A 56,040-nucleotide genomic window follows, 5' to 3' on the forward strand; every position below is an offset into this window, starting at 1 on the left:
CAAGCCGGCGAGCAAGTCGACGCCTTCCCCCGATGCGATCGGCCATGCCGGCCGTCCGGCGCTGGCCGTGCGACTGGCACCGAACCAGGATGTCTGCGAGGCGATCGAGTCGATCTGCGCGGCGCATGGCATCGGCCGCGCGGTCGTGCGTGGCGGCGTCGGCAGCACGGTCGGGGCGGTGTTCGACGACGGCCGCGTGGTCGAGCCCTTCGTGACCGAGACGCTGATCCGCCACGGCACGGTCGAGCCCGATGAACACGGCCGGCCGCGTGCCGCCCTCGACATCACGATGATCGACTTCCACGGCGGTCGCCACCAGGGCCGGCTGGCCCGGGGCGAGAACCCGGTGCTGGTGACCTTCGAGCTGGTGCTGGACGTGCTGGACGTGCGGGACTGAGCGGCTTGCGCTGCGGCCGCCTCAGAGCACGGCCGTCGAGATCGCCGGCACCGCCGCGATGATGACCATGCCCCCGATCAGCGCGACGATGTAGGGCCAGATCGCGCCCATCGCCTCGTCCGGCGAGACGTTGCCGATGCGGCAGGCGATGTAGAAGCCCACGCCGACCGGCGGCATCATCAGGCCGATGTTCATGGCCACGACCACGACCATCGCGTAGTGGACGTCGTGCACGCCCATCGCCCGCGCGATCGGGAACATCAGCGGCGCCATCAGCAGCAGCGCGGGCAGGCCTTCCAGCACGCAGCCCAGCACCAGGAAGATCAGCATGGTCACGGCCAGGAAGCCGGCCACGCCGCCGGGCAGCGTCTTCATGAACTGCGCCAGCTGCTGGGCCACGCCGGACTGCGTGATGACCCAGGCCATCGCCAGCGCGGTGCCCAGGATCATCAGCACCGCGCCGCTGAGCGCGGCGGTCTCGACCAGCATGTCGTAGATCTTGCGGGCGCCGATGCCGCCGTACATCACCATGCCGATCAGCATTGCGTAGAGCACGGCCAGCGTCGACACCTCGGTGGCGGTGGCCACGCCGCCGCCGACCGCGCCGCGGATCAGGAAAGGCAGCACCAGCGCGGGGCCGGCGATCAGCAGCGTGCGGCCGACGGTCGCCAGCGAGGCGCGCCGGACCTGCTGCATGACCTCGTGGCGGGCCTTCCAGCGCGCCAGCACGGCCAGCGCGAGCAGCAGCACCATCGCGACCGTCACGCCGGCCTGGAACAGCCCGGCGATCGACACGCCGGCGACCGAGCCGAGCACGATCAGCACGATGCTGGGCGGCACGGTGTCGGCCATCGCGGCACCGGTGGACAGCAGCGCGATCATCTCGCTGGGCTTCTGGCCGCGCCGCTTCATCTCGGGGAACAGGGCCGGCGCGACGGTGGCCATGTCCGACACCTTCGAGCCCGAGATGCCCGAGACGATGAACAGCGAGCCGAGCAGCACGTAGGACATGCCGCCCTTGACGTGGCCGATCAGAGAGGCGAGGAAATCGATGATGGCCTTGCCCATGCCGGTGGCATCGAGCACGCAGCCCAGCAGCACGAACACCGGCACGGAGACCAGCACCAGGCTGGACATGCCCTCGTCCATGCGGCCGATCATCACGCCCACCGGCACATGGGTCGTGAAGGCCAGGTAGCTGAGCGCGCCGATGCCGAAGCAGAAGGCGATCGGCACGCCGGCCAGCAGGCAGACCAGCACGAAGCCGATCAGGAAGATGACGATGTTCAGGTGGCCCAGCGTGGCCAGCGTGGGCATGCCGGTCCAGCACAGGCCGGCGACCGCCGCGACCACGCCCGTGCCGACCGCCAGCTGCGCCACGCTGCAGGTGCGCCAGGCGTTCAGCAGCAGCACGAACAGCATCGCGACGATGCCGAAGGCGATGGCCGCGACACGCCAGCTGTTGGGCAGCTCCAGCGCCGGCGTGGTGACGAAGGCCTCGGACTCGACGTAGTCGAACGCCGGCTTGACCAGCGCCAGCAGGAAGGCCGCCGTCACCATCAGCCCGAAGGCCTGCACATGGCCTTGCAGGCGCTGCGGCAGGGCCGTCAGCACGACGGTCAGCCGCAGGTGTTCGCTGCGGTGGATGGCGATGGCCGAGCCCAGCATGGCCAGCCACAGGAAGGCGATCGAGACCGCCTCGTCGACCCACACCAGCGGCGCGGCCAGCAGGTAGCGCGAGGCCACGCCGGCCAGCAGCATCAGCGTGATCGCGGCCATCAGCGCGGCCGACACCACCTCGATGGGCAGCATCAGCCGCGAGCGGGCCTGCACGGCCTGCAGCTCGTCGGGCAGGGCGAAGGATTCCGGCGAGGCCGGCGAGTCGACGGAGGCGGTCATGGGTGCGTCTGCGGGCGGTGGGTCAGATCAGCTTGCCGGTGTACTTTTCCAGCAGCGCCCAGGCTTCCTCGCCGAACTTCTTGTGCCACTCGGCATAGAAGCCGGCGGCGCGCAGCTTGGCGCGGAACAGCTCGGCATCGGTCGTGTTGAAGGTCATGCCCTTGCCCTTCAGATCGGTCATCAGGCTGTCGTTGAGCTTCTTGACGTCGTCACGTTCGAGCTGCGCGGCCTTGTTGATGTGGCGCGTCACGATCTCCTGCAGGTCGGCCGGCAGGCGCGCGAAGCTCTGCTTGTTGGCCAGGAACCAGAAGCCGTCCCACATGTGGTTGGTGATCGAGCAGAACGGCTGGACCTCGTTGAGCTTGGCCGTCGCGATGATGGCCAGCGGGTTCTCCTGGCCGTCGACCACCTTGGTCTGCAGGGCGGTGTAGACCTCGGCGAAGTTGATGGTGGCCGGAGAGGCCTCGAAGGCCTTGAACATCGAGACCCAGAAGGGGCTCGGCGGCACGCGCATCTTCATGCCCTTGAGGTCGTCGGGCTTGGTGATCGGGCGGGCGCTGGAGGTCATCTGGCGGTAGCCGTTGTCCCAGATCTTCTCGAACGCGAACATGCTCGACTTGGCCGCGATCTCGCGGCGCACGTGGGCGCCGAGTTCGCCGTCCATCGCGGCCCAGACCTGGGTGTAGTCCTTGAACGCGAAGCCCACGCCGCTGATCTGCGCCGACGGCACCAGGTTGCCCAGGATCAGCGGCGACAGCGTGAAGAAGTCGACCGCGCCCTGGCGCACCTGGCTCAGCGTGTCGGTGTCGTTGCCGAGCTGGCTGCTGGGGAACACCTTGATCTCGACCCGGCCCTTGGACTCGGCCAGGATCTCGGCGGCCATCTCGTTGGCGCGCACGTTCATCGGGTGCGTGACCGGCAGGTTGTTGGCGTACTTCAGCGAGAACTCGGGCGGCTTGCCCTGGGCCAGCGCGCGGGTAGCGACACCGGGCAGCGCAAGGGCGCCGGTGCCGGCGAGCAGGGTGCGGCGATCGATCTTCATGGACTTGTCTCCTGTCGGTGGGGTGATGCGGGTTCGGGTCGGGATGACGGGGCCGTGGCCTCAGTCGGCCTCGACGGGCTGGATCTCGCCGCGCCGCAGCAGCTCGGCGCGCACGTCCTTCTTGGTGATCTTTCCGTAGCCGGACTTGGGCAGTGCGTCCCAGAAGAAGAACTGGCGCGGCCAGCGGTAGCGCGCGAGTCTGCCGTCGAGGTGGGCCAGCAGGCCATCCGCATCGACCGCAGGTGCGTGGCCTGCACGCCGCACCACGACGGCCACGCCGACCTCGCCCCAGTGGCGATCGGGCACGCCGAGCACGGCCACCTCGGCCACGCCGGGGTGGGTCAGCAGCAACTCCTCGCACTCGCGCGGGTAGACGTTCGAGCCGCCCGAGATGTACATGTCCGACTCGCGGCCGGTGATGTGGAGCAGCCCGCGGGCATCGAGCCGGCCGAGGTCGCCGGTGTGGAACCAGCCGCCGCGCAGCGCCTTGGCGGTCGCCTCCGGATTGCCGTGATAGCCGGCGAACACGGCAGGGCCGCGCACGCAGATCTCGCCGATCTCGCCGGTCGGCAGCGGGTGCAGGTCGGCATCGAGGATCGCCACCTCCATGCCGGTGCGCGGCCGGCCGCAGGAGCCGATGTTCGCGTTCGGGTCGGCATCGTCGGCGCTGTGCAGGTGGGCCGGCAGCACGCTGATGCAGCCGGTCACCTCGCCCAGGCCGAAGTACTGCACCAGCACGCGGCCGAGTTTCTGCAAGGCCAGGCGCTGGTCGGCCCGGTACATCGGCGCGCCGGCATAGATCACGTGGCGCAGGCTGGTGTGGTCGTGCTGGTCGACGGCCGGGTGTTCGACCAGCTGCTTGACGATGGTCGGCACGGTGAACAGGTTGCTGACGCGGTGCTGCTCGATCAGCGCCCAGACCACGGCCGGATCGAGCTTCTCGCCCGGCAGCAGCACGGTGGCCGCGCCCCGCGCGACGTTCAGCAGCATGTGGACGCCGGCCCCGTGCGACAGCGGCGCGACCGCGATCGAGCGGTCCGCCTCGGTCGTGCCGGGGATCAGGTCGGCCAGGTGGTTGGTGACCACGAAGGCCATCTGGCCATGCGTCAGGATGCCCGCTTTGGGGTGGCCGGTGGTGCCCGAGGTGTAGAAGAACCACAGCGGATCGTCGTGCGCGACGACCGCCTCGTCCGCCGCCGCGCCGGCATGCTCGGCCAGCAGCGCGTCATGGGTCGTGTCGCCGGGAAGGCCGTGGCCATCGGGCTTCGCGCCGATCCAGACGACCTGGCGCAAGGCCGGCGAGGCGGCACGCACCGCGTCGGCATGGGCGCCGAAGAGGCCTTCGGCCAGCATCACGGTGGCACCGCTGGATGCGCCCATGTAGGCGATCTCCGGCGGGGTCAGGCGGAAGTTGGTCGGCACCCAGACGCAGCCCATGCGGAAGGCGGCCCAGGCGCTCTCGAACATCGCGACGTTGTTGCGCGACTGGACCAGGATGCGCTCGCCGCGCTGCACGCCCAGCGCCTTCAGGCCGGCGACCAGCGCGTCGACGCGGCGGTCCAGCTCGGCCCAGGTCCACTGCCGCTCGGCGTGGATCAGGCCGACGTGGTCGGGGAACAGCCGTGCGGTCTGGCTCAGCAGCTGAGCCAGGTTGCAGGTCTGCGCGGCGTTCACGCGTGGCCCTCGGCGGCTTCGAGGATGCTGAGGTAGTTGGCCACCGCCGCGCCGCCCATGTTGAAGACGGCACCGCGCGCCGCGCCGGCCAGCTGCATGTCGCCGGCGCTGCCGCTGAGCTGCATCGCGGCCATGACGTGCTGCGACACGCCGGTCGCGCCGATCGGATGGCCGCGCGACTTCAGCCCGCCCGACGGGTTGACCGGCAACGCGCCGTCGAAGGCGCTGACGCCGTCGTCGATCACCCGCGCGCCCTGGCCTTGCGGGGCCAGGCCCATCGCCTCGTACTCCAGCAGCTCGGCGACGGTGAAGCAGTCGTGGGTCTCGACGAAGTGCAGGTCGGCCAGCGTGCAGCCGGCGTCCGCCAGGCCACGTTGCCAGGCCAGCGCGGCCCCTTCGAAGCGGGTCGGGTCGCGGCGCGACAGCGGCAGGAAGTCGTTGACCTGCGTGCGCGAACGCCAGCGCACCGCCGGTTGCGCGGCACCGCGCAGCGCTTCGTCGGACAACACGAGTGCGGCAGCGCCGTCGCTGACCAGCGAGCAGTCCGACCGCTTCAGCGGCCCGGCCACGAACGGGTTCTTGTCCGAGGGCGTGCGGCAGAAGTCGTAGCCCAGGTCGCGGCGCAGATGGGCATACGGGTTGCGCACGCCGTTGGCGTGGTTCTTCGCGGCGATGCGGGCCAGCGCGTCGCTCGGGTCACCGTGACGTTCGGCATAGGTGCTGGCGATGCGGCCGAACACGCCCGCGAAGCCGCCCGGCGTGTCGCCCTCTTCGCGCACGTAGGAACAGCGCAGCAGGATCTCGCCGATCTGCGCGTTCGGCAGCGTGTTCATCTTCTCCAGGCCGACCACCAGCACGCGCTTCATGCGGCCGGCGGCAAGGGCGTCCAGCGCCGCCCAGATGGCGGCCGAGCCGGTCGCGCAGGCGTTCTCCAGCCGCACCGACGGGACATGGCGCAAGGCGGGCACGGCCAGTGCCGCGAGCGCGCCGCTGAAGTCCTGACGCACGAAGCCGCCGTTGAAGTGGCCGACGAAGACGCCGTCGATGTCCTCCGGCGTCAACCCGGCGCTCTCGATCGCCGGGCCGGCAACGGCGGCGAACAGCGCTTCCGTGTCGAGCGCATCGAGCTTGCCGAAGGGCGTGTGGGCCCAGCCGACGATGTGGGGAATGGCGGCCATCGCGGTCTCCTGCGGGACTGCCGCCCGTGGAGGGGCGGTCTACCATGTGAACCAACTGTCGACCGGGCCGGGGCGAGCGTCCGCAATCGACTCGCTGGATGCTAGGTTTTCCGCAGGAAGATCCGGCCCTGTCGACGGCGCTGTCAGCAGAAATCGGTTCACGATGTGGACCAGGAGATCGGGGTAAATGCGGAGTTTCGAGTCCGATGACCGTGCGGCAGTCGCCGACGGCCTGCCCGGCGAACGCGCCGACACCGCCGGCGCGCAGACGCTGCGGCGCGGCCTGGCGGTGCTGCGGCTGCTGACGCGGGTGGGCCCCGGCGGCTTGCGCATGAACGAGATCGGCCGCCGCCTGGGCCTGAACAAGTCGACCGCGATCCGCCTGACACGCACGCTGGTCGACGAGGGTTTCGTGCTGCACGACCCGCAGTCGGGCGCCTACCGGCTCGGCCCCGAGGCCTTCGCGGTCGGCCTGGCCGCCGAGCCGAGTTATGCGCTGCAACGGCTGGCCGCGCCGCTGATGCGGGCGCTGGCGCTGGAGTCCGGCGACACGGTGTTCTTCACGGTGTTGCACGGCATCGAGAGCATCTGCCTGTCGCGCACCGAAGGCGATTTCCCGATCCGCAACCAGCTCGTCAAGGCCGGCGACCGCTGGCCGCTGGGCGTGGGCGCGGGCAGCTGCGCGATGCTGGCGGCGCTGTCGGACGCGGCCGTCGACGACATCCTGCGCCGCAACGCGGCCGAGCGCCTGGCCCGCTACCCCGGCTGCACCGACGCGGCCATCCGCACGCTGGTGGCGCAGACCCGCGCCCAGGGCTATTGCGTCAACCCCGGCCTGGTGCTGGAAGGCAGCTGGGCGATCGGCGTACCGGTCCACGACCGCGACGCCCGCCCGGTCGCCTCGATCAGCCTCGCCGCCCTCGAATCCCGCCTCGCCCCCGCCCGCCGCGCCGCCCTCGGCAACCGCCTGCGCGTGGCCAGCGAGGAACTGCAGCGCCTGCAACGCGAGGAAGCCGGCATGACGATGGGCGGCGGGGCGATCTGAAGGGTGTCGGCGGAGGATGGCTGTCTTGGAGCTCCGTTCGCCAGCCCGTCGGACACCGGAGGTGTCCGACCTACCGATGCATTCGATCCACGATGGATGCGCGACGAAACGCCGCCACCGGCCGGCGCACCTTCGGTAGGTCGGACACGGGACGTGTCCGACGGGCTGGTGCCGATGGGCCACCGGCCCCCAACGTCATTGAACGCACCCGGCACATCGCCCGGTACGTCTGCCGATCCAACCCAACATGTCGACCGGCACGAGCCCGTCGGACACCGGAGGTGTCCGACGTTCCAAAGACGTTCGATCCACGTGTGATGCGCCATGAAAAGCCGCCACCGGGCGGCGCACCTTCGGTAGGTCGGACACGGGACGTGTCCGACGGGCTGGTGCCGATGGGCCACCGGCCCACAACGTCATTGAACGCACCCGGCACATCGCCCGGTACGTCTGCCGATCCAACACAACATGTCGGGTGATGCCCCGCGAGGTGGTGTAAGTTTTTAGGCGAGGCGGCCCGTAGAGGGTGGCCATCGTGGTCCCGGATAAGGTTGAGGTGCGACCCACCAACCCTTGTCCAAAGGAAATCACGATGACCACCTCCACTATGGCATTGGCCGAACTGGCCGAGAAGGGAGCCGACGTTGATGTGCTGCGCCAGATGGTGCAGTTCATGGCCCAGAGGCTCATGGAGATCGACGTCGAGGGGCGCTGCGGCGCCGGCTACGACGAGAAGAGCGCTGAGCGTTTGAACAGCCGCAACGGCTTCCGGGATCGCACCTGGGAGACGCGTGCCGGCAGTGTCGAACTCAAGATCCCCAAGCTGCGCCAAGGCAGCTACTTCCCCGAGTTCCTGGAGCCGCGCAGAACCGCCGAGAAGGCGCTCACGGCGGTGATCCAGGAGGCTTACATCAAGGGCATCTCCACGCGCTCGGTGGACGACCTGGTCAAGGCCATGGGCATGAGCGGCGTGTCCAAGAGCCAGGTGTCGCGCCTTTGCGCCGAACTCGACGAGCGTGTCGGCGCGTTCTTGAACCGGCAGATCGAAGGCGACTGGCCGTACCTCTGGATCGACGCCACCTACGTGAAGACGCGCGAGGCGGGCCGCATCGTGAGTGTCGCGGTGATAGTGGCTGTGGGCGTGAACACCGAGGGGCAGCGTGAGGTGCTGGGCATCAAGGTCGGGGCCAGCGAGGCAGAGCCGTTCTGGACCGAGTTCTTGCGCAGCCTGAACCGACGCGGACTGCGGGGCGTCAAGCTCGTCATCAGCGACAGCCACGAAGGCATCAAGGCGGCCGCGGCAAAGACGCTCAAGGCCACTTGGCAGCGATGCCGCGTGCACTTCATGCGCAACGTCCTGGCCTATGCCAACAAGACGCAGCGGCGTATGGTGAGCGCGGCCATCGGCACGGTGTTCGTGCAGGAGACGGCCGAGGCGGCAAGGATGCAATGGCGCAGCGTGGCCGACCAGTTCCGCGAGAAGCTGCCCAAGCTCAGCGCCATGATGGACGAGGCCGAGAACGACGTGCTGGCCTTCATGGGTTTCCCCAGGGCGCATTGGCCACAGATCTACAGCACCAACCCGCTGGAGAGGCTCAACGCGGAGATCAAGCGCAGGACCAACGTCGTGGGCATCTTCCCCAATGACAACGCCATCACTCGACTGGTCGGGGCCATGATGCTCGAGCAGAACGACGAGTGGAGCCTGACCCGGCGCTACATGCAGCTCGAAGGCCTGCAGGCCCTCAGTGATACTGTCCCGACTCGGCTGTCTGCAGTGGCACGCTGAGTAACCCGCGCATCCCAGCCTGTCCGGGCTGTGGACTTACACCACGCGCTGGGACATCACCCATCAAAGTGGCAGTCCGCAGCCAACTCTCCCCCTGCCAAGGGGGAGTACGCCAACGGCGGGAGGGGGTTGAAGCGCAGGCCAACGCTGGCGGGTTGCGAACATCGCTGACCCCCTCCCCCCGGTGCCCGGGGTACTCCCCCTTGGCAGGGGGAGAGTTGGAAGAGCGGCGCGAGCGTCAGCGCGGTTCTTCAAGCCCCTAGCAGCGCCTTCGCGATCGGGGCGGGGAGGCCGAGGGTGGCGAGTTCGGTGCGGCTGAACCAGCGGCCCGGGCCCAGCGCGGCGCTCGGGTCGAACGGGGTGGGCAGGGTCAGGCGCAGCGGGTGCAGGGTCCAGTCGAGGTGGGTCAGCACGTGCTTGAAGGACGGCAGGGACTGCGCCGTCGCGCCGGACCCGGGCTTCGCGAGCAGCGTGTCGAGGGCCGCTTCGCGCGCCGGTGCGTCGTCGAACAGCGGCCAGGTCCACAGGCCCGCCCAGATGCCGCTGTGCGGGCGCTGCTGCAGCCAGACCTGCGCGGCGTCGCCGCTGCCGGCCTGCAGCCACAGGCACCAGCTCTCGCGGCGGCTGCGCTTCAGGCGCTTTTCCTTGACCGGGAAATCGGCCTGCCGACCGGCCGCGCGGGCGGCGCACGACGCCGTCAGCGGGCAGACCAGGCATTGCGGCTTGCGCGGGGTGCAGACGGTGGCGCCGAGGTCCATGACGCCCTGGGTCCAGGCCGGCATGTCGGACGGCGCCTCGGGCAGGAGCTGCTCGGCGATGCGCCAGAGCGTGCGGGTCGGTCCGGGCTGGCCGATGTCGCCGTCGAAGGCGAGCACGCGCGCCAGCACGCGCTTGACGTTGCCGTCGAGGATCGCGACGCGCTCGTCGAAGCAGAAGCTGGCGATGGCGGCTGCGGTCGACGGGCCGATGCCCGGCAGGGTTGCGAGCTGCGCGGCGTTGTCGGGGAAACGCCCGCCGTGATCGGCCACGACGGCCTGGGCGCAGCGGTGCAGGTTGCGGGCGCGGCTGTAGTAGCCCAGTCCGCTCCACTGGCCGAGCACGTCGTCGAGCGGCGCGGCGGCCAGCGCGGCGACGTCGGGCCAGCGTTCGAGGAAACGCGCGTAGTAGCCGAGCACGGTCGTGACCTGGGTCTGCTGCAGCATGACCTCGGACAGCCAGACGCGGTAGGGGTCGCGGGTGTGCTGCCACGGCAGGCCATGACGACCCTGCGCGCGCTGCCAGCGCACCAGATCGTCGGCGATGCGGGGCAGCGCGGGGTCGCGGGGCGCGGCCGGAGCCGGGCTGCGCGGGCTCAAGCCGGGCGGGCCTGGACCGCCGGCGCGGCCTGCACGGCCGAGCCTGCGAAGGCCTGGTCGATGCCCAGCGTGGGCACGCTCTCGGGCGCGACCCGCAGCGGCGCGGGCGGCACCTCGCCGGAGGCGATGTCGCGGCGCGTGGCCGCCGTGCGCGCGCCGTCGAACAGCGCGTTCAGGCGCGACTCGATGCGCGCCAGTCGCTCGTCCTGCTGTTCCAGCTCGGACAGGCGGACCTCCAGCTCGGCGGAGGCCTGCTGGATGCGTTCGAGCGATTCGCGCCGGCGCTTGAAAGCGCGGCGGCGTTCGCGCAGCTGGCCGTCGACCTGGGCCGAAGCCGTGCGGTTCCACAGCTCGATCTCGCTGGCCGCGCTCTCGAACACCACGCGCAGGCGCGACATCAGCATGCGCCGGAACTGTTCGAGGAAACGCGGCTGCGCCAGCCGCATCGCCTGGGTCAGGCCGAGGTACTGGATGTAGTTGCGCTCGATCAGCGCGAGGTCGTCGCGGAAACGGGTCAGGTCGGTGGTCTGGCCCAGCACGAGGCTGAAGCCGAACTCGGTGTTCAGGCGCGTGAACGAGGCCGACAGCATGTCGCGGATGTCGTGCTCGCGCTGGTGGGTCTCGTCGAGCACGCGGCGCAGTTCGGCGAACAGCTGCGTGAACGAGCGCTTGGCGCCGAGCTTGAGCAGCGAGTCGCGGATCGAGCGGATCATCGTGTCGACATGGACCCGCAGCGGCTCGCCCGACAGCGCCACCAGCAGGTCCTTGAGCATGCGCGTGTGGACCGCGCGCATGGCCTGCAGCTGGGTCGTGCAGCTCTCGAACTCGGCCGTCTCGGCCGAGACGCGGTGGAGCATCAGCGCGATCTTGCTGCTGTTCTTGCCGCGCAGCCCGCGCAGCTCGGAGATCTGTTCGGCGAGGTGGCGGCGCAGGTCCGTCAGGTTGCGGCTGGTGCTCTGCTGGACCACCGACAGCGCTTCGAGCGTCAGCTGCTCGAACACCGCCCGGCGCTGCGGCAACAGCTGCTGCGCCAGTGCCTGTTCGAGCGCCAGCAGGCGGCTGTCGACCAGCAGGCGCGCATTGCCCTCGACCCGCGCCTCCAGCGCCTGGCGGGCCGACAGCGGGAAGACACGCGCGCTCGGCATCTCCAGCGTGCGGGCGACCGAAGCGCACTGGGCGGCAATCTGGGCCTCGTTCTGCTCGACGCTGGACAGCGGGTCGTGCAGCGCGTCGATCTTGTTGAGCACGACGTAGCGGGTCAGCGCCTGCGAGGACAGGTGGTCACGCCAGATCGCCAGGTCGGAACGGGTCACGCCGGTATCGGCACCCAGCACGAACACGACCACGTGCGCGCTCGGCAGCAGGCCGACGGTCAGCTCGGGTTCGGCGCCGATGGCGTTCAGGCCGGGCGTGTCGATGACGACCAGACCGCGCTTGAGCAGCGGGTGCGGCACGTTGATCAGGGCATGGCGCCACAGCGGGATCTCGACCTGACCGTCATCGGTCATCGGCGGGTTGTCCTCGGGCAGGTCATCGCTCCAGAAGCCCAGCGCACGGGCCTCGTCGATGCTGGCGCTGCGGGTGCCCATGACGGCCTTGAGCGCATCGGCGAAGGACTCCGGATCCTTCACGTCGATGATGCGCTGCTCCCAGGCGCGCGGCTGGCTGCGCAGCTCGGACAGCGAGGCGCCGTCCAGCCGCGTCTCGATCGGCAGCAGCGACAGGCCCGGCGGGTCTTCCGGCTCCCAGCGCAGCTCGACCGGGCACATCGTGGTGCGGCCCGGCGTGGCCGGCATGATCCGGCGGCCGGCGTCGGCGAAGAAGATCGCGTTGATCAGCTCGGACTTGCCGCGCGAGAACTCGGCCACGAAGGCCACCACCAGCTTCTCGCCGGCCAGCCGCTGGCGCAGCGAGTCGAGCAGGTCGTGCGCCGCCTCGTCGAGCAGGCCGTGCTCACGCAGGAAACGCACCAGCTCGCGCACGCGCTCTTCAAGGTCTGCCCGCCACTGGCCCATGGCGTCCAGACTGCGGACAAAGGGCTCGTTCGGGGTGTCGATGGGGATGTCGATCATGGGCATGCCAGGCCGGGGAGGAAGGTCAGCCTCGAACCATCTTAATCCACGGTTCTTCTCGCCTGGGTTGACCTGGGCGCACATCTCGGCAGGAACCGGCAGCATCCCCGCGAACCCGGGGTGGACACGGCCTCCGACCGGCGTTCAACGCTTCTGGCAGACGGGGCAGAAGTAGGTCGCGCGCTGGCCCTGGACGATGCGGCGGATCGGCGTGGCGCAGCGCAGGCAGGGCAGCCCCGCGCGGTCGTAGACGCGGGCGTGGTCCTGGAAGGCGCCGCCCATGCCGTGGGCGTCGTGGAAGTCGCGCAGCGTCGAGCCGCCGGTCGCGACGGCCTGGCGCAGCACCTGGCGGATCGCGTCGACCAGCCGTTCGCAGCGCCGCGGACCCACGCGTGAAGCCGGCGTGCGCGGGTCGATGCCGGCGCCGAACAGGGCCTCGGAGCAGTAGATGTTGCCGACGCCGACGACCACGTCGCCGGCCAGCAGCGCCTGCTTGATCGCGACCCGGCGGCCGCGCAGGCCCTCGTGCAGCACCGAGGCGCTGAAGCCGGCTTCGAGCGGCTCGACGCCGAGCTTCTCCAGCAGGGCGCGGGCCGGCGGCAGGTCCGGGGCGGCCGACCAGACCACCGCGCCGAAGCGTCGCGGGTCGGTCAGGCGCAGCACGCCACGGTCGGTCTGCAGCTCGACATGGTCGTGTGGACCGGGCGGCGGCAGGCTGGCCTCGAAACGCAGCGCGCCGGACATGCCCAGGTGCCACAGCAGCCCGCCAGGCGGCGTGGCGTCGGCCGTCGGTGCGGCCAGCGGCATCCACAGGTACTTGCCGCGCCGCACCAGCCGGCCGATGCGCAGACCGCCGAAGCCGGCCGGATCGCGGCCCAGCGGCCAGCGCAGCGGCTTGCCCAGCCGCATCGAGACGATCGTGGCCTGGTCGAGCCGATCGACCAGGCTCAGGCGGGTGACTTCGACTTCGGGCAGTTCGGGCATGACGGGATTATCGAATCGCGACCCGGCCCGCCGGAGGCCCCCGCCTAGAATGAATCGATGCCTGGAGTCCGATCGATGCGCATCCTGTTCCGCCCCGCCACCACCGCACCGAACGGTGCCCGGACCCTTGCGATGAGGCCGTCGCGGTCGCCCCTGCGGCAGCGCTGGACGGCGCTGGCGATGGCCGCGTCGCTGGCGCTGATCGGGGCCGATGCGCTGGCCGGTCAGACGCCGCTCGCCCAGGCCGGCAAGACCGCCGCGAAGAAGACCTCGCCGCGCACCGACGGCAACTCGTCGCTCGATGCGCAGACCTTCTACCAGCTGCTGATCGCCGAGCTGGAGCTGCGCAACGGCGAGTCCGGCGTGGCCTATCAGGTGCTGCTGGACGCGGCCCGCCGGACCCGCGACGAGGCCCTGTTCAAGCGCAGCGTCGACATCGCGATCGAGGGCCGCGCGGCCGAGCAGGCGCTGGCCGGCCTGAAGGCCTGGCGCCAGTCGCTGCCGAAGTCCCACAACGCCGCCGCGATGCAGGCCCAGGTGCTGATGGCGCTGGGCCAGCAGCAGGAAGCGCTGGAGCCGATGCGCGCGACGATCGAGCTGGCCCCGGTGGCCGACCGCCCCGGCGTGATCGAGGCGCTGTCCGGTCTGGTGCTGCGCGGCGAACAGGCAGCGGCGGGGGCGGCGGTGCTCGACAAGGCGGTCGAGCCCTGGAAGGAACAGAGCGCTACGCGCGCCGCCGCGCTGCTGGCATCGGCACGCGGCTGGCTGGCGGCCGGCGAGACGCGCCGCCCGCTGGAGCTGGCGCAACAGGTCCAGCAGCTCGACCCGGGCAGCGACGGCGCTGCGCTGATCGGCCTGGAACTGTTCGGCAAGGACCCGCGCGCCGAAGCGCTGGCCGAGACCTACAACCGCGCGCCGAAGGCCAGCGCGCCGATCCGGCTGATCTACGCCCGTCGCCTGACGGCCGCGCAGCGCTACCGCGAGGCGCTGGCCGTCACCACCGACCTCGTCACCTACCAGCCCGACCACGCACCGGCCTGGCTGATGCGGGGCGCACTGCAGATCGAGCTGTCCGAGCCGGAGGCGGCGCGGACCTCGCTGGTGCGTTTCCTGGACCTGAAGGAAACGGCCCGTCCGGCCGACAAGGGCGATGGCAACGATGAAGGCGACGACGACGCCAGCAACGACGAGGCCGATGCGGCCCACGCTGCCGCAGCCGACCAGGAGCGCAACCAGGCCATCCTGATGCTGTCGCAGGTCAGCGAGCAGCTGAAGGACTTCGAGGGCGCGCAGCGCTGGCTCGAACGCCTGAGCGGCAACGACGACGCGTCGGCCGTGACGCTGCGGCGCGCCTCGCTGCTGGCGCGCACCGGCAAGCTCGACGAGGGGCGCGCGCTGATCCGCGGCCTGCCCGAGCGCAACGCCGACGACCGCCGTGCCAAGGTCATGAGCGAGACGCAGCTGCTGCGCGACGCGCGCCAGTGGCAGGCCGCCTACGACCTGCTGACGCGCGCCAACCAGGCCCAGCCCGACGATCCGGACCTGCTCTACGAACAGGCCCTGCTGGCCGAGAAGCTGCGCCGCCACGACGAGATGGAGAAGCTGCTGCGCCGGGTCATCCAGATCAAGCCCGACCAGCAGCACGCCTACAACGCGCTCGGCTACAGCCTGGCCGATCGCGGCGTGCGCCTCGAGGAGGCTCGCACGCTGATCCGCAAGGCGCTGGAGCTGGCACCCGGCGATCCGTTCATCGGCGACAGCCTGGGCTGGGTCGAGTTCCGCCTGGGCCGCCGCGAAGAGGCTGCACGCATCCTGCAGGAGGCCTACAAGCAGCGGCCGGACGTCGAGATCGGCGCCCACCTGGGCGAGGTGCTGTGGTCGCTCGGCCGCCACGACGAGGCGATGCAGATCTGGCGTGCCGGCCAGCAGCGCGACGCTGCCAACGACGTGCTGGCCGAGACGCTGACGCGGCTCAAGGTCCGCCTGTGACCTCCGGCTTGACGCGCAGGGCCGTCCTGGCCCTGCTGACGGCGACCTGCGCCTGGATCGCCGGCTGCCAGAACCTGGCCCCCGCCGTGCGCCCGGAAGGTGCCAGCCACACCGGCCGGCTCGCGGTCCAGGTCGACGGCGACGCGTCGCGTTCCTTCAGCGCCAGCTTCGAGCTGCACGGCCGCCCCGAAGCCGGCTGGATCGCGCTGGCCAACCCGCTCGGCGCGCAGATCGGCGTGGCCGAGTGGTCTCCGGCACAGGCGGTGCGGCTGCGCACGCCGGACGAATCGCGCCGCTATCCGAGCCTGGAGGCGATGGCCGCCGACCTGACCGGCCAGAGCCTGCCGATCGCCGCGCTGTTCGACTGGCTGGAAGGCCGGCCCTGGTCGTCGCGTCCGCATCAGGACATCGGCGCCGACCGCTTCGAGCAACTCGGCTGGAACGTGCGCACCGACCGCATCGCCGACGGACTGCTGGTGGCGGTGCGCGAACAACCGGCACCACGGGTGACGGTGCGCGCCAAGCTGGACGGCCACTGACCATGATCGACGCGCTGTTCGACCTGCCCGCCCCGGCCAAGCTCAACCTGTTCCTGCACGTCACCGGTCGCCGGGCTGACGGCTATCACCTGCTGCAGTCGGCCTTCTGCCTGATCGACTGGTGCGACACGCTGCACCTGCTGCGCCGCGACGACGGCTCGATCGCCCGCATCGACCTGGGCCCGGAACTGCCGCCAGACGACCTCTGCACGCGCGCCGCACGGGCGCTGCAGGCGGCGTCGGGGACGCGGCTCGGCGTGGAGATCCGCATCGACAAGCAGGTGCCCTGGGGCGCCGGGCTGGGCGGCGGCAGCTCGGACGCGGCCACCGTGCTGATCGGCCTGAACCGGCTCTGGGGCCTGGGCTGGCCGCGCGCCCGGCTGGCCGAGCTGGGCCTGACGCTGGGCGCGGACGTGCCGTTCTTCATCGGCGGACACAACGCCTGGGTCGAAGGCATCGGCGAACAGCTCACGCCGATCGACCTGCCCGAGCACCGGTTCGGCATCGTCAAGCCCGCGGTCTCGATCCCCACGGCCGCGATTTTTGGCAGCCCCCTCTTGTCACGCTCCACACCGCCCGCTATAGTGGCGGACTTTCTTGCAGACACCCTGACGTTTGGCAGAAATGACCTGCAGCCGTGTGCCGAGGCATACAGCGAACAGGTCGGCAAAGCGGTCAGGTTGCTGGAGCGCCATGTGGGCACAAGCCGCATGAGCGGATCAGGCAGCGCGGTGTTTGCAGGTCAACGAACAGAGTGCGCGGGGCAAGGCCCCGGCGCCATCGGCGAACCGACAGGTTGGCGGCAGGTTCTGGCGACCCTGCCCGATGACTGGATCGCACGGTGGTGTCGCAGTCTGCCGAGTCATCCGCTCAGCGGCTGGCTGGACGACTGAGGCGCTGGTTGGTTGCAAGGTTACGGTTCAAGGTCTGCTCGTCAGAGCGGTCCTGTGTAGGGGAGTCGCCAAGTTGGTCAAGGCATCGGATTTTGATTCCGACATGCGAGGGTTCGAGTCCTTCCTCCCCTGCCAAACCATCCATCAGGCGCCCGTCGGTCTCCGGCGAGGCGCCTGTTTCTTGATGTCGCCACATCACGCGGCCTCGCCCGCACCGGGATCACGCGCATGCTCGCCGACACCGTCCTCTTCACCGGCAACGCCAATCCGACGCTCGCGCAGGAGATCGCAGACGATCTGCGCATCGAGCTCGGCAAGGCCTCGGTCGGCCGCTTCTCCGATGGCGAAGTCACCATCGAGATCCAGCAGAACGTGCGCGCCCGCGACGTCTTCGTGGTCCAGCCCACCTGCGCGCCGACCAACGAGAACCTGATGGAGCTGCTGCTGATGGTCGACGCGCTCAAGCGTGCCTCGGCCCGGCGCATCACCGCGGTGATCCCCTACTTCGGCTACGCCCGCCAGGACCGCCGCCCGCGCTCGACCCGCGTGCCGATCAGCGCCAAGGTCGTCGCCAACATGCTGGAGGCCGCCGGCGTCAACCGGGTCCTGACGATGGACCTGCACGCCGACCAGATCCAGGGCTTCTTCGACATCCCGGTCGACAACATCTACGCCTCGCCGGTGCTGCTGTCGGACCTGCAGGGCAAGCGCTACGAGGACCTCGTGGTGGTGTCGCCCGACGTCGGCGGCGTGGTTCGCGCCCGTGCGCTGGCCAAGCAGCTGGGTTGCGACCTGGCCATCATCGACAAGCGTCGCCCGAAGGCGAACGTGTCGGAGGTGATGCACGTCATCGGCGAGATCGACAAGCGCAACTGCGTGATCATGGACGACATGATCGACACCGCCGGCACCCTCGTGAAGGCCGCCGAGGTGCTCAAGGAACGTGGCGCCAAGAGCGTGTTCGCCTACTGCACGCACCCGGTCTTCTCGGGCCCGGCGCTGGAGCGCATCGGCAACTCGCACCTCGACGAGGTCGTGATCACCAACACCATCCCGCTGCACGGCGACGCCAAGGCCATCCCGAAGGTGCGCCAGCTGTCGGTCGCCTTCCTGTTCGCCGAGACCATCCGGCGCATCTCGGACGGCGAATCGGTGACCTCGCTGTTCTCCGAGCAGAACAACAACTTCTGATCGATCTCGAGGCCGCGTCCATCCCGGACGCGACCTGTTCCGGCGGACTTCCGCCAACCTCGGGCGCCTGGTCGCGGGCACCCTTCCAAGTCTGGAGAAAACCATGAAATTCGTCGCTTACGCGCGTGAACTGCAGGGGACCGGAGCGAGCCGCCGCCTGCGCGTCTCGGGCAAGGTTCCGGGCATCGTCTACGGTGCCGGCCAGCCTGCCCAGATCGAGCTGGACCACAACGCGCTGTTCCATGCGCTGAAGAAGGAAGCCTTCCATTCCTCCGTGCTGGAGATGGACCTGGCCGGCAAGACCGAGAAGGTCGTGCTGCGTGACGTGCAGATGCACGCCTTCAAGCCGCTGGTCCTGCACGTGGACTTCCAGCGCGTGGACGCCACCACCCGCATCCACAAGAAGGTGCCGCTGCACTTCATCAACGAAGCCGAGTCGCAGGCCGTCAAGTTCGACAAGTGCCTGATCACCCACGTGATCGCATCGGTCGAGATCGAGTGCCTGGCCGAGAAGCTGCCCGAGTTCCTGACCGTCGACCTGGGCGGCCTGGCCAAGGGCCAGTCGCTGCACGTCGATGACATCAAGCTCGACGCCGGCGTCAAGATCATCACCCACGGCAAGAAGAACCCGGTCGTCGCGACGGTGGTGCCGATCGTCGAGGAAGAGATCGTCGTCGCCGCCGCGCCCGCGCCCGCCAAGGGCAAGGCCGCCAAGGGCAAGAAGTAAGCTGTCGACCGGCCGCCCCGTGCGGCCAGCCGATCAAACCCCGCTGCGGCGGGGTTTTGTCTTTCCGGAGCCATCGCCATGATTCGACTCTTCGTCGGCCTGGGCAATCCCGGCCCTGAATACGAGGCCACGCGGCACAACGCCGGCTTCTGGTGGATCGACGCGCTGGCCCGGCGCTGGAACTGCCACCTGCAGCCGGACCGCGCCTACCACGGGCTGGTCGCGCGCACGACGGTCGGCGGCCAGGCGGTCTGGCTGCTGCAGCCGATGACCTACATGAACCTCTCGGGCAAGTCGGTGGCGGCGCTGGCGCGGTTCTTCAAGGTCGAGCCGGCCGAGATCCTGGTCGTGCACGACGAACTCGACCTGCTGCCCGGCCAGATGAAGCTCAAGCAGGGCGGGGGCGCTGCCGGTCACAACGGGCTGAAGGACATCCAGGCCCAGCTCGGCTCACCCGACACCTGGCGGCTGCGCCTGGGCATCGGGCACCCGGGCGTGCGCTCGGAGGTGGCCGCCTTCGTGCTGCGCAAGCCGCCGGCGGCCGAACGCGAGGCGATCGAGGGCTGCATCGCCAAGTCGCTCGACCATGTCGAGCTGATGCAGCGTGGCGAGCTGGTCGCCGCCCAGCAGAAGCTGCATGCGCAGCCGCCCCGGCCCAAGCCGCCCAAGCCCGTGAAGACGGAATCGTCGAATCAGCCGGATCAGCCGCCCGACGTCACCTGAGCCGCCAGCGCCTCGGCCTGCAGCACCTCGTACTTGTGCTGCAGCTGGGCCGGCGTCTCGACGTGTTCGGGGTTCACCGGGATGCATTCGACCGGGCAGACCTGCACACATTGCGGCTCGCCGAAATGGCCGACACATTCGGTGCAGCGGGCCGGGTCGATGACGTAGTAGTCCGCGCCCATCGAGATCGCCTGGTTCGGGCACTCGGGCTCGCAGACATCGCAGTTGATGCACTCCGCCGTGATCATCAGGGCCATGGGGGGATCGTCCTCAACCTTCGGCCTGGCGGGCCGCGACGCGGCGCTTCAGGCGTTCGAGCACCGAAGGTGCCACGAACTTGGAGACATCACCGCCGAGCACGGCAATCTCGCGCACGAAGGTGCCGCTGATGAACTGGTACTGGTCGCTGGGCGTCAGGAACAGCGTCTCGACCTCGGGCATCAGCTGGCGGTTCATGCCGGCCATCTGGAACTCGTATTCGAAGTCGCTGACCGCCCGCAGCCCGCGCACCACGACCTTGCCGCCATGCGCGACGACGAAGTCGCGCAGCAGGCCGCGGAAGGCCACCACCTCGACGTTCGGATGCTGCGCGGCCAGCTCCTGCGCGATCTCCAGCCGTTCCTCGACGCTGAACATCGTGCGCTTGTGATGCCCCGCCGCGACCGCGACGATCAGGCGGCTGAACAGCCGGCTGGCGCGCCGCATCAGGTCCTGGTGTCCCAGCGTCATCGGGTCGAAGGTGCCCGGGTAGATGGCCGTGAGTTGGTGGGTCACCGGGGTCAAGACAGGCTCCTCGCGCGCATGGCGCCGCTCGGGTTACGGGGGGTTGCAGTTTACCGGCGCCCCCTCGGGGCTCAGGCCGCCAGCAAGGGCGTCAGCAGGTGGAAGTGGACCAGCCCGGCGCGACCGTTGCGGTGCAGCCTCAGGCCGAGCGCGGTGGCCGTCGCCTCGTCCAGCGGCTGGCCCGATTCCAGGTAGATCCAGCCGTCGTCGCGGACGATGCGGCGCGCGGCCTGCAGCGCCGGGCCGTCCAGGCCGAGGCCGAACGGCGGATCGAGCAGCACGAGGTCCCAGGACCGCTCGGGCTGGCCGCGCAGCCAGGCCTGGGCATCGGCGCGCTGGACCTGCACCCGGTCGAGCGCGCCCAGGCGCTGCGCGGCGGCGGCGAGCGTGTGGATCAGCGCGACATCCTGCTCGACCAGCACGACCCGTGACGCGCCGCGCGACGCCGCCTCGAAGCCCAGCGCGCCGCTGCCCGCGTAGGCATCGACGACCTGCCAGCCCGACAGGTCCTGGCCCAGCCAGTTGTAGAGCGTCTCGCGCACGCGATCCGGCGTCGGACGCAGGCCCGGCCGGTCGGGCACCAGCAGCTTGCTGCGCTTCCACTGGCCGCCGATCAGGCGAACCTCGCCGGCGGGGCGCGATGCGGGACGTGTGCTGGAACGGGGGGACGTGGTCATCGACAGATTGTAGGAAGCCGCCCTGCCTACAATTTCCCCTTCCCATCCAACCACGTGACCGGACCGGCGGGCCCCTCCCGCACCACGACGGATACGTCGCGGTCCCGCGCCCGACCATGTTCAGTTTCCTGCGCCGCAAGGCGACCCCGGCGAACACGCCGGCCCCCGCCCCGGCCACCAGCCCGGCCGCGACTTCCACGCCCCAGACACCGGCCGCGACAGCCGGCTGGCTGGACCGCCTGAAGGCCGGCCTGCGCCGCACCGGCTCGTCGATTGCCCAGGTCTTCACCGGCACCCAGATCGACGAGGCGCTCTACGAGGACCTCGAAGCCGCGCTGCTGATGGCCGACGCCGGTGTCGGCGCCACCCAGCACCTGCTGACCGAGCTGAAGCGGCGCGTCAAGGAAACCAAGGCGACCGATCCGCAGGCCGTCAAGGCGCTGCTGGTCGAGGTGCTGACCGAGCTGCTGCAGCCGCTCGAAGCCGCCTTGCAGGTCGACGCCCACACGCCCACCGTGATGATGGTCGCGGGCGTCAACGGCGCCGGCAAGACGACCACCATCGGCAAGCTGACCCGGCATCTGGCCGAGGCCCAGTGCAAGGTGCTGCTGGCCGCCGCCGACACCTTCCGCGCCGCCGCGCGCGAGCAGCTGTCGGTCTGGGCCGACCGCAACCAGGTCGAGATCGTCAGCCAGGAAGGCGGCGATCCGGCCGCCGTCTGCTTCGATGCCGTCAAGGCCGGGCAGGCGCGTGGCTGCGACGTGGTGATCGCCGACACCGCCGGCCGGCTGGCGACGCAGACGCACCTGATGGAGGAACTGCGCAAGGTCCACCGCACGCTCGGCCGGGCGATGGAAGGCGCGCCGCACGAGGTCGTGCTGGTGGTCGACGGCAACACCGGCCAGAACGCGCTGGCACAGGTCAAGGCCTTCGACGCGATGCTGGGCCTGACCGGCCTGGTCGTGACCAAGCTCGACGGCACCGCCAAGGGCGGCGTGCTGGCCGCCATCGCGCTGTGGGGCCGTGAACGTGCCGCACAGGGCAAGGGCGTGGTGCCGGTCTACTTCATCGGCGTCGGCGAAGGCCTGGCCGACCTGCAGCCCTTCGATGCGCGCGAGTTCGCGCAGGCACTGCTGAACTGAACCGGGGCTCGGGCCTCGACCTGAGGCCCCGAGTTCAGGCTTCGGCTTCGGCGGCGGCCGCAGCAGCCGCAGCCGCCACGGTCTCGCGCAGCGAAGCCGCCGCCTGGACCTCCGCCAGCTGGCGGGCCCGCCAGGCGCGCACCCGCGCCAGCACCGCCTCGACCGCACCGCCCTCGCCGGCCGGCAGCTCGCGCGACAGCTCGCGTTCGGTCGGCGCGGGTTGTGCCGCCAGCCAGGCCGACAGCGCGTCGCGCTGGTCGGCGCCCAGGCGTTCCGGCGCCGGGCCGGATTCGCGCAGCAGCGGCAGCTCGACATGGGCATCGCCCACCCAGGCCAGCGCCGGCACGCCGAGCAGCTCGGCCGCATCGGCCATCACCTGACCGGGGTCGACCACGGCCCAGCGCGCGCCGCGCAGCATGCTCAGCTGGTCGGGCAGCGACTCGACCTCGCGGCACAGCACGCGGGCCTGCGCGATGCGCTCGCGCTCGTCGTCGCCGCGCGGGCCGTCACCTTCGACCAGCACGACGCGCGTGGCCAGGTCGGCGTGTTCGGCCAGCCGCATGCGCAGGGCCTGGATGCCGGCACGGTCCATCAGCCAGACGATCTTGTCGGTCTGCGGCAGCGACAGCAGCCGGGTCACCGACGCGACGACGGCATGGCTGTCGTGAACGTCGAAGTGGTGCGTGGCCAGGCCGTAGGACGTCTCGGTGCCGAACTGGGTTGCCCAGCTCGGGTCGAGGTCGAACGGCAGGCCCAGGCGCATCAGCGCGCCGCGCAGGCTGCTGACCTCGGACCAGACCGCCGACAGCGCATCCACGCGCAGCTGGCCGGGGATGCTGACGACGCGCTCGGCGTCCACGCCCAGGCGGCGCAGCGCACGCAGCGGCGCCGGACGGGCCGGCGCCAGCAGCAGGTCCGACAGCGGCTCGATCAGGCTGTTGCGGGCCGGCGCATCCTGGCCGGCCTCCAGCCGGACCAGCGGCAGGCCACGACGCTGCGCGCACAGCGCCAGCGCCTGCAGCGCCTCGGTCGAACCGAGCAGCAGCACGGCGGTCGGACGCAGTTCATCGATCACGCGGCCCATGCGCTCGAAGGCCGGCACCAGCAGGCGTTCGAAGCTGGCATCGGCCGGCAGACCCAGGTGCAGCGCCGCCTCGGGCGCCGGCAGCAGGCGTTCCATCTGTTCCCAAGGCCAGACCGTCGCGCGGGTGCCGGGGTTGACCAGCACCAGGCGCGGCGCGTCGGCCTGTGCGGCCATGCCCTTGGCCAGCGCGGCCAGCTTCAAGGCGGCGCTCTCGGTGTCGGCCAGACACAGCAGGACCTCGGCACGGCGACGCGCGCCCATGCGGTCGGTGCGTTCGACCGGCGCGACCTTCAGCGGCGCCTCGGCCGGCGTCGGCGACAGCACGCGCGCGGAGATCGCGTGCATGTCCAGCTCGGCGTCGTCGCGCACCTGCGCCTCGATCGCCTCCAGGTGCCGGGCCGATGCGGCCAGCAGCGCGTCGACGTCGTCGAGCAGTTCTTCGCTCGGCGGCTCGGGCAGCGTGGCGGTCAGGTTGGCGAGCGGGTCGAGTTCGTCGGCGACCGATGCCATCGCCTCGTCGAACGTCGGCGCGGCAAGGGCAGCCGGCGACACGGCCGGCGACCCCGCCGTTGCGGCAGCGGCGGCGGCATCCTGCGCCGCCTCGGCGGCCACCAGCGCGGACAGGCTGCGCGCCGGCACGATCACCGGGGTGAAGTCGTTCTCGCCGATCTCCTGGCGCAGCTCCTCGGCTGTGCGCTCGACCAGCGCGCCGTCGACGTGGTTGCGGCCGTCCAGGAAGGCGGCCAGCAGCACGCGGTTGCACAGCCGGTTCAGGCGACGCGGCACGCCGCCGGTCCAGCGGTAGAGGCTGTCGAAGGCGTCCAGCGCGAAGGTCGGCCGGTCGGTCCAGCCGACGTGCTTCAGGCGGTGCTCGACGTAGCCCTGGGTCTCCTCGAAGCCCAGCGGGCCGAGGTGGTAGGACGCGGTCACGCGCTGGCGCAGCTGCTCCATCGACGGCGATTCGAGGATGCGGCGCAGCTCCGGCTGGCCGACCAGGAAGCTCTGCAGCAGCGCCTTGTTGCCGAGCTGGAAGTTCGACAGCATGCGCAGTTCCTCGACCGCCCGCGGGTCCAGGTTCTGGGCCTCGTCGACGATCAGCAGCGCGTGGCGGCCCTGCGCGGCCAGTGCCGTCAGGAAGGCTTCCAGCGTGGCGATCAGGTGCGGCTTGGAGTTGCCGCTGGAGGGGATGCCGAAGGCCGTGATGATGGCCTGCAGCAGCTCGCCCGATTCCAGCTGCGTGCTGACGATCTGCGCGGGCAGCACCTTCTGGCGGTCCAGCCCTTCGAGCAGCATGCGCAGCAGCGTCGTCTTGCCCGCACCGATCTCGCCGGTGATGACGATGAAGCCCTCGGACTGCGTGACGCCGTATTGCAGGTAGGCCAGCGCCCGTCCGTGACCCCGGCTGTTGAAGTAGAACGCCGGGTCGGGGTTGAGCTGGAAGGGCTGGCCGTGGAAGCCGAAATGGGACTCGTACATCGAGGTTCCGTCAGAAGCGGTGGAGCAGACCGAAGGAGATCGACGTCTGGTTGGCGTCGGCGAGCAGGGTCGAGTTGACCCAGAGGCGGTTCAGCGAGATCGACCCGGTCGTGCGCGGCGAGAACGACTCGCTCAGGCCCAGGCGCACGTTGTTCGTCTCGGTCTGGGTACCGGCGTTGGTGCCGAGCCCGACGGTCAGGGTGCGGCCGAGCGAGAAGTCGGCGGTGGTCTCCGGCCTCAGCCGGCGGCTCAGGCCCAGAGTGCTGCCCATCTGCCGGGCGTTGCTGGACACCAGCGGCGGCAGGTCCTTGCCGAGCAGGTCCTCGATGCGGCTGTAGAACATGCGCAGCGTGACGGTGTGGCGCACGCCGAGCAGGGCCACCGACAGGTCGCCGCCCTTCTGCAGCTGCGCGGTGGTCGAGTACAGGTTGAGCGGACTGCCCAGCGTGGTCGGCAGGTTGCGCTGCGCGATCAGCTGCTCGACCGCTGCGGCGCGATCGGCCGGGTTCGGGATGCGCGTGGCGAGCATCGAGTCGAGCAGCGCGACCAGGTCGGCGCCGGCCGGCAGGGCCGCCACCTGGGCCGCGTAGGTCGTGGCGCCCTGGCGCAGGCTGCCGTTGACCGCCATGAACGGCGAGCGGTGCGTGAAGTTGACGTTCCAGCCGGTGCCGAAGAAGCGCTTCTCGGCCAGCGCATCCAGCCGCGTGCGCTCGCTGGGGGTCCAGATGAAGCCCCCGCCACGCAGGGTCTCGGTCAGGTCGTTGCTGCCGAACTTGCCGTGGTCCCGGCCGCCGCTGACGATCAGCAGCAGCTGCTGCGGCACGGCCGCGTAGAGCAGCGAACCGCGCGCGGTCTCGAAGGTCACGTCCGACACGGCCGAGCCGCTGAAGGACGAGGCCTGGCGCTGGCCGTCCACGCGCAGGCCCAGCGGCTGCGGGCGCAGCTCGTAGAGGCCGGTCTGCTGCGACAGCGTTGCATTGCCCAGCTGTCCGGCGCTGGCCGGGTTCTGGACCCAGCTGTGGTCGGTGCGCAGCTCGATGCGGCCGTCGGTGCCGAGCTCGCGGGTGACGTACGGGCTGATGCGCTCGCGCGTCGTCGTGCCACGCGTGTAGACGGTCTGCGACGGCACGTCGAGCAGGCCGAAAGGCGTCGGCGTGCTGCTGTCGGCGCTCAGCGTCGCGTCGAGGAACAGCAGGCGCTCGGCCAGCTGCACGGTGGTGTCGGCACGGGCGTTGGGCAGGATCCGGTCGGCGCGGCTGCGGCCGACGTAGGTCACCAGGTCGGAGGCCAGCGCGGCGTCGACCTTCAGGCCGGGGCGGTTGATCCGCACGTCCAGCCGGGGCGTCGCCACCACGACCGTGTCGGCGCGGGCGGCCGAACCGGTGCTCAGCGAGATGTTGTTGGTCGTGGTGCTGCGCAGCTGCACCGACGGCCGCACCTTCACGGACTGCGACACGCCCGCGGGCGTCGGCGCGTCGACCGCCAGTGCCGGATCGAACGGCAGGCCGTCGCGGCCGAGGGTGCCGGGCGCGGGGGTGCGGTTCTGCTGCTGGCCCGTCACCTGGGCCTGCGCCGGTGCCAGGACGCAGCCCAGCAGCAGCAGGCCGGTGACCAGCCCGCTGCGGCGACGGGCCTCAGCTCGCGTAGTAGTAGCCATAGCCATTGCCGTTCCCCTTGCTGTGGCATTTGTTGAGCACGGACAGCACGACGGGGCATTCGGCCACGGCGGCGTAGGCCTGCGTCACCTGCGCATGGGTGGTCTTCTCGGCTTCGACCACCATCACGACCTGGCCCATGTGGGTGGCCAGCACACGCGATTCGGTCGTGGGGATCAGCGGCGGCGCATCGAACACGACGATGCGGTCCGAGTACTTGGACGCCAGCTCGTCGAGCAGCTCGTCCATCGCGGTGCTCGCCAGCAGCTCGGTCGAGTTCTTGTTGGCGGCGCCGGCCGGCAGCAGGCTGAGCTTGTCGATGTTGGTGCGCAGCAGCACGTCCGACAGCGACAGGTCCTTGTTCTGCAGCACGTCGAGCAGGCCCCGCGCAGGCTCGACGCCCAGGCGACCCAGCACGGACGGGCGCAGCACGTCGGCGTCGACCAGCAGCACGTGGTGGTCGACCTCCATCGCGATGCTCATCGCCAGGTTGATCGCGAAGAAGGTCTTGCCTTCCTCGGGCATGGCGCTGGCAACCTGGATCAGGTTGGGCCGGGCGATCTTCTGGCCACCGTCGCCGCGCGCATTGGCCAGCAGCGGGCGCTTGACGATGCGCATCTGCTCGGCAAGCTGCGAGCGCACCTGCGACGGCACGAGGTAACCCTCGCGCTCCAGCCGGGCCACGTCGATCGTGACCTCGCGCGAGCGCCGCACCGGTTCGGCCGGCGCGGCCGGTGCCGGCATCGCCACGGCGGCGGCCACGGCGGCGTGCTGGTCGGGTCGCAGCGGCACGGCGGCCGGACGGGGCGCCGCAGCCGGCGGCAGGGGCATGTCGGGCACCTGGATGCCCGCGCGCTTGAGTTCTTCAAGCCGCTTGTTGGCTTGTTCGATGAGGCTCATCGTGTGCGTCCTTGGGCGTCGTGTTCAGGTGCCGGAATGGATCGCCACGAAGGTGATCCAGCCGATGTGGCCTAGCAGGAAGAGACCCGCCACGCCGGCGACCCGCAGGCGCTCCTGGCGGGCCAGCGCGAGGGCCGGACCTTCGATGATCCGGGTCAGGCCGCCCAGCACGGGGCGCTTGGTGAACTCGCGCAGCTCGCGTTCGTTCGAGAAGGTCGGCTTGATGATGGTCATCGCCCAGGCCGTGCCGATGCCGGCCAGCAGCGACAGCAGCATCATCGCCATCGCCAGCTGGATGCGGCTGGGGAAGACCGGCTGCGGCATGACGCGCGGCGGCTCGATCAGGCGGAAGTCGGCGATCGAGCCGGTCTGGTCGATCTTGACGCCCAGCGAGGCGGCCTCGCGGCGCGACACCAGCTGCTCGTAGTTCTTGCGGATGATGTCGTAGTCGCGGTTGAGCTGGGCCAGCTCGGCCTCGGCCTGCGGCATGCGGCCGGCCTGGGCGCGGATCTCCTCCAGCCGGCTGTTCTGCGTGCCGAGCTGGGCGCGCAGCGACGCGACGTTGGCCTCGGCCTCCGTCAGGCTGATGCGCAGGCGCTGGTAGACGGGGTTGGTTGCCGCGCCCACCGCCTTCGGACGGTTGCTCTCGATCCGCGCCTTGGCGTCGTGCTCGACGCGGCGCTGCTCCTCCAGCTGCGAGATGGTGCGGCGCACGGTGATCACGTCCGGGTGGGCGTCGGTGTAGCGGCGCAGCAGGTCATCGAGCTGGCGGCGCTGGACATCCAGGCGCGCGTCCAGGTCGGGCGTCAGCGACGACGGCGCCGAAGCCGCGTCGACCGGCAGCTGCGGCAGCTCGGCGGCCAGTTCCCGCTTGATCGCGTCACGCGACTGCTCGGCCGCGCCGAGCTGCGAGCGCAGCCGGTTGATCTCGTCGGTGATGGCGCCCATGCGCGCGAAATAGTCCTGGTTGGTCGTCGAGGCGACCGTCAGGTTGCGCAGCTTGAAGTCCTTGAGCCGGTTCTCGGCCTCGACCAGCTTGGTCTCGTAGTCCTTGATCTGCTCGTCGATGAAGCGGCTGGCCTCCTCGGAGTCCTTGCGCTTGCCCTCGGTGCCCGAGGACATGAACATGCTCACGAGGGCCTCGACCAGGCGCAGCGCGCGGGCACTGTCCGGGTCGCGGTAGCTCAGCGAATACAGGTTCGGCCCGCCGGTGTTCTCGACCTTGATCGATTTCATCAGCAGCTCGATCGTCGCCTCGTCCTCTTCCTGCTTGCCGGTCGACAGCCCGATCGCCGGGTTCTTGACCAGCAGTTCGACGTTCGGCCGCGAGATCAGCGTGCGGCCCAGCATGCGGACCTGCTGGTCGATGTCGGGCTGGAACGCCAGCCCCGCCATCAGCGGCTTGAGCACGGTCTGGGTGTCGACGTAGACGCGCGCGGTCGCCGCGAAACGCTCGGGCACCAGCCAGACGATCGCCGCGCCGACCAGGGCGAAGGCCCAGGTGACGGTCACGGCCAGCCAGCGGTAGCGCCAGACACCGCGCGCGATCTGCGCAGCCTGTCTGTAAATCTCGTTCATTCCTGAATTCATGCGAGCTCTTGGCCGTTGGGCAGGATGCTGCAGACAGGGCCGCGTTCCGGAACGGACGGCCCCTGCGGGAGACAGAGCGGCGGGCGGGCCCGGCGGCGCGCCCGGAGGTTCGTCAGAACCAGCTCTGCGGGACGATGATGATGTCGCCCGGCTTGACGTCGACGTTGGCCGAGATGTCGCCGCGCTTGAGCAGGTCCTTCAGCCGGACGCTGTACTGCTTGCCAGCCTCGGAGCCGCGCACCAGCACGGCGCCGTTGCCGTCGGCGAAGTCGGTCAGGCCGCCGGCCTGGATCATCACGTCGAGGATGGTCATGTTCTGGCGGAACGACACGGCCTGCGGGCGCGTGGCCTCGCCGACGATGCGGATCTGCTCGGCATAGGCGCCCTGGAAGCCGCTGACCACGACGGTCACGACCGGATCGCGGATCACGCGGGAGAGCGACTGCTCGATCTCGCGGGCCAGGTCGGCCGGGTTCTTGCCGGCAGCCAGGACGTCGTCGACCAGCGGGGTCGAGATGCGGCCGTCCGGGCGCACGGTCACGTTGGCCGACAGCTCGGGGTTGCGCCAGACGACGATGCTCAGGCCGTCGAGCGGTCCGATCTTGTAGCGATGGCCGACCGTCTCGGCCGAACGCGGCGCGGGCGGAAAGCCGTTGCCCAGGCTGCCGCAGCCAGACAGGCTGGTCAGGGCACTGACGGCGGCCAGCGCCAGGGCGGCACCGCGAAGGGCGCGTCGGGTGGTCGAGAACGGTCTCATGTGCATACCTCTGTTGATGGGGTGGGCCTGACTGCAAGCACGCCGGGAATCCTAGCGTGGCTCGCTTGGGAAACCCGGGCTTTCCCCCTGCTCACAGGGCCACGCGTGCACTATGAACGAGGGATAGGACGCACTTTCCCGCCCGGTTTGGGGGACCAGACCCGATCTGGAAAAGAAAAAGGCGCATCGAACGATGCGCCTTTTCTTTTCCGGACTGCCGGTGGCAGCGCCCCGGGCCGAGCGCCGGGCCGCCCCAAGCCGGCCCGACCCCTCGGGGGTTGGCTGCGGTCATCCGCAGCCGGGGCTCACATCAGTGGGCACCTTCGCGGAACAGCACGACCGAAACGGTCTCGATCAGCACCTGCAGGTCCAGCAGCAGCGAGTTGTTCTTGACGTAGTACAGGTCGAACTGGTGCTTGCGGCGGGCGTCCTCGATCGACGCGCCGTACGAGAAGCGCACCTGGGCCCAGCCGGTCAGGCCCGGCTTGACGGTGTGACGCAGGTCGTAGAACGGGATCTGCTCGCGCAGCTGGGCCACGAACGACGGACGCTCCGGGCGCGGGCCGACCATCGACATCTCGCCACGCAGCACGCTGATCAGCTGCGGCAGCTCGTCGATGCGGGTCTTGCGGATGAACGCGCCGATGCGGGTGATGCGGTTGTCGTTCTTGGTCGCCCAGCGCGCCACGCCATCCTTCTCGGCGTCGGTGCGCATGCTGCGGAACTTGATGCACTGGAAGGTCTGGCCGCCCAGGCCGACACGCTCCTGGCGATACAGCGCAGGGCCGCGGCTGTCGAGCTTGATCAGCACGGCGGTCACCAGCATCAGCGGCGAGGCCAGCGTCAGCAGCGTGGCCGAGCTGACGATGTCGAAGGTGCGCTTGGTGAACTCGCGCAGGCGACCCTGCACGAAGCCTTCGCCGTAGACCAGCCAGCTCGACTTCAGGCTGTCGACCGGCACCTCGGCCTTGGTGCGCTCGTAGAAGCCGGCCAGGTCGAGGATCGGCACGCCGGCGATGCGGCAGTCCAGCAGCTGGTCCATCGGGACGCCACCGCCACGTTGCTCGCGGACCGCGACGATGATCTCGCTGACGCGGTGCTCGCTGACCAGGTCGGTCATGCGGCGACGGCCGTCGAACATCGGCACGCCACCCTCGATGGTGCTGCCGGCCTCGGCGGTCTCCTTGGCAGACGGGAAGATGCCGACCACCTCGTAGCCCTGCCACTGCTCGGCCGAACGCAGGTCGGCACAGACCTGGGCGGCCTCGGCGCCGCTGCCGACGATCATCACGCGGCGGGTGCCGACGGCGCGACGGACCATGAAGGCGGTGCCGCGGTACAGGGCCATGCCGCCCATCAGGTACATCAGCGAGTAGCCGGTCAGGCGGCTGGCATAGCCGTCGTAGGCGAGGAACTTGACGCTCAGGTAGGTGATGTAGCCACCGACCAGGAACACGAAGACGATCCGCAGCACGACCGGCACGAAGCCCAGGTTGCGGTGCCGGTACAGGCCGACGAAGGAGTACATCAGCGCCATCACCAGCGCGAAGACCAGCGCCGACAGGATCACGTCGGGCGTGCCGATCGAGGCCAGCGCGGCACCGCCGATCGCGACGTTGGACAGGGTCATGGCCGCCAGCAGGGTGGCGACGAAGCACAGCAGGCCATCGGCCAGGAGTTCGACGAAATGCGTGCCGGACGTGCGGTGCTGAAAGACTCGGAACATTCAGGAATCCCCCTGTGTCGGTGCCTTCCCGGAAATCCGGGGGCTTCTTTGACACGATGAAAGGGATTTTCGGCACACCCCCGCCCCGGACAACCCTCCATCCACGTGTTGGAGGCCCTTGTTGCAAGCAACAGGCAGGAAGCGTGAAGGAGTGGCGCCCCGTTGCAACGCACCGGCAACGCAAATGTTCATTTCGGGCCGTGTTTTGCGCCCGAAATGCAAATCGCGCCGGACAGGCCGGCGCGACGATGAAACAACGCTTCAGGCCCTGGCCATCAGAAGCGGGGCATCAGGAACGGTGCATCAGCACTTGAGTCCGACATGCAGCGCCACGACGCCGGCCGACAGGTTGTGCACGTCGACATGGCCGAAGCCGGCCGACTTCATCATCCGCTTGAGCTCGGCCTGCGGCGGGTGCATGCGGATCGACTCGGCCAGGTACTGGTAGCTCTGCGCATCGCCAGCGATGAGCTGACCCATGCGCGGCAGCACCTTGAAGGAGTACCAGTCGTAGACCTTGCGCAGCGGCGCGGCGACCTGCGAGAACTCCAGCACCAGCAGCTTGCCGCCGGGCTTGAGCACACGCGCCATCTCGGCCAGCGCGATGTCCTTGTGGGTCATGTTGCGCAGGCCGAAGGCGACGCTGACGATGTCGAAGCGGGCATCCGGGAACGGCAGCTTCTCGGCATCGCAGCAGGCCGCCGGCAGGCTCATGCCGTCGTCGAGCAGGCGGTCGCGGCCAGTGCGCAGCATGGCCTCGTTGATGTCGGTGTGGACCACCAGGCCGGTCGGGCCGACCTTGCGCGCGAACTGCTGCGTCAGGTCGCCGGTGCCGGCGGCGATGTCGAGCACCTGCTGGCCTTCGCGGGCACCCGACACGGCGATCGTGTAGGCCTTCCAGACGCGGTGCAGGCCCATCGACATGACGTCGTTCATGACGTCGTAGCGCGAGGCCACGGAATCGAAGACGCCCCGCACCAGCCGGGCCTTCTCGCGTTCGTCGACGGTCTTGAAGCCGAAGTGGGTGTCGCTCATCGTGGGGCCTCAGTGACTGGCGCAGGCGCTGCCGGACTTCGGCGGCATCGGGGCGTCGCGCTCGACGCCGGCGGCCTGCAGGCGGGCCTCGTAGTCGGCCCACAGCTCGGCCTGGCGCGCGCCCAGCTCGTACAGGTAGTCCCAGGTGAAGATGCCGCTGTCGTGGCCGTCGCTGAAGTGCGGCTGGATGGCGTAGTGGCCGACCGGCTCGACCGCGTCGACGTTGACCAGCCGCTTGCCGGTCTGCAGCGTCTCCTGGCCCGGGCCGTGGCCCTGCACCTCGGCCGATGGCGAGTACACGCGCATCAGCTCGAACGGGATGCTGAAGCTCGCGCCGTCGGCGAACTCGATGGCCAGCAGGCGGCTCTGCTGGTGCAGCGTCAGCGCGGTCGGCTGGGCCTTGGGGGTGTGGCGCGAACTCATCGCGGCCTCAGGCCTTGCCCTGGTTGGCGACGGCCGCCGCGGCCTTGGCGACGGCATCGGCATCGCCCAGGTAGTAGCTGCGGATCGGCTTCAGGTCGGCGTCCAGCTCGTAGACCAGCGGCACGCCGTTGGGGATGTTGACGCCCACGATGTCGGCATCGGCGATGTTGTCGAGGTACTTGACCAGCGCGCGGATCGAGTTGCCGTGCGCGGCGATCAGCACCCGCTTGCCCGAGCGGATCGTCGGCGCGATCGACTCGTTCCAGAACGGCAGCACGCGCGCCACGGTGTCCTTCAGACATTCGGTCAGCGGGATGTCGTCGGCGGCCAGCCTGGCGTAGCGCACGTCGGCACGCTGGCCGCGCGGGTCGCCGGCTTCCAGCGCGGGCGGCGGGGTGTCGTAGCTGCGGCGCCAGATCAGCACCTGCTCGTCACCGAACTCCTTGGCCATGTCGGCCTTGTTGAGGCCCTGCAGCGCGCCGTAGTGGCGTTCGTTGAGGCGCCAGCTGTGGGTGACCGGCAGCCACGTGCGGTCCATCTGGTCCAGCGCGTGCCAGAGGGTCCAGATCGCGCGCTTGAGAACGGAGGTGTAGGCCAGGTCGAACTCGTAGCCACCCGCCTTCAGCAGCCGTCCGGCTTCCTTGGCCTGCTCCACGCCGGTCGGCGTCAGTTCGACGTCGGTCCAGCCGGTGAAGCGGTTCTCGAGGTTCCAGGTGGATTCGCCGTGGCGGATCAGGACGAGCTTGTACATGGTGGTCGGGCCGGTTCGTTGGGGCCGCGAATTCTATAATCCGCCCCCTTCTTCCAGAGACCCGCCCACAAGCGGCCGCCCCCACGTGAGCTTCCTCATCGACAACTGGTACTGGCTCGCAGCAGCCGTGGTTTCCGGCATCGCGCTGTTCGTGCCCGCCCTCTCCGGCGGCAAGGCCGGCATCGCCGTGCAGGACGCCGTCCGGCTGATCAACCGCGAGAAGGCCGTCGTGATCGACGTCTGCACGAGCGTGGAATACGCCGGCGGCCACATCGCCGGCTCGCGCAACATCCCGCTGGACCAGCTCGAAGGTGCCAAGGGCCTGCCGTCCAACAAGGCCCAGCCGCTGGTGGTCGTCTGCGCCTCGGGCAAGCGCGCCAGCCGCGCCGCCGCCCAGCTCGCCAAGCTCGGTCACGAGAACGTCAACGTGCTGGCCGGTGGCCTGGCGGCGTGGCGCGAAGCCAACCTGCCGGTCGAGAAGTCGGCCTGATCGTCGAGACATTCGACCTGCTGGCGGCGGGGACGCGCCGACCGCCGGCTGCAGGGCGATGACGGCGCGATGACAATCGGATCCGTCCCGCAGCGCCCCTCGCGCCGCGATCCGCCCTCCCTGGCCCGATGCTTGCGAAGTCGCCCGCCATGAACCACGTCAAGATGTACACCACGCAGGTCTGCCCGTTCTGCCTGCGCGCCAAGGCCCTGCTCAAGCAGCGCGGGGTCGAGCAGATCGAGGAGATCCGCATCGACCTCGACCCGCAGCAGCGCGACGCGATGATGTCGCTGACCGGTCGCCGCACGGTGCCGCAGATCTTCATCGGCGACACCCACGTCGGCGGCTGCGACGACCTGATCGCGCTCGACCAGCGCGGCGGCCTCCAGCCCCTGCTTCAGGCCGCCTGACGTGAAGGGCTGGCGCCGCGTGGCGCCAGCGTCACGCCGGGGCTGTTCCGGCGGCAAGGCCCGGGCGCACAATCGCGCTCCCCGCCACACCGGTCGATCCTGGATCGCCCCCGCTTCGTGAGCCACGCCTCATCCCAACACGTCAGCGCGCGCGCGCTGGCCGGACTGACCCTCGGCGCCCTGGGGGTGGTCTACGGCGACATCGGCACCAGCCCGCTGTACGCCCTCAAGGAAGTCTTCCACGCCGGTCACGTGCCGGCCACGCCCGACAACATCCTCGGGGTCCTGTCGCTGATCTTCTGGACCATGACGATCGTGGTCTCGCTGAAGTACGTGCTGCTGATCCTGCGCGCGGACAACAACGGCGAAGGCGGCCTGATCGCGATGCTGGCGCTGGCCACCCACGCGGTGCGCGAGCGGCCCCGGCTGCGCGACACGCTGATGGTGGTCGGCCTGTTCGGCACGGCGGTGTTCTACGGCGACGGCGTGATCACGCCGGCCATCTCGGTGCTGTCGGCCGTCGAGGGCCTGGAGGTCGTCGCCCCGCAGCTGCACCAGGTCGTGCTGCCGATCACGCTGGTGGTGCTCACCGGCCTGTTCGCGGTGCAGCGTTTCGGCACCGGCGGCATCGGCAAGTTCTTCGGGCCGATCACGCTGGTCTGGTTCTTCGTGCTGATCGCCCTGGGCCTGCCGCACGTGTTCGAGAACCCGGCCGTGCTGGTCGCGCTGAGCCCCGGCCACGCGATCCACTTCTTCGCCGAGAACACGCTGGTGGCCTTCATCGCGCTCGGCGCGGTGGTCCTGTGCGTGACCGGCGGCGAGGCGCTCTATGCCGACATGGGCCACTTCGGCAAGCTGCCGATCCGGCTGGCCTGGTACGGCCTCGTGATGCCCGCGCTCGTCGTCAACTACTTCGGCCAGGGCGCCATGCTGCTGGCCACGCCGGAGGCGATCGAGAACCCATTCTTCCTGATGGCCCCGGGCTGGTCGCGGCTGCCGCTGGTCATCCTGTCGACCGCCGCGACGGTGATCGCCTCGCAGGCGCTGATCTCGGCGGCCTTCTCGGTCACCAAGCAGGCGATCCAGCTGGGCATCCTGCCGCGCATGGTGATCAAGCACACCTCCGTGCGCGACACCGGCCAGATCTACGTGCCCTTCATCAACTGGGGCCTGTACGTCTTCATCGTGCTGGCGGTGGCGCTGTTCAAGAGCTCGTCGAACCTGGCCTCGGCCTACGGCATCGCGGTGACGCTGGACATGACCATCACGACGGTCATGACCTTCTACGTGATCCGCTACGGCTGGCGCTATCCGCTGTGGCTGTGCCTGGCGGCGACCGGCTTCTTCTTCGTCATCGACGTCACCTTCTTCGCCTCGAACATGCTCAAGCTGTTCGGCGGCGGCTGGTTCCCGCTGGTCATCGGCATCGGCATGTTCACGCTGATGCTGACCTGGAAGCAGGGCCGCGCGCTGATGAGCGAACGCCTGCGCGACGACGCGATCGACCTGAAGAGCTTCCTCGACGCCGTCTTCATCAGCCCGCCGACGCGGGTCGAGGGCACCGCGGTGTTCCTGGCCGCCGAGCCCGGCATCACGCCCAACGCGCTGCTGCACAACCTCAAGCACAACAAGGTGCTGCACGAGCACAACCTGTTCGTGACGGTGCGCCACCACGACATCCCGTGGATCGGCTTCGACCAGCGCATCCAGATGGAGCCGCTGGGCCATGACTGCTGGCAGGTGATGCTCAACTTCGGCTTCAAGAACGACCCGGACGTGCCCGAGGCGCTCAAGCTGCTCGAAGGCCGCGGCGTGCCGCTCGACGAGATGGACACAAGCTACTTCCTGTCGCGCGACATCGTCATCCCGACGATCGGCGAAGGCATGTCGATCTGGCGCGAGAAGCTGTTCGCCAACATGCACCGCAACTCGGCGGCGGCGGCGGACTTCCTGAACCTGCCGTCGAACCGGATCGTCGAGCTGGGCGCGAAGGTCGAGATCTGAGTGTGGGCGGGCGGGGTCGTCAGACCCGCGCCAGCCGGACCACCAGCAGCGCCAGCAGCGCGCCCCAGAACACCCCGGCGGCATGGGCCAGCGGGGCGATCACGATGTCCCAGCCGGCCACCCGGTTCAACGGCGCCTCCCAGGCCCGCTCCAGCAGCAGCTTGACCAGCAGCCCGACGGCCAGCGCCTGACCGAGGCGACGCTCGCCGCGCACGCCGCCCCGGCCGTCGCTGCGGCTCCAGAGCCAGACCGCGCAGACCGCGACGCCCGCGTGCAGCACGCCCGACAGCCCGCCGTAGCGCTGCAGGCCGGGTTGCAGCAGCAGGCTCAGGTGGGTCAGCGGCCAGGCCAGCGCCCAGGCCCACGCCATCTGGCGTGACGGCTGCAGCAGCCAGCCGAGTGCGGCCACCAGCGTCGCGCCCGCCAGGTTGGCCAGCAGGTGGGTGGCGCTCAGGTGCATCCAGGCGGCGCTCCACCAGCGCCACGGCTCGCTGAAGGCCCGGTCAGGGCGCCAGGCCAGCACCTCGCGGCCAAGTGCGTCGGCCGGTCCTGACAGCATCGCCGGCACCACCAGCACGCAGAGCATCACCAGCCAGGCGACCTGGCCGGCGCTCCAGCGGCGCGGGCGCAGCAGCAGCTTCCAGCTCATGGCCAGGCCCGTGTCGACAGCCGGGCGCCGTCGCGCTCGCTCAGGCCGGGAAGACGTGGGACCACAGCGCCAGCACGGCCTCGCGGTGGGCGGCCATCGCGCCCAGGTCGTCGAGCGGCAGACGCGTGGCGGCCTCGTCCAGGCGGGCCCGGTGCTGGGCCCGGCGCATCTCGCGGTAGGCATCGGCCGCCGCGTGGCCCATGCCCGTCGTCAGCAGGCCGGCGTCCTCGGCACGTTGCAGCAGCGCGATGTTGCCGGCGTTGTCCTGCAGCGCCGGCACGGCCGCACTGTGGCTGAGCACGAGGTGCTGGACGACGAACTCGACGTCCATCATCCCGCCCGGGCTGTGCTTGAGGTCGAACTCGCCGTCCGGCACGGCATGCGCGGCGCGGACCTTCTCGCGCATCGCGCGGATCTCCTCGCGCAGCGCGGCCTCGTCACGCGGCGCGCACAGCACCGCGCGGCGGGTGGCCTCGAAGGGCGCCGCCAGCTCGGTGGCGCCGGCACACCAGCGCGCCCGCGTGATGGCCTGGTGTTCCCAGGTCCAGGCGGTGTTGCTGCCGCGGCCCTGCTGGTAGCGCTCGAACGAGGCCAGCGAGGTCACCAGCAGCCCCGAGTTGCCGTTCGGCCGCAGGGCGGTGTCGATGTCGAACAGCGCGCCAGCCGAGGTCCGCAGCGACAGCCACGGGATCAGCTTGCGGGCGAAGGCGGCATAGACCTCCGGCGCGCGCTCGTCCTCGTCGTCGAACAGGAAGACGATGTCCAGGTCGCTGCCGTAGCCCAGCTCCTTGCCACCCAGCTTGCCGTAGGCGATGACGGCGAAGCGCGGGCTGTCGCGGTGGCGCTGGCGCAGGTGCTGCCAGGCCCAGCGCAGCGTGCAGTCCAGCGTCGCGTCGGCCAGCAATGACAGGTCATCGGCAACCTGCTCGACGCTGATCTCGCCTTCGACGTCTCGCACCAGCGTCCGGAAGGTCTCGGCATGGTGGGCGCGGCGCAGCGTGTCGAGCAGCGATTCCTCGTCGGCCTGGCCGGAACGGACCCAGGCCGAATGGCGCTCCTCCAGGTCCTGGCGGAAGCCGGCCGCATCGAAGCGCGCGTGCGCCAGACGGGCATCGGCCAGCTCGTCGATGACGCCCGGGTGCTGCATCAGGTAGCGCATCGGCCAGCGCGCCAGCGCCAGCAGCTTCAGCAGCCGGCCCAGCACCTGCGGTCGTTCGGCCAGCAGCGCGAGGTAGCTGTCGCGGCGCAGCAGCGGTTCGACCCAGTCGATGAAGCGCAGCAGCGCCTCGTCACGCTGGCGCGGCGTCAGACCCTCGTGTTCATCGATGATCCGGCGCGAGCGCACGAACAGGTGGGTCAGGCGCTGGCGGGCCTCGTCGCGGAGCATGACCACGCGCGGATGCTCGACGAAGCGCTGCACCCGCGCAGCCACCTCGGCGCTCAGGCCGACCAGCAGCGCCGGGCTGTCGAGCGTCATCGGCTCGCCGCCGCAGCCCTTGCAGCCGCTGCCGCCACGGGCCGGCGGGCGGCCGTCGTGCAGCAGCGCGTCGAACTCGGTCGCGACGGTCTCGCGGTGGTCGCAGAGCTGCTCGATCAGCTCGCAGGTCTCGGCCTGGCAGACGAGGCCCAGCGACCGCGCGATCCACGCCAGGTCACCATCGGCCGTCGGCAGCTGGTGGGTCTGCTGGTCGTCCAGGTACTGGATGCGGTGCTCGACCCGGCGCAGGAAGGTGTAGGCCCGCGCCAGCTTGTCAGCGATCTCCGGCTTGATCAGCCCGACGGCCGCCAGCCGCGGCAGCGCCTTGAGCGTCTGGCGCGTGCGGATCTCGGGGAACTGGCCGCCGCGCACGACCTGCAGCAGCTGGACGATGAACTCGATCTCGCGGATGCCGCCGCGCGAGAGCTTGACGTCGTTGGCTCGCTCGGGCCGGCCGGCGGCGCGGCGGTTGGCCTCGTCGCGGATCTTGCGATGCAGCTGGCGCAGGCCCTCGAACACGCCGTAATCGAGGTAGCGGCGGTAGACGAAGGGCGCGACGACATCGCCCAGCGGCCTGGCGCGGCCGGTCTCGACGGCCGAACGCGGCGCGACGACGCGGCTCTTGAGCCAGGCGAAACGCTCCCACTCGCGGCCCTGGACGAGGAAATACTCCTCCAGCATCGCCAGGCTGACGACCGGCGGGCCGGCATTGCCGTTCGGGCGCAGCGCCAGGTCCATGCGGAAGACGAAGCCGTCCTCGGTCGCCTCGCCGATCAGCGACTGCAGCGAACGCGCCAGCCGCGCGAAGTACTCGTGGGCGGTGATGACGCCGCGGCCGTCGGGCTGGCCGGTGGTCTGGCCCTCTTCCTCGTAGACGTAGACCAGGTCGATGTCGGACGACACGTTCAGCTCGCGCGCGCCGAGCTTGCCCATGCCGATGATCCAGAAGTCGATGTCGCCGCCGGCCTCGTTGCGCGGCGCGCCGTGCAGGGCGTCGAGCTCGGACCGTGCATGGGCCAGTGCCGCATCGAGCGTGACCTCGGCCAGCTCGGTCATCGCCAGGGTCACGACCGGCATCGGCGCCTGCTGCTCGACGTCCAGCACGACCAGGCGCTCCATCACCATCTGCCGGACCAGGCGCAGCGCCGAGGGCAGCGGGCGGTGCTTCAGGCTGGCCAGCGCGGCCTCGATGGTCGCGCGGCAGGGAGGGCCCGGCAGCAGCAGCGCGAGCTTGTCGCCCAGGACCCGGCGCACCCGCTGGACATAGCGGCTGTGGGCCGCATCGGCCAGTGGCAGGGCCTGCGGGCCCGTCGGGATCGTCACGTGTTCAGTCAAGTCCTCGCCCTCGCATGTCCGGTCCGACCGGGTCGGTTCCGGCTCTGTCGGGGTGCTCGCCCGGCCGGGCTGTGCAGCAGAAACGGCGCGAGTATCGTCGTCGTGCCGTGGCTGACGGAGCAATGGGGATTCTCCCCCGCCGCTTCAGAATCGCCTGGGCACGGACCGTCCGGCGGTCCGCCTCGTGAACTTTGAGCAGGACTTCCGACATGACTTCGAGCCTCGCCGTCGCCGCGATCCAGATGGTCTCCAGCCCCGATGTGGCCGGCAACCTCGCCCGGGCCGGCGAGCTGATCGCCCAGGCCGCCGAGGCCGGCGCCGAGCTGGTCGCGCTGCCCGAGTACTTCTGCCTGATGGGCCACCGGGATCGCGACAAGCTCGTGGTGGCCGAACATCCCGGCGACGGGCCGATCCAGGCGGCGCTGGCCGGCTGGGCCGCGCGGCACCGCATCTGGCTGGTCGGCGGCACGCTGCCGCTGCGCATCGACGGCGATGCGGACCACGCCAGCAACACCTGTCTCGCCTATGCGCCCGACGGCTCGCTGGCGGCCCGCTACGACAAGATCCACCTGTTCCGCTACGACGACGGCGAGCGCCGCTACGACGAGGCCGCGACGCTCTGCGCCGGCACGCAGCCGGTCGCCTTCGACGTCACCACACGCGACGGCGGGCGTTGCCGCGTCGGCCTGTCGACCTGCTACGACCTGCGCTTCCCCGAGCTCTACCGCGCGCTGATGTCGCCAGAACCCTGCGACCTGTTCGTGATGGGCGCGGCCTTCACCTGGCCGACCGGGCAGGCGCACTGGGAGGTGCTGCTGCGCGCCCGCGCGATCGAGAACCAGTGCCATGTGCTGGCCAGCGCACAAGGCGGCACGCATGCCAACGGCCGGCGCACGTGGGGGCACAGCCTGTCGATCGACCCGTGGGGCGTCGTGCAGGCGGTGCAGGCCGAAGGCGAAGGCGTGGTGATGGGGCGCGTCGATGCGGCGCGTCAGGCGGACGTCCGCCGCCAGCTGCCGGCGCTGACCCATCGGGTGATGTGACGGCCCGGTCCGTGATCAGCGCGAGCCGAACATCATCCGCCGCGCGACCTGCGACTTGACCGGCCCGAGCCGCTCCAGCACCGCCAGCCCGACACCACGCAAGGTACTGAGCCCAGGCGCATCCCAGGTGAAGCTGCGGGCCAGGAAATCGGTGGTGGCGATCAGCGTCCAGCGGTCGGGCGCGCGGCGCAACGCGGCACGCGACAGCGCGGCGCCCACGTCGGCGACCGGGTCGCGCACGGCGGCCAGCGATTCGAGCAGCACATGCGCATCGCGCAGACCCAGGTTCAGGCCCTGGCCGGCAACCGGATGCAGCGTCTGCGCCGCGTTGCCGATGCGCACGGTGCGGCCCTGCACGAGGCTGCGTTCGGCGTTCAGGCCGAGCGGAAAACACTTCAGCGGCCCGATGCCCACCAGCTTGCCGACGCGGCGCGGCAGCTGGTCGGCCAGCACCATCAGGCGCTGGCGGTCGTCCAGGTCCTTGACCGGGTCGTCATCGGTCGGCACGCACCAGACCAGCGCGGCGCGGGCGCGGCCGTCTCGCGGCGGCAAGGGCAACATCGCCAGCGGGCCCTGCGGCGTGAAGCGTTCGTAGGCGGTGCCGGGCTCGCCGCCCTCCACCTCCACCGTGCCGACCCAGGCCGACTGGTGGTAGTCGCGGTGCACGGCCTTGCGCGACTGGTCGGCGAATACGCCGCCTTCGGCGATCACCGCGACGTCGTGCGCGTCGGTCACGCCGGCATCGATCTCGACCTCGTCGCCGCGCGTCACGATCCCGGCGACCTTGGTGCCCCAGCGGGCCGACAGGCGATCGGGTTCCTCGGCACAGGCGGCCAGCCAGGCCTCGCGCATCGGCGCGACCAGGTGGCCGTAGGCGATCACCGCGCCGAGCTGCGGCAGGCCTTCGCTCTCGGCCCGGATCAGCACCTCGGGTTCGCCGAAGCGGCGCCGGCCGGGCAGCGGCAACAGGTCCAGCAAGGCCGGCTGCTGCTGCGAGACATGGACCGCCCGGATCGGCTCGGCCTGCGCCGCGATCACGCCATCCCACAAGCCGAGCCGGCGCAGGTCCAGCACGGAGCCTTGCGCAAGCGCCAGCGTGCGGGCGTCCCGCGAGACATCGTGTTCGGGCGGCAGGGCGTCGTGAACCGTGATGCGGGCCAGCGGCAACGCCCGGCGCGCCTGCAGCGCCAGCGCGAGCCCGACCGGGCCGGCGCCGACGATGGCCAGCCGCAGCGGGCGTCCGGTCGAGGGGGCAGAGGAGGTGTCGGTCATGGCGAGCCTTCTTGCTGGGTGGACAGGGCCGGTCGGAGCGGCGGATTTTCAGGGGCGCGGATGGCGTCGAGGCCGGACGCGATCAAGTGCCGCTGCCGTCTGCAGGGCTTCAGATCGCCAGCGGGTCGACATCGACGGCCCAGCGCAACACCCGCGTCGCGGCCTGGCGCGACGCGTCCTGGCAAGCCGGCAGCCAGGCGGCGAGGAAACGCTGCAGCGCCGGCCGCGATGGCGACTCGACCAGCATCTGCGCCCGTTCGACATTGGCCACGCGTTGCACCGACGGCGGCACCGGCGGGTAGACCAGGATGTCGGCCCAGGCCGGCTGCTGCGCCTGCAGGTCGGCGGCATGGCGGGCGGCCTGGGCCAGGAAACCGGTGGCGGTCTCCTGCGTGCGGGCCTCGCAGCGCAGCAGTGCCAGATGCGCGAACGGCGGCAGGCCGGCCTGCTGGCGTTCGTGCAACTGCCCGGTGGCGAAGGCGACGTAGTCATGCGCCATCAGCGCCGCATACAGCGGATGCTGCGGATGCCAGGTCTGGATCCACAGCTCGCTGCGTGCGGCCTGCGCGGCATCGCGTCCGGCCCGGCCGCCGGCCTGCATCAGCAGGGCAAACAGCCGTTCCGGCGCGCGGAAGTCGCTGCTGAACAGCGCCGCGTCGGCCTGCAGCGCGGCGACCAGCGTGATGCGGCGGAAGTCGTGGCCCTTGGCGACCATCTGCGTGCCGACCAGCACATCGATGTCGCCGTCATGCACCTGCGCGAGCTGCGCCTCCAGGCTGCCCTTGCCGCGCGTGGTGTCGGCATCGATGCGGCCGATGCGGGCGCCGGGCAAGGCGGTGGCGAGCTGCTCTTCCAGCCGCTCGGTGCCACGTCCGACCGGCTGGATGTCCGGGTCGCCACAGGCCGGGCAGGCACGCGGCACCCGCTCGGAAAAGCCGCAGTGGTGGCAGCGCAAGGTGCGGTCGAGCTTGTGGAAGACGCGCCAGGCGCTGCAGTGCGGGCAGTCGCTCTTCCAGCCGCAACCGGGGCAGTGCAGCACCGGCGCATAGCCGCGGCGGTTCAGCAGCACGAGGCTCTGTTCGCCGCGTTCCAGCCGTTCCCGCAAGGCGGCCAGCAGCGGCGGCGCGAAGGGCTGTTCGCGCAGCATCTGGCGGCCGAACTGTTCCTGCAGCCGCGTCAGGTCGACCAGCCGGACCTGCGGCAGCGCGCCGGCACCGATCCGCGACGGCATGCCCAGGCGCCGGTAGCGCCCCGGCCCCTCGGGCGCCGGCAGCGCGTTGTGCCAGGTCTCCAGCGACGGCGTGGCCGAGCCCAGGATCACCGCGATGCCTTCGTTGCGGGCGCGCCAGACGGCCAGGTCCCGGGCCGAATAACGCGCGCCTTCCTGCTGCTTGTAGGACGGGTCATGTTCCTCGTCGACCACGATCAGCCCGAGCCGCGGCAAGGACGCGAACACCGCCATGCGCGTGCCCAGCACCACGTCAGCCCAGCCCAGGTGCGCGGCCAGCCAGTTCTGCAAGCGCTCGGCCGGGCCCAGGCCGCTGTGCATCGCGACGACGACACGGCCGGGGAAACGCGCCCGGACGCGCGCCTCCAGCTGCGGTGTCAGGTTGATCTCGGGCACCAGCAGCAGGGCCTGCCGGCCGGCGTCCAGCACGGCGGCGACGCGGCGCAGGTAGACCTCGGTCTTGCCGCTGCCGGTCGCGCCGTGCAGCAGCACCGGCTCGGCGCCGCTGGCGGCCAGGGCGTCGAGCGCGGTTCGTTGTTCGTCGCTCAGTTCGGGAAGGACGGGAGGTTCAGGCGCCTCCGGCTGGGCCGGCTCGGCGACGCTGGCAGCCTCGACCTGCACCGCCACACCACGCCGCTTCTTGGGCGCCGCTGGCGGGGTGCGGCCCAGGCGCTTCTCCAGCCGGCGCAGCCGACGTTGCAGCGCCGGGCCGTCGAGCTCGCGCAGATCGGCCGGCAGGACCGACAAGGCCAGTTCTCCGGGTGCGCGCTGGTAGTAGGCCGCCGCGAACGTCACCAGCTCGCGCCAGCCCTCGCCCAGCGGCGGCAGGGCCTGCAGCACCTCGGCGACGTCGCGCAGCGGTGCGGCGGTGTCGTCCGCCAAGGTCTCGTCGCCCCATGCGATGCCGCAGACCAGGCGCCGGCCAAGCGGGACGCGCAGCAACTGGCCGGGTGCGGCGGGCGCTTCGATCCGGTAGCTCAGCGTGCCGTCCAGGCCCGCATGTTTCGGTAGCTCAACCAGAACCGCCACACCATGCCCGGTTTGCGGGGGAGTGGGGTCGTCATGCGGCATTCATTTAGCCCCTGGAGTTCGCGCGCGTTCGAGATTGAGGCCGCAAGTCCCTGATCGAAAAGGCTTTTCCCGATCTGTCCACCAGTCCTGTGGATAACTTTGTGGGTAAGCTGCGAAAACGGCGCGCAAGCCCTTGCAGATCAAGCCTCAGCCTTGGATTGCGCAATTGGAAGGCAGCCCCAAAGCTTTTCCAGATCAAGGACTTAGCACCTGCCTTGTGCATCCCGATGTGCCATTGCAGCAAGCTTGACATCAACCGGGTTCTTCATCCGTTCTGGGGACAACTGCCGTCGACACCCCCCAGGAACCGCCCCTTGACACCCCCCTGGAAGGCCTGCAACGCAGGCTCCAGAGGAGCGCGGCAGATGTCACGCCGATGGCGATTGGCGCATCTGGCGCGAATGGGCGTGCACCGCCTCGACCAGCGCCGTGACGGCCTCCGGCGGCGTGTGCTGGCTGATGCCGTGGCCCAGGTTGAAGACATGGCCCGGGTGGTTGCCGTAGCTGTCGAGCACCGCACGGGCCTCGGCGGCGATCTGCTCGGGGCCTGCGAACAGCACGTTCGGGTCCAGGTTGCCCTGCAGCGCAACCTTGTGGCCGACCCGCTCGCGCGCACGGCCCAGGTTCACGGTCCAGTCCAGCCCGATCGCGTCGGTGTCCAGTCCGGCGATCTCGTCGATCCACAGGCCGCCGCCCTTGGTGAAGACGATGCGCGGGATGTGCTGGCCGTCATGGGTGCGATGGAGCTGGTCCAGCACGCGCCGGGTGTAGGCCAGGCTGAAGGCCTGGAAGGCGCCGTCGGCGAGCACGCCGCCCCAGCTGTCGAACACCATCACGGCCTGCGCGCCGGCCTCGATCTGGGCGTTCAGGTAGGCCGCGACCGCATCGGCGTTGACAGCCAGGATGCGGTGCATCAGGTCCGGGCGCCGGTACATCAGCGACTTGACCAGCCGGTAGTCGTCGCTGCCGCCGCCTTCGACCATGTAGCAGGCCAGCGTCCACGGGCTGCCCGAGAAGCCGATCAGCGGCACGCGGCCGTTCAGGGCCTTGCGGATCGACGTGACCGCGTCGAACACGTAGCGCAGCTTGGCCATGTCGGGCACGGCGAGTTCGGCGACGGCGGCCTCGTCACGCACGACCTTCGCGAACTTCGGGCCCTCGCCCTGCGCGAAGCTCAGGCCCAGGCCCATCGCGTCGGGCACGGTCAGGATGTCGGAGAACAGGATCGCCGCGTCCAGCGCATAGCGGTCGAGCGGCTGCAGCGTGACCTCGGTGGCGTACTGCACGTTGGTCGCCAGCCCCATGAAGCTGCCGGCCTTCGCGCGCGTCGCGCAGTACTCCGGCAGGTAGCGTCCGGCCTGGCGCATCAGCCAGACGGGCGTGTGGTCGGTCGGCTGGCGGCGCAGGGCGCGCAGGAAGGTGTCGTTGAGCAGTGGGGCGTTCATCGTGCGATTGTAGGAAGCGCCCCGCTGTCGAGGCTGCCGCAGAAACGACAACGCCCGCTGGTGGGCGGGCGTTGCAGGGGTGTGACGCGCGGACGTGCCGGCGTCGTGCCGGTCACTTCTTGCGGAAGCGGCGCACGGCGGCGATCTGCGCGGCCATGGCCGCGAATTCGCTCTGTGCGCGGGCCAGGTCGAGATCGCTCTTGGCGTTCTTGATGGCCTCTTCGGCGACACGCTTGGCCTCTTCGGCCTTGGCCTCGTCCAGGTCGTGACCGCGGATGGCGGTGTCGGCCAGCACGGTCACGCGGTCCGGCTGGACCTCGAGGATGCCGCCGGCGACGAAGACGAACTCTTCCTCGCCGTTGTCGGCGCGCTCGATGCGCACCGCACCCGGCTTGATCCGCGTGATCAGCGGCGTGTGCTTGGGCAGGATGCCCAGCTCGCCGTTCTCGCCCGGCAGCGCGACGAACTTGGCCTCGCCCGAGAAGATCTGAGCTTCAGCGGAGACGACGTCGACGTGAATCGTTGCCATGGTTCTCTTTCTTTCGCGATGGAAGAAGGTTCAGGAAGCAAGCGGAAGACGCCCGGTCACCCGGGCATCGTCCCAGCCGCTTACTGGATCTTCTTCGCCTTTTCGAAGGCTTCGTCGATCGTGCCGACCATGTAGAAGGCCTGCTCCGGCAGGTGATCGCACTCGCCGGCCACGATCATCTTGAAGCCGCGGATCGTCTCGCTCAGCGGCACGTACTTGCCCGGCGAACCCGTGAACACTTCGGCCACGTGGAACGGCTGCGACAGGAAGCGCTGGATCTTGCGAGCGCGCGACACGGCCAGCTTGTCTTCCGGCGCCAGTTCGTCCATGCCCAGGATGGCGATGATGTCGCGCAGTTCCTTGTAGCGCTGCAGGATGGCCTGCACCGCACGGGTGGTCGAGTAGTGCTCTTCGCCGACCACGTTCGGGTCGACCTGGCGCGAGGTCGAGTCCAGCGGGTCCACGGCCGGGTAGATGCCCAGCGCGGCGATGTCACGCGACAGCACGACGGTGGCGTCCAGGTGGGCGAAGGTCGTGGCAGGCGACGGGTCGGTCAGGTCGTCCGCAGGGACGTACACGGCCTGGATCGAGGTGATCGAGCCGACCTTGGTCGACGTGATCCGCTCTTGCAGACGGCCCATTTCCTCGGCCAACGTCGGCTGGTAGCCCACGGCGGAAGGCATGCGGCCCAGCAGTGCCGACACTTCGGTACCGGCCAGCGTGTAGCGGTAGATGTTGTCGACGAAGAACAGCACGTCACGGCCTTCGTCGCGGAACGACTCGGCGATGGTCAGGCCGGTCAGCGCGACGCGCAGACGGTTGCCCGGAGGCTCGTTCATCTGGCCGTAGACCATCGACACCTTGGACTCGCCCAGGTTCTCGAGGTTCACGACGCCGGAGTCGGCCATCTCGTGATAGAAGTCGTTGCCTTCGCGGGTGCGCTCACCGACGCCGGCGAACACGGACAGACCCGAGTGCGCCTTGGCGATGTTGTTGATGAGCTCCATCATGTTGACGGTCTTGCCCACGCCGGCACCGCCGAACAGGCCGACCTTGCCGCCCTTGGCGAACGGGCAGATCAGGTCGATCACCTTGATGCCGGTTTCCAGCAGTTCCTGCGACGGGCTCAGCTCGTCGTAGGCCGGGGCCTTGCGGTGGATCGAGGCCGACAGCTCCATGCTGACGGGGCCGCGTTCGTCGATCGGGTTGCCCAGCACGTCCATGATGCGGCCGAGCGTCGCGGGGCCGACCGGCACCGTGATCGGGGCGCCCGTGTTGGTCACCTCGAGACCGCGGCGCAGACCGTCCGACGAGCCCAGCGCGATGGTGCGGACCACGCCGTCACCCAGCTGCTGCTGGACTTCGAGGGTCAGCGCCGTGCCTTCGAGCTTGAGCGCGTCGTAGATCTTCGGCATGTTGCTGCGCGGGAACTCCACGTCCACCACGGCACCGATGCACTGAACGATCTTGCCGACCGCCTGAGTCGTGTTTGCCATTTTTCGTTCCTTCAATCTTGATTCGTTGCGTCGTCCGGCCTGTGGCCCGGATCAGCCCACGGCGGCAGCGCCACCGACGATTTCCGACAGTTCCTTCGTGATGCCGGCCTGGCGGGTCTTGTTGTAGACCAGCTTGAGTTCGGCGATCAGGTTGCCGGCGTTGTCGGTCGCCGCCTTCATCGCGACCATGCGCGCGGACTGCTCGGACGCCATGTTCTCGGCCACACCCTGGTAGACCAGGGCTTCGGCGTATCGCACCATCAGGTTGTCGATGACCGACGGCGCATCCGGCTCATAGATGTAGTCCCAGCCGTGCGACTTCTGCTCTTCGGACGACTGCGCGAGGCGCTCGTCCGTCAGCGGCAGCAGCTGCTCGACCTGCGGCTCCTGCTTCATCGTGTTGATGAAACGCGTGTAGCAGAAGTAGACCGCGTCGAGCTTGCCTTCGGCGTACTGGTCCAGCAGCACCTTGACCGGCCCGATGAGCTTGTCGAGGTGCGGCGTGTCGCCCAGTTGCGTGGCCTGCGAGACCACCTTCGCGCCGATGCGATTGAGGAAGCCCAGGCCCTTGTTGCCGATGGCAACGGCCTGGATCTTCACGCCCGCCGCGTCGAGCTCGCGCATCTTGGTCGTGACCGCGCGCAGCACGTTGGTGTTCATGCCGCCGCACAGACCCTTGTCGGTCGTGACGACGATCATGCCCACGGCCCCGGTGCCGTTGTTCTTCACCACGAACGGGTGACGGTACTCGGGCGTCGCACGCGACAGGTTGGCCGTGATGTTGCGGATCTTGTCCGCATACGGGCGGGCTGCCCGCATGCGTTCCTGCGCCTTGCGCATCTTGGACGCGGCGACCATTTCCATGGCCTTGGTGATCTTCTTGGTGTTCTCCACCGATTTGATCTTGCCGCGGATTTCCTTTCCTGCCGCCATGACGGTGCTCCTAGTGGGTCAACCGTGGGGGGATCAGGCGAAGGACTTCTTGAACGAGGAGATCGCGCCTTGCAGCTCGGCTTCCGCGTCCTTGTCCATGGCCTTGGCGTCCTCGAGCTTCTTCAGCAGCGCGGCGTGGCTGGTCTTCAGGTACTGGTGCAGGCCGCTCTCGAAGGCCAGGACCTTCTTGACGTCGACGTTGTCCAGGAAGCCCTTGTTCGCGGCGTACAGCGAAGCGCCCATCAGGCTGATCGGCAGCGGCTGGTACTGGGCCTGCTTGAGCAGCTCGGTCACGCGGGCACCGCGGTCGAGCTGCTTGCGGGTGGCTTCGTCCAGGTCCGATGCGAACTGCGCGAAGGCAGCCAGTTCACGGTACTGCGCCAGGTCGGTACGGATACCGCCGGACAGGCCCTTGATCAGCTTGGTCTGGGCGGCACCACCGACGCGGGACACCGAGATACCGGCGTTGATGGCGGGGCGGACACCGGCGTTGAACAGGCTGGTTTCCAGGAAGATCTGACCGTCGGTGATCGAGATCACGTTGGTCGGAACGAAGGCGGAAACGTCACCGGCTTGCGTCTCGATGATCGGCAGCGCGGTCAGCGAGCCGGTCTGGCCCTTGACCTCGCCCTTGGTGAACGCTTCGACGTAGTCGGCGTTCACGCGGGCAGCACGTTCGAGCAGACGGCTGTGGAGATAGAACACGTCGCCGGGGAATGCTTCGCGGCCCGGGGGACGGCGCAGCAGCAGCGAGACCTGACGGTAGGCGACGGCCTGCTTGGACAGGTCGTCATAGACGATCAGCGCGTCCTGGCCGCGGTCGCGGAAGTACTCGCCCATCGTGCAGCCGGTGTAGGCCGAGATGTACTGCATGGCGGCCGATTCGGAGGCCGACGCGGCGACGACGATGGTGTAGTCCATCGCGCCGTTCTGTTCCAGGGCGCGCACCACGTTCTTGATCGACGAAGCCTTCTGGCCGATCGCGACGTAGATGCAGGTCATGTTCTGACCCTTCTGGTTGATGATCGCGTCGATCGCCACGGCGGTCTTGCCGGTCTGGCGGTCGCCGATGATCAGCTCGCGCTGGCCACGGCCGACGGGCACCATCGCGTCGATCGACTTCAGGCCGGTCTGCACAGGCTGGTCGACCGACTTGCGGGCGATCACGCCCGGGGCGACCTTCTCGATCACGTCCGTCATCTTGGCGTTGATCGGGCCCTTGCCGTCGATCGGCTGACCCAGCGCGTTGACGACACGGCCGACCAGTTCGGGGCCGACGGGGACTTCCAGGATGCGGCCGGTGCACTTGACCGTGTCGCCCTCGGAGATGCCCTCGTATTCGCCCAGGATCACGGCGCCGACGGAGTCGCGCTCGAGGTTGAGCGCGAGACCGAAGACATTGCCCGGGAACTCGAGCATTTCACCGGCCATGACGTCGCTCAGACCGTGGACACGCACGATGCCATCCGTCACGGACACGACGGTGCCCTGATTGCGGATGTCAGCGTTCGCGCCAAGGCCCTCGATGCGGCTCTTGATCAGTTCGGAAATTTCTGCGGGATTCAGTTGCATAGCTTGCTCCCAGTCTGGTCAATCGGCCTCATCGCTGAGTGGCGTCGCTTGACTCGGGGATGTGGGGATGTGCTCGGTGCCTCAGGCACCCAGCGCCACCTTCATGCGTTCGAGACGGGCCTTCACCGAGGTGTCGAGCACCTCGTCGCCAACCACCACGCGGACACCACCGATCAACTCGGGGGCCTCGACGACGGTGGCTGCGAGCTTGCGTCCGAAACGCTGCTCGAGTGCCGACACGACTTCAGCCAGTTGCTGGGCATCGATCGGGAAGGCACTGTGAATGACCGCGTCAGAAACGCCCGTGGCCGCGTTGACCAGCGCATGGAACTGTTCAACCGCTTGCGGCAGGACAGTCAGGCGCCCGTTGTCGATCACGGTGCGCAGGAAGTTCTGCACGCCAGGAAGCAGCTCGGACTGCACCGCGCCGGTCACCACCTCGTAGACCTGTTCAGAGGTCACCTTGGGGTTGCCGGCGAGCTGGCGCACGCCTTCGTGAGCTGCCACCTCGGCCAGGGCCTGCAATTGCCGGCCCCAGTCCGAGACGTTGCCTTGGCGCGCGACCTGGTACAGCGCTTCCGCATAGGGACGCGCGATGGTTGCGAGCTCGGCCATGCTCAGAGCTCCGTCTTCAGACGCGCAAGCAGTTCTGCATGCACGGCGGCGTTGACTTCGCGCTTGAGGATCTGCTCGGCGCCCTTGACGGCAAGGCCGGCGACCTGTTCACGCAGAGCTTCACGAGCCTGGATGGACTGTTGCTCGGCTTCGGCCTTGGCGGCGGCGACGATCTTCGCGCCCTCCTCCTCGGCACGGCGCTTCGCCTCGTCGACGATGGCCTGGGCGCGCTTCTCGGCGTCAGCCAGGAGCTTGGCCGTCTCGTTGCGCGACTGGACCAGCTGCTCTTCGACGCGCTTGTTGGCCGTCGCCAGCTCGGACTTGGCCTTGTCGGCAGCCGCGAGGCCGTCGGCAATCTTCTGCGCGCGTTCGTCCAGCGCCTTGGTCAGCGGCGGCCAGATGAAGCGCATCGAGAACCAGACAAGGATCGCAAAGACGATCGCCTGCAGGATCAGGGTTGCGTTGATGTTCACGGCTCGATCCTTTCGCTCGTGAAAGGGTCGTGAGGAATCAGGCCGCGATGACGAACGGGTTCGCGAAGGCGAACAGCAGGGCGATGGCCACGCCGATCAGGAAGGCCGCGTCGATCAGGCCGGCCAGGATGAACATCTTGGTCTGCAGTTCGTTGATCAGCTCAGGCTGGCGAGCCGACGACTCGAGGAACTTGCCACCCATCAGGGCGATGCCGATCGAAGCGCCGATGGCGCCCAGACCCACGATCAGACCGCAAGCCAGAGCGACGAAGCCGAGGACGTTTTCCATGAAGTTCTCCTGTTGGATTGGAAGGTAAGGGTGAGGAAAAGGGAGAGAGCGATGAGGGCCGGACGACGCCTCGGACTCAGTGCGCGTCGTGCGCCTGACCCACGTAGATCAGCGTCAGCATCATGAAGATGAAGGCTTGAAGCGTGATCACGAGGATGTGGAACAGCGTCCAGACCGTGCCGGCGATCAGATGACCGATCGCCAGGCCGATGCCCGTGGCGCTGAGGGTGAAGGCACCGCCCATCAGGGCGATCAGCATGAACACGAGTTCGCCGGCGAACATGTTGCCGAACAGCCGCATGCCGTGCGAGACGGTCTTGGCCAAGAACTCGATCATCTGCATCAGGAAGTTGATCGGGTAGAGCACGACCTTGTCGCCGAACGGTGCCGCGACCAGTTCATGCGCCCAGCCGCCCAGGCCCTTGATCTTGATGTTGTAGAAGATGCAGACGAGCAGCACGCTGGTCGACAGGCCGAGCGTCGTCGACAGGTCGGCGGTCGGCACGACGCGCATGTAGTCCTTGAAGCCCAGGGCAGGACCGGCGGAGTGCCAGATCTGGGGGATCAGGTCGACCGGCAGCATGTCCATGAAGTTCATCAGGAAGATCCAGACGAACACGGTCAGCGCCAGCGGCGAGACGAGCTTGCGGCTCTTGGCGTTGTGGATCACGCCCTTGGCCTGGTTCTCGACCATTTCCGCCAGGATCTCGACCGCAGCCTGGAAGCGCCCCGGGACACCGGAGGTCGCGTTGCGCGCCGCGCGCCACAGCAGGAAGCAGCCGATGACACCCAGCAGGACCGAGTACACCAGGGAGTCGAAATTGAAGACGCTGAAGTCGACGATCGACGTCTGCTTCACGCTCTGGAAGTCAAAGTTCTTCTGCAGGTGCTGCAGGTGATGAACGATGTACTCGCCCGCCTTCGGGGCATGGTGTTCCGCAACTTGTCCTTCAGCAGCCATCGTGGGTACTCGAACGCTGGTCCGGAGACCGTTTGATCTTCCAGCCCTGCAGCAGCAAGGCCAGCCAATTCACCTTGAGGCACACGACCACGGCCGCCAGCAATGCTGGCCAGCTCAGATCGGGCACAACCTTCACCGCCGCCGCCAGCATGGCGACGGTCAATGCGACTTTCGCGAACTCCCAGACCATGAAGCCGAACGCCGCAGCGCTCGCCCTCTCCACCGGGAGGCGGCCCATCCCGCGCGCCATCAAGGCGTTGGGCAGAACCACGGCGGCCGAACCATACAGCGCGGACCACACAGCTTCCTGACGACCCACCAGCAGCCATCCCAGGATGACCACCAGCGCCCCTGCCGCAGCCTGCACCGCCACCACCCGCCAGGGAGACAACAGCGGGAGCCGGGACCGCAGTGCCTGGACCTCTTCCCGGGTCCAGACCCTGACGGGCTGCTCAGCATCGTGTTCAGCATCAAGGGGATCGACCTGACTGTCGCGCCACGCCTTTTCAGGCTCGCCGTCGGGTTCTCGTGAAACCGTGGCCATGGCGTTGTTCCGGTCGGGTCCAGCAAAGCCGGCGAATTGTACGTGGAAACCCCCACACTTCCAGCCACTTCCGAAGCGGCGAAACACCACTCCGGGGCGGACGCACCTGGAGCGTGCGCAGAAAACAACAGCACAAGGAAGTCACGCGGAATGCCCTTTCGATGCCATCGGACATCGCTTGCATCCGCGTCGTACGTCGCGTCCGACCGGTGGATCAGGCGCGGGCGAAGTGCACCGGAAGGCCCGGCACGTCGACCCGCATCTGCAGCACGCAGCCGGCCCAAGGCTGTTCGGCGAGTTCGGCTTCCGGCCGGTTCTCGCGGGCGGTGGTGATGAAGAGCGTGCGCAGGTCGGCACCACCAAAACACGGCATCGTCGGACAACGCACCGGCAGGCGGACCTCGCGGACGATGCGCCCTTCCGGCGAGATGCGCAGCAGGCGCTGGCCCTCGAACATCGCGGCCCAGTAGCAACCTTCGCTGTCGACCGCCGCGCCGTCCGGGCGACCGCCGTAGGTCGACAGGTCCTGGCCCGCCTGCTTGACCGGGAAGTCCATGAAGACACGCTCGCCGCTCAGGCTGCCGTCGGCGGGATCGAAATCGAAGGCGCGGATCCGGTGCGACTTGGTGTCGGACCAGTACATCGTCCGCCCGTCCGGGCTCCAGCCCAGGCCGTTGCTGGTGGTGATGCCGCCGGCGACCCGATCGAGCGAGCCCGGCTGGAAGCGGTACAGCGCGGCCTCGGGCTGGCGGGGTTCATGGATGGTGCCGACCCAGAAGCGCCCTTGCGGATCGCACTTGCCGTCGTTGAAGCGCTCGGTGGCGACGTCATAGGGCGGCTCGACCAGCCGGGCGCGCCCGGCGGTGCGCGGGTCGAAGCGCCAGATGCCGTCGCGCATGCCCAGCAGCAGGCCGCCGCCAAGCACCGGTGCGCAGCAGGCCGGTTCGACCGGGAAGTCCCAGCGCTGCGTCGCGCCGGTGACCGGATCCAGCCGATGAAGCCGCTTGCCGGGGATGTCACACCAGTACAGCACCTGCTCGATCGGGTGCCACATCGGCGATTCGCCGAGCAGGGCCGGTTCGGTCACCGGTCGGATGTCTTCGTCGAGGTGCATGGGCGCGGTCTCCGGTTTCGGGGCGGCGCGATGCTAAGGCCGTACCGCGCGGTAACCGCAGCGGCTCGTCAGGCGTCAGTAGCGCGTGACGCCACCGATCAGGTCCGCGCGCAGGTAGTGCGCCCCGGGCAAGGGGTTGTAGTAATACGGTGGAACCTCGACGAAACCGAGCGAGGCGTAGAGCTCGCGCGCGGCCTCCATGTCGTCGAGCGTGTCGAGGTACATCGACGAATAGCCGGCCTCGCGGGCGCGGTCCAGCAGGTGTTCGGCGATCAGCCTGCCGAAGCCGAAGCGCCGGAAGGCACGGCGCACGAACAGCCGCTTCATCTCGCAGGCATTGGGCTCGTCGGCATCGGGCAAAGGGCGGAAGGCGCCGCAGCCGGCCACCTCGCCGTCGACCATCGCCAGCAGCAGCAGGCCGCGCGGTTCGGCGTAGTCGCCGGGCAGACCGGCCAGCTCGTCGTCGAAGCCCTGGAAACACAGGTCGATGCCGAGGCTCTCGGCGTACTCGCGGAAGGTCGCGCGGATCGCGTCGATCGACTCCGGGGATTCGGCCCGGACCAGCATCAGCTCCGGAGTCGCCGCGTCCATTCAGGCCCCGAAGGAGTTCACCCAGACCGCCAGCGCGGCGCAGCCCGCGCCGATCAGCAGCGCCAGCACGCGGCGCAGCGGCGTGTCGCCGGTGTCGGGCGCATCGACCTCGACCAGCTTGTCGCCGTGCAGCATCGGCCCGATCAGGTCGATGCGCTTGCGCAGCCGGTAGAACAGGATCGCCGCGACGTGCAGCCCGACCAGGCCGAAGATCAGCCACTGGCCGCCGGTCTTGTGCCAGGCGGTCGCGGCGCTCGACACCGCGCCGGTCACCAGGCTGATCAGCGGGCCGGTGTTGGCGATCTCGTCGTCGGCCACGAGGCCGGTGGCCACCTGCACCGACAGGATGCCCAGCAGGCCGAAGACCGACAGGCTGCCCAGGGGGTTGTGGCCGATCTCGAAGTGCTCGCCCGGACGCGGCTGGCCACGCAGGTAGCGCAGCATCGCGCCGGGGCCGTAGAGGAAGGACGTGAAGCGCGACCAGCGTCCGCCGACGAGGCCCCAGACCAGCCGGAAGGTGATCAGCGCCAGCGTCGCCAGGCCCAGCCGGAAATGCCAGGCGGTCGCGTTGCCGCCGACCTTGGCGGTCACGATGGCACCGCTGACGCAGGCCAGAAGCGACCAGTGGAACAGCCGCGTCGGCAGGTCCCAGACGCGCACGCGGCGCACGGAGGAAGGTGGGGTGTCAGCGCTCATCACGGCCGGCATCGTAGCGATCCCTTCACGGTTTCAGTCATCGTCGCGTCGTGTGGCCGGCCTGCAGAAGCGCCGTTCAGGAACGCTGTTGCGCGCGACTCACGAGGATGAAGTGCGGCTTAAATTCACGGAACCGAAGCGTACACTGAGTCAGCTTCTGGACAGGTCTTGACTTGGCTCAGAACGCCCCCTTCCACAACACCTCATGCATGCACCGGAGTCAACGTCGATGAAACGCCTCACCCTCGCCCTGAGCGCCTCCCTCGGCCTGTTGCTGGCCCTGCCGGCCGCCGCGCAGTTCCAGAAG

The 56,040-nt window shown here is 69.5% G+C and carries 51 protein-coding genes and 1 tRNA gene (2 of these 52 running past the window's edge); 16 read left to right on the plus strand and 36 right to left on the minus strand.

Going from position 1 to position 56,040, the window contains the following annotated elements; genetic code table 11:
• Positions 1-397, plus strand: the end of a protein-coding gene (locus ACWA7K_RS15710; protein WP_456162338.1) for a PCC domain-containing protein. The gene continues 503 nt to the left of window position 1, outside the view; only the last 397 of its 900 coding nucleotides appear in the window; its start codon lies off the left edge, out of view; it ends in the stop codon at positions 395-397.
• Positions 398-418: 21 nt separating this feature from the next.
• On the opposite strand, the gene ACWA7K_RS15715 is transcribed toward ACWA7K_RS15710, so the two are convergent.
• From ACWA7K_RS15715 to ACWA7K_RS15730, 4 genes are read right to left on the minus strand one after another with little or no spacing between them, the layout of a single operon-like run.
• A complete protein-coding gene (locus ACWA7K_RS15715; protein WP_456162339.1) occupies positions 419-2,296 on the minus strand; it encodes a TRAP transporter large permease in 1,878 nt (625 codons plus the stop codon).
• A gap of 22 nt (positions 2,297-2,318) precedes the next feature.
• Positions 2,319-3,338, minus strand: coding sequence for a TRAP transporter substrate-binding protein (locus ACWA7K_RS15720; RefSeq protein WP_456162340.1), 1,020 nt, complete (start codon positions 3,336-3,338; stop codon positions 2,319-2,321).
• 60 nt (positions 3,339-3,398) lie between these two features.
• Complete coding sequence (locus ACWA7K_RS15725) at positions 3,399-5,012, minus strand: acyl-CoA synthetase (protein ID WP_456162341.1); 1,614 nt, start codon at positions 5,010-5,012, stop codon at positions 3,399-3,401.
• Positions 5,009-6,190, minus strand: a complete 1,182-nt coding sequence (locus tag ACWA7K_RS15730; RefSeq protein WP_456162342.1) for an acetyl-CoA acetyltransferase — start codon at positions 6,188-6,190, stop codon at positions 5,009-5,011. Before ACWA7K_RS15730 ends, ACWA7K_RS15725 begins: the two co-directional genes overlap by 4 nt.
• Positions 6,191-6,377: 187 nt before the next feature.
• Here ACWA7K_RS15730 and ACWA7K_RS15735 point away from each other — a divergent pair, with 187 nt between their 5' ends.
• The gene (locus ACWA7K_RS15735) at positions 6,378-7,235 is read left to right on the plus strand and encodes an IclR family transcriptional regulator (RefSeq protein ID WP_456162343.1); all 858 of its coding nucleotides are present in this window, start codon (positions 6,378-6,380) and stop codon (positions 7,233-7,235) included.
• A gap of 592 nt (positions 7,236-7,827) precedes the next feature.
• Positions 7,828-9,024: an IS256 family transposase gene (locus ACWA7K_RS15740; RefSeq protein WP_456162344.1), complete on the plus strand. Its 1,197-nt coding sequence runs from the start codon at positions 7,828-7,830 to the stop codon at positions 9,022-9,024.
• Between the two features lie 251 nt (positions 9,025-9,275).
• On the opposite strand, the gene mutY is transcribed toward ACWA7K_RS15740, so the two are convergent.
• From mutY to mutM, 3 genes are all read right to left on the minus strand, one after another.
• Entirely contained in the window at positions 9,276-10,379 is a 1,104-nt protein-coding gene (mutY, locus tag ACWA7K_RS15745; RefSeq protein ID WP_456162345.1) for an A/G-specific adenine glycosylase, read from the minus strand.
• Positions 10,376-12,451 carry a dynamin family protein gene (locus tag ACWA7K_RS15750; RefSeq protein WP_456162346.1) on the minus strand — a complete coding sequence of 692 codons (2,076 nt, stop codon included), beginning with the start codon at positions 12,449-12,451 and terminating at the stop codon, positions 10,376-10,378. The genes mutY and ACWA7K_RS15750 overlap by 4 nt, the downstream gene beginning before the upstream one ends.
• 144 nt (positions 12,452-12,595) lie before the next feature.
• Entirely contained in the window at positions 12,596-13,435 is an 840-nt protein-coding gene (gene mutM, locus ACWA7K_RS15755) for a bifunctional DNA-formamidopyrimidine glycosylase/DNA-(apurinic or apyrimidinic site) lyase (RefSeq protein WP_456162347.1), read from the minus strand.
• 132 nt (positions 13,436-13,567) lie between these two features.
• On the opposite strand from mutM, the gene ACWA7K_RS15760 reads away from it, so the two are divergent.
• The 7 genes from ACWA7K_RS15760 (at position 13,568) to pth (ending at position 19,497) form a co-directional block, all read left to right on the plus strand.
• Positions 13,568-15,424, plus strand: a complete 1,857-nt coding sequence (locus ACWA7K_RS15760) for a tetratricopeptide repeat protein (protein ID WP_456162348.1) — start codon at positions 13,568-13,570, stop codon at positions 15,422-15,424.
• A gap of 8 nt (positions 15,425-15,432) precedes the next feature.
• Positions 15,433-15,963, plus strand: a complete 531-nt coding sequence (locus ACWA7K_RS15765) for a lipoprotein insertase outer membrane protein LolB (protein WP_456162349.1) — start codon at positions 15,433-15,435, stop codon at positions 15,961-15,963.
• 5 nt (positions 15,964-15,968) lie between these two features.
• Positions 15,969-16,856: a 4-(cytidine 5'-diphospho)-2-C-methyl-D-erythritol kinase gene (gene ispE / locus ACWA7K_RS15770; RefSeq protein ID WP_456168836.1), complete on the plus strand. Its 888-nt coding sequence runs from the start codon at positions 15,969-15,971 to the stop codon at positions 16,854-16,856.
• Between the two features lie 58 nt (positions 16,857-16,914).
• Positions 16,915-16,991, plus strand: a tRNA-Gln gene (locus ACWA7K_RS15775).
• A 93-nt stretch (positions 16,992-17,084) separates the two neighbouring features.
• Complete coding sequence (locus ACWA7K_RS15780) at positions 17,085-18,047, plus strand: ribose-phosphate pyrophosphokinase (protein WP_456162350.1); 963 nt, start codon at positions 17,085-17,087, stop codon at positions 18,045-18,047.
• A gap of 103 nt (positions 18,048-18,150) precedes the next feature.
• Entirely contained in the window at positions 18,151-18,774 is a 624-nt protein-coding gene (locus ACWA7K_RS15785; protein WP_456162351.1) for a 50S ribosomal protein L25/general stress protein Ctc, read from the plus strand.
• Between the two features lie 78 nt (positions 18,775-18,852).
• Positions 18,853-19,497, plus strand: a complete 645-nt coding sequence (pth, locus tag ACWA7K_RS15790; RefSeq protein ID WP_456162352.1) for an aminoacyl-tRNA hydrolase — start codon at positions 18,853-18,855, stop codon at positions 19,495-19,497.
• Here the strand turns inward: pth and ACWA7K_RS15795 are convergent.
• From ACWA7K_RS15795 to rsmD, 3 genes are all read right to left on the minus strand, one after another.
• Positions 19,476-19,754: a YfhL family 4Fe-4S dicluster ferredoxin gene (locus ACWA7K_RS15795; protein ID WP_456162353.1), complete on the minus strand. Its 279-nt coding sequence runs from the start codon at positions 19,752-19,754 to the stop codon at positions 19,476-19,478. The genes pth and ACWA7K_RS15795 overlap by 22 nt on opposite strands.
• Positions 19,755-19,767: 13 nt before the next feature.
• A complete protein-coding gene (gene coaD, locus ACWA7K_RS15800; protein ID WP_456162354.1) occupies positions 19,768-20,280 on the minus strand; it encodes a pantetheine-phosphate adenylyltransferase in 513 nt (170 codons plus the stop codon).
• Positions 20,281-20,351: 71 nt separating this feature from the next.
• The gene (gene rsmD, locus ACWA7K_RS15805) at positions 20,352-20,957 is read right to left on the minus strand and encodes a 16S rRNA (guanine(966)-N(2))-methyltransferase RsmD (RefSeq protein WP_456162355.1); all 606 of its coding nucleotides are present in this window, start codon (positions 20,955-20,957) and stop codon (positions 20,352-20,354) included.
• A 116-nt stretch (positions 20,958-21,073) separates the two neighbouring features.
• On the opposite strand from rsmD, the gene ftsY reads away from it, so the two are divergent.
• Positions 21,074-22,099: a signal recognition particle-docking protein FtsY gene (gene ftsY / locus ACWA7K_RS15810; protein WP_456162356.1), complete on the plus strand. Its 1,026-nt coding sequence runs from the start codon at positions 21,074-21,076 to the stop codon at positions 22,097-22,099.
• Between the two features lie 34 nt (positions 22,100-22,133).
• Here ftsY and ACWA7K_RS15815 read toward each other — a convergent pair whose 3' ends face one another.
• From ACWA7K_RS15815 to gpmA, 9 genes are all read right to left on the minus strand, one after another.
• The gene (locus ACWA7K_RS15815) at positions 22,134-24,659 is read right to left on the minus strand and encodes an XrtA/PEP-CTERM system-associated ATPase (protein ID WP_456162357.1); all 2,526 of its coding nucleotides are present in this window, start codon (positions 24,657-24,659) and stop codon (positions 22,134-22,136) included.
• 10 nt (positions 24,660-24,669) lie between these two features.
• Positions 24,670-26,316, minus strand: a complete 1,647-nt coding sequence (locus tag ACWA7K_RS15820; RefSeq protein ID WP_456162358.1) for a TIGR03016 family PEP-CTERM system-associated outer membrane protein — start codon at positions 26,314-26,316, stop codon at positions 24,670-24,672.
• Positions 26,294-27,214: an XrtA-associated tyrosine autokinase gene (locus ACWA7K_RS15825; RefSeq protein WP_456162359.1), complete on the minus strand. Its 921-nt coding sequence runs from the start codon at positions 27,212-27,214 to the stop codon at positions 26,294-26,296. The genes ACWA7K_RS15820 and ACWA7K_RS15825 overlap by 23 nt, the downstream gene beginning before the upstream one ends.
• A gap of 24 nt (positions 27,215-27,238) precedes the next feature.
• On the minus strand, positions 27,239-28,792 hold the full coding sequence (locus ACWA7K_RS15830; RefSeq protein WP_456162360.1) for an XrtA system polysaccharide chain length determinant: 1,554 nt from the start codon (positions 28,790-28,792) through the stop codon (positions 27,239-27,241).
• Positions 28,793-28,916: 124 nt separating this feature from the next.
• Positions 28,917-29,561, minus strand: coding sequence for an XrtA/PEP-CTERM system exopolysaccharide export protein (locus ACWA7K_RS15835; RefSeq protein WP_456162361.1), 645 nt, complete (start codon positions 29,559-29,561; stop codon positions 28,917-28,919).
• 310 nt (positions 29,562-29,871) lie between these two features.
• The gene (locus ACWA7K_RS15840; protein ID WP_456162362.1) at positions 29,872-31,287 is read right to left on the minus strand and encodes a sugar transferase; all 1,416 of its coding nucleotides are present in this window, start codon (positions 31,285-31,287) and stop codon (positions 29,872-29,874) included.
• A gap of 303 nt (positions 31,288-31,590) precedes the next feature.
• A complete protein-coding gene (ubiE, locus tag ACWA7K_RS15845; protein ID WP_456162363.1) occupies positions 31,591-32,322 on the minus strand; it encodes a bifunctional demethylmenaquinone methyltransferase/2-methoxy-6-polyprenyl-1,4-benzoquinol methylase UbiE in 732 nt (243 codons plus the stop codon).
• 9 nt (positions 32,323-32,331) lie between these two features.
• Positions 32,332-32,745: a gamma-butyrobetaine hydroxylase-like domain-containing protein gene (locus tag ACWA7K_RS15850; protein ID WP_456162364.1), complete on the minus strand. Its 414-nt coding sequence runs from the start codon at positions 32,743-32,745 to the stop codon at positions 32,332-32,334.
• 7 nt (positions 32,746-32,752) lie between these two features.
• Positions 32,753-33,496: a 2,3-diphosphoglycerate-dependent phosphoglycerate mutase gene (gene gpmA, locus ACWA7K_RS15855; protein WP_456162365.1), complete on the minus strand. Its 744-nt coding sequence runs from the start codon at positions 33,494-33,496 to the stop codon at positions 32,753-32,755.
• An 85-nt stretch (positions 33,497-33,581) separates the two neighbouring features.
• Here gpmA and ACWA7K_RS15860 point away from each other — a divergent pair, with 85 nt between their 5' ends.
• The 3 genes from ACWA7K_RS15860 to ACWA7K_RS15870 all read left to right on the plus strand — a co-directional run bounded on the left by ACWA7K_RS15860 (position 33,582) and on the right by ACWA7K_RS15870 (position 36,400).
• The gene (locus ACWA7K_RS15860; RefSeq protein WP_456162366.1) at positions 33,582-33,986 is read left to right on the plus strand and encodes a rhodanese-like domain-containing protein; all 405 of its coding nucleotides are present in this window, start codon (positions 33,582-33,584) and stop codon (positions 33,984-33,986) included.
• Positions 33,987-34,135: 149 nt separating this feature from the next.
• Positions 34,136-34,396 (plus strand): glutaredoxin 3, encoded by a 261-nt coding sequence (gene grxC / locus ACWA7K_RS15865; protein WP_456162367.1) that lies wholly within the window; start codon positions 34,136-34,138, stop codon positions 34,394-34,396.
• A gap of 117 nt (positions 34,397-34,513) precedes the next feature.
• Positions 34,514-36,400, plus strand: a complete 1,887-nt coding sequence (locus tag ACWA7K_RS15870) for a potassium transporter Kup (protein ID WP_456210188.1) — start codon at positions 34,514-34,516, stop codon at positions 36,398-36,400.
• Positions 36,401-36,419: 19 nt separating this feature from the next.
• Here ACWA7K_RS15870 and rrtA read toward each other — a convergent pair whose 3' ends face one another.
• Entirely contained in the window at positions 36,420-37,049 is a 630-nt protein-coding gene (gene rrtA / locus ACWA7K_RS15875; protein ID WP_456162369.1) for a rhombosortase, read from the minus strand.
• Between the two features lie 40 nt (positions 37,050-37,089).
• On the minus strand, positions 37,090-39,849 hold the full coding sequence (gene glnE, locus ACWA7K_RS15880; RefSeq protein WP_456162370.1) for a bifunctional [glutamate--ammonia ligase]-adenylyl-L-tyrosine phosphorylase/[glutamate--ammonia-ligase] adenylyltransferase: 2,760 nt from the start codon (positions 39,847-39,849) through the stop codon (positions 37,090-37,092).
• A 221-nt stretch (positions 39,850-40,070) separates the two neighbouring features.
• On the opposite strand from glnE, the gene ACWA7K_RS15885 reads away from it, so the two are divergent.
• Complete coding sequence (locus ACWA7K_RS15885) at positions 40,071-40,904, plus strand: carbon-nitrogen hydrolase family protein (RefSeq protein WP_456162371.1); 834 nt, start codon at positions 40,071-40,073, stop codon at positions 40,902-40,904.
• A gap of 15 nt (positions 40,905-40,919) precedes the next feature.
• On the opposite strand, the gene ACWA7K_RS15890 is transcribed toward ACWA7K_RS15885, so the two are convergent.
• From ACWA7K_RS15890 to ACWA7K_RS15960, 15 genes are all read right to left on the minus strand, one after another.
• Positions 40,920-42,176 carry an FAD-dependent monooxygenase gene (locus ACWA7K_RS15890; RefSeq protein ID WP_456162372.1) on the minus strand — a complete coding sequence of 419 codons (1,257 nt, stop codon included), beginning with the start codon at positions 42,174-42,176 and terminating at the stop codon, positions 40,920-40,922.
• Between the two features lie 109 nt (positions 42,177-42,285).
• Positions 42,286-44,475 carry a primosomal protein N' gene (locus tag ACWA7K_RS15895; RefSeq protein WP_456162373.1) on the minus strand — a complete coding sequence of 730 codons (2,190 nt, stop codon included), beginning with the start codon at positions 44,473-44,475 and terminating at the stop codon, positions 42,286-42,288.
• A 368-nt stretch (positions 44,476-44,843) separates the two neighbouring features.
• The gene (gene hemE / locus ACWA7K_RS15900; RefSeq protein WP_456162374.1) at positions 44,844-45,920 is read right to left on the minus strand and encodes a uroporphyrinogen decarboxylase; all 1,077 of its coding nucleotides are present in this window, start codon (positions 45,918-45,920) and stop codon (positions 44,844-44,846) included.
• A gap of 112 nt (positions 45,921-46,032) precedes the next feature.
• Positions 46,033-46,449, minus strand: coding sequence for a F0F1 ATP synthase subunit epsilon (locus ACWA7K_RS15905; RefSeq protein ID WP_456162375.1), 417 nt, complete (start codon positions 46,447-46,449; stop codon positions 46,033-46,035).
• Positions 46,450-46,529: 80 nt separating this feature from the next.
• Entirely contained in the window at positions 46,530-47,945 is a 1,416-nt protein-coding gene (gene atpD, locus ACWA7K_RS15910; protein ID WP_456162376.1) for a F0F1 ATP synthase subunit beta, read from the minus strand.
• A gap of 51 nt (positions 47,946-47,996) precedes the next feature.
• Positions 47,997-48,878 carry a F0F1 ATP synthase subunit gamma gene (gene atpG, locus ACWA7K_RS15915; RefSeq protein WP_456162377.1) on the minus strand — a complete coding sequence of 294 codons (882 nt, stop codon included), beginning with the start codon at positions 48,876-48,878 and terminating at the stop codon, positions 47,997-47,999.
• A 33-nt stretch (positions 48,879-48,911) separates the two neighbouring features.
• Positions 48,912-50,450 (minus strand): F0F1 ATP synthase subunit alpha, encoded by a 1,539-nt coding sequence (gene atpA / locus ACWA7K_RS15920; protein ID WP_456162378.1) that lies wholly within the window; start codon positions 50,448-50,450, stop codon positions 48,912-48,914.
• Between the two features lie 81 nt (positions 50,451-50,531).
• Complete coding sequence (locus tag ACWA7K_RS15925; protein WP_456162379.1) at positions 50,532-51,065, minus strand: F0F1 ATP synthase subunit delta; 534 nt, start codon at positions 51,063-51,065, stop codon at positions 50,532-50,534.
• A 2-nt stretch (positions 51,066-51,067) separates the two neighbouring features.
• A complete protein-coding gene (locus tag ACWA7K_RS15930; RefSeq protein ID WP_456162380.1) occupies positions 51,068-51,538 on the minus strand; it encodes a F0F1 ATP synthase subunit B in 471 nt (156 codons plus the stop codon).
• A gap of 37 nt (positions 51,539-51,575) precedes the next feature.
• Entirely contained in the window at positions 51,576-51,827 is a 252-nt protein-coding gene (gene atpE / locus ACWA7K_RS15935; RefSeq protein ID WP_130482658.1) for a F0F1 ATP synthase subunit C, read from the minus strand.
• A gap of 76 nt (positions 51,828-51,903) precedes the next feature.
• A complete protein-coding gene (atpB, locus tag ACWA7K_RS15940; protein ID WP_456162381.1) occupies positions 51,904-52,788 on the minus strand; it encodes a F0F1 ATP synthase subunit A in 885 nt (294 codons plus the stop codon).
• Positions 52,778-53,332: an ATP synthase subunit I gene (locus ACWA7K_RS15945; protein WP_456210190.1), complete on the minus strand. Its 555-nt coding sequence runs from the start codon at positions 53,330-53,332 to the stop codon at positions 52,778-52,780. Before ACWA7K_RS15945 ends, atpB begins: the two co-directional genes overlap by 11 nt.
• 214 nt (positions 53,333-53,546) lie before the next feature.
• A complete protein-coding gene (locus tag ACWA7K_RS15950; RefSeq protein ID WP_456162383.1) occupies positions 53,547-54,446 on the minus strand; it encodes an SMP-30/gluconolactonase/LRE family protein in 900 nt (299 codons plus the stop codon).
• Between the two features lie 75 nt (positions 54,447-54,521).
• Complete coding sequence (locus ACWA7K_RS15955) at positions 54,522-55,037, minus strand: GNAT family N-acetyltransferase (protein ID WP_456162384.1); 516 nt, start codon at positions 55,035-55,037, stop codon at positions 54,522-54,524.
• On the minus strand, positions 55,038-55,733 hold the full coding sequence (locus ACWA7K_RS15960) for a cytochrome b/b6 domain-containing protein (RefSeq protein ID WP_456162385.1): 696 nt from the start codon (positions 55,731-55,733) through the stop codon (positions 55,038-55,040).
• Between the two features lie 229 nt (positions 55,734-55,962).
• On the opposite strand from ACWA7K_RS15960, the gene ACWA7K_RS15965 reads away from it, so the two are divergent.
• A protein-coding gene (locus ACWA7K_RS15965; protein ID WP_456162386.1) for a c-type cytochrome crosses the window boundary here: on the plus strand, positions 55,963-56,040 show its 5' end (the start). 375 nt of this gene lie beyond the right edge of the window; 78 of the gene's 453 nt are visible here — the first part of the coding sequence; the start codon lies at positions 55,963-55,965; the stop codon falls past the right edge of the window.

It is taken from the genome of Leptothrix mechoopdaensis (SeqCode) (assembly GCF_053893855.1).

What these genes read in the sequence shown, in the direction of transcription:
- ACWA7K_RS15715 (WP_456162339.1), bottom strand. Translation starts at nt 2,296, where the DNA reads ATGACCGCCTCCGTCGACTCGCCGGCCTCGCCGGAATCCTTCGCCCTG.
- ACWA7K_RS15720 (WP_456162340.1), bottom strand. Translation starts at nt 3,338, where the DNA reads ATGAAGATCGATCGCCGCACCCTGCTCGCCGGCACCGGCGCCCTTGCG.
- ACWA7K_RS15730 (WP_456162342.1), bottom strand. Translation starts at nt 6,190, where the DNA reads ATGGCCGCCATTCCCCACATCGTCGGCTGGGCCCACACGCCCTTCGGC.
- ACWA7K_RS15735 (WP_456162343.1), top strand. Translation starts at nt 6,378, where the DNA reads ATGCGGAGTTTCGAGTCCGATGACCGTGCGGCAGTCGCCGACGGCCTG.
- ACWA7K_RS15740 (WP_456162344.1), top strand. Translation starts at nt 7,828, where the DNA reads ATGACCACCTCCACTATGGCATTGGCCGAACTGGCCGAGAAGGGAGCC.
- ACWA7K_RS15750 (WP_456162346.1), bottom strand. Translation starts at nt 12,451, where the DNA reads ATGATCGACATCCCCATCGACACCCCGAACGAGCCCTTTGTCCGCAGT.
- mutM (WP_456162347.1), bottom strand. Translation starts at nt 13,435, where the DNA reads ATGCCCGAACTGCCCGAAGTCGAAGTCACCCGCCTGAGCCTGGTCGAT.
- ACWA7K_RS15760 (WP_456162348.1), top strand. Translation starts at nt 13,568, where the DNA reads ATGAGGCCGTCGCGGTCGCCCCTGCGGCAGCGCTGGACGGCGCTGGCG.
- ACWA7K_RS15780 (WP_456162350.1), top strand. Translation starts at nt 17,085, where the DNA reads ATGCTCGCCGACACCGTCCTCTTCACCGGCAACGCCAATCCGACGCTC.
- ACWA7K_RS15785 (WP_456162351.1), top strand. Translation starts at nt 18,151, where the DNA reads ATGAAATTCGTCGCTTACGCGCGTGAACTGCAGGGGACCGGAGCGAGC.
- pth (WP_456162352.1), top strand. Translation starts at nt 18,853, where the DNA reads ATGATTCGACTCTTCGTCGGCCTGGGCAATCCCGGCCCTGAATACGAG.
- ACWA7K_RS15795 (WP_456162353.1), bottom strand. Translation starts at nt 19,754, where the DNA reads ATGGCCCTGATGATCACGGCGGAGTGCATCAACTGCGATGTCTGCGAG.
- rsmD (WP_456162355.1), bottom strand. Translation starts at nt 20,957, where the DNA reads ATGACCACGTCCCCCCGTTCCAGCACACGTCCCGCATCGCGCCCCGCC.
- ftsY (WP_456162356.1), top strand. Translation starts at nt 21,074, where the DNA reads ATGTTCAGTTTCCTGCGCCGCAAGGCGACCCCGGCGAACACGCCGGCC.
- ACWA7K_RS15815 (WP_456162357.1), bottom strand. Translation starts at nt 24,659, where the DNA reads ATGTACGAGTCCCATTTCGGCTTCCACGGCCAGCCCTTCCAGCTCAAC.
- ACWA7K_RS15820 (WP_456162358.1), bottom strand. Translation starts at nt 26,316, where the DNA reads ATGGCTACTACTACGCGAGCTGAGGCCCGTCGCCGCAGCGGGCTGGTC.
- ACWA7K_RS15825 (WP_456162359.1), bottom strand. Translation starts at nt 27,214, where the DNA reads ATGAGCCTCATCGAACAAGCCAACAAGCGGCTTGAAGAACTCAAGCGC.
- ACWA7K_RS15830 (WP_456162360.1), bottom strand. Translation starts at nt 28,792, where the DNA reads ATGAACGAGATTTACAGACAGGCTGCGCAGATCGCGCGCGGTGTCTGG.
- ACWA7K_RS15835 (WP_456162361.1), bottom strand. Translation starts at nt 29,561, where the DNA reads ATGAGACCGTTCTCGACCACCCGACGCGCCCTTCGCGGTGCCGCCCTG.
- ACWA7K_RS15840 (WP_456162362.1), bottom strand. Translation starts at nt 31,287, where the DNA reads ATGTTCCGAGTCTTTCAGCACCGCACGTCCGGCACGCATTTCGTCGAA.
- ubiE (WP_456162363.1), bottom strand. Translation starts at nt 32,322, where the DNA reads ATGAGCGACACCCACTTCGGCTTCAAGACCGTCGACGAACGCGAGAAG.
- ACWA7K_RS15850 (WP_456162364.1), bottom strand. Translation starts at nt 32,745, where the DNA reads ATGAGTTCGCGCCACACCCCCAAGGCCCAGCCGACCGCGCTGACGCTG.
- gpmA (WP_456162365.1), bottom strand. Translation starts at nt 33,496, where the DNA reads ATGTACAAGCTCGTCCTGATCCGCCACGGCGAATCCACCTGGAACCTC.
- grxC (WP_456162367.1), top strand. Translation starts at nt 34,136, where the DNA reads ATGAACCACGTCAAGATGTACACCACGCAGGTCTGCCCGTTCTGCCTG.
- rrtA (WP_456162369.1), bottom strand. Translation starts at nt 37,049, where the DNA reads ATGAGCTGGAAGCTGCTGCTGCGCCCGCGCCGCTGGAGCGCCGGCCAG.
- ACWA7K_RS15885 (WP_456162371.1), top strand. Translation starts at nt 40,071, where the DNA reads ATGACTTCGAGCCTCGCCGTCGCCGCGATCCAGATGGTCTCCAGCCCC.
- ACWA7K_RS15890 (WP_456162372.1), bottom strand. Translation starts at nt 42,176, where the DNA reads ATGACCGACACCTCCTCTGCCCCCTCGACCGGACGCCCGCTGCGGCTG.
- ACWA7K_RS15895 (WP_456162373.1), bottom strand. Translation starts at nt 44,475, where the DNA reads ATGCCGCATGACGACCCCACTCCCCCGCAAACCGGGCATGGTGTGGCG.
- hemE (WP_456162374.1), bottom strand. Translation starts at nt 45,920, where the DNA reads ATGAACGCCCCACTGCTCAACGACACCTTCCTGCGCGCCCTGCGCCGC.
- ACWA7K_RS15905 (WP_456162375.1), bottom strand. Translation starts at nt 46,449, where the DNA reads ATGGCAACGATTCACGTCGACGTCGTCTCCGCTGAAGCTCAGATCTTC.
- atpD (WP_456162376.1), bottom strand. Translation starts at nt 47,945, where the DNA reads ATGGCAAACACGACTCAGGCGGTCGGCAAGATCGTTCAGTGCATCGGT.
- atpG (WP_456162377.1), bottom strand. Translation starts at nt 48,878, where the DNA reads ATGGCGGCAGGAAAGGAAATCCGCGGCAAGATCAAATCGGTGGAGAAC.
- atpA (WP_456162378.1), bottom strand. Translation starts at nt 50,450, where the DNA reads ATGCAACTGAATCCCGCAGAAATTTCCGAACTGATCAAGAGCCGCATC.
- ACWA7K_RS15925 (WP_456162379.1), bottom strand. Translation starts at nt 51,065, where the DNA reads ATGGCCGAGCTCGCAACCATCGCGCGTCCCTATGCGGAAGCGCTGTAC.
- atpE (WP_130482658.1), bottom strand. Translation starts at nt 51,827, where the DNA reads ATGGAAAACGTCCTCGGCTTCGTCGCTCTGGCTTGCGGTCTGATCGTG.
- atpB (WP_456162381.1), bottom strand. Translation starts at nt 52,788, where the DNA reads ATGGCTGCTGAAGGACAAGTTGCGGAACACCATGCCCCGAAGGCGGGC.
- ACWA7K_RS15945 (WP_456210190.1), bottom strand. Translation starts at nt 53,332, where the DNA reads ATGGCCACGGTTTCACGAGAACCCGACGGCGAGCCTGAAAAGGCGTGG.
- ACWA7K_RS15950 (WP_456162383.1), bottom strand. Translation starts at nt 54,446, where the DNA reads ATGCACCTCGACGAAGACATCCGACCGGTGACCGAACCGGCCCTGCTC.
- ACWA7K_RS15955 (WP_456162384.1), bottom strand. Translation starts at nt 55,037, where the DNA reads ATGGACGCGGCGACTCCGGAGCTGATGCTGGTCCGGGCCGAATCCCCG.
- ACWA7K_RS15960 (WP_456162385.1), bottom strand. Translation starts at nt 55,733, where the DNA reads ATGAGCGCTGACACCCCACCTTCCTCCGTGCGCCGCGTGCGCGTCTGG.